Origin of the sequence: Micromonospora chaiyaphumensis (assembly GCF_900091435.1) — a bacterium.
GTDB classification, from domain to species: domain Bacteria; phylum Actinomycetota; class Actinomycetes; order Mycobacteriales; family Micromonosporaceae; genus Micromonospora; species Micromonospora chaiyaphumensis.
This window is the reverse complement of record NZ_FMCS01000001.1, coordinates 772,746-827,935: the sequence shown is the minus strand read 5'-3', so window position 1 is coordinate 827,935 and position 55,190 is coordinate 772,746. Positions and strand designations below refer to the sequence as shown.

Below are 55,190 nucleotides of genomic sequence, written 5' to 3'. Positions count from 1 at the left end.
GCGCTCGCCCGGGGCGTGCCCGTGCTGGCCAGCGACACCGGCGGCCTGCCCGCGACGCTCGGGCGCGCCCCTGGCGGCGACCGGCCCGGCCTGCTGGTGCCCCCGGCGGACCCGGCCGCGCTGGCCGGCGCGCTGCGCCGCTGGCTCACCGACCCGGACCTGCGGGACCGGCTGCGCCGCGCCGCCCGGCAGCGGCGGGACACCCTCACGGGCTGGCCGGTCACCGCCGACCGGCTGGCCGCAGCCCTCAAGGAGGCCACGGCCGCATGACCACCTCGCTGCTTCCCCCCGACTTCGCGGACTGGCTGCGGCTGCGCGAACCCGCCGACGCGGCCGCCCGCTCGGCCGAACTGCTCGACGCGGCCCGCCGCCGGCTGCCCGCCGACCGGCCGGTGGTCGTGCACGACCTGGGCAGCGGCACCGGCTCGATGGTCCGCTGGCTCGCCCCACGGCTGCCCGGCCCGCAGCGCTGGGTGCTGCACGAGCGCGATGCCGACCTGCTGGCGCTGGCCGCAACCGGGGCGGTCGTCGCCGCCGACGGCAGCCCGGTCACCGTGCTGACCCGGGGCTCCGACATCACCCGGCTGGGCGCCGCGGACCTGGCCGACGCCCACCTGGTCACCGCCTCGGCGCTGCTGGACATGCTCACCGCCGAGGAGATCGAGCGGATCGTGGCGGCCTGCGCCGGCCACCCCACCCTGTTCGCGATCACCGTGCTGGGCCGGGCCCGGTTCACCCCCGCCGACCCGCTCGACGCCGAGTTCGAGGCCGCGTTCAACGCCCACCAGCGGCGGACGGCCGCCGGGCGCGCCCTGCTCGGCCCGGACGCCGTGGACGCCACCGTGGCGGCCTTCCGCCGCCGGGGCGTCCCGGTGCGGGTCCGGCCCAGCCCGTGGCGCCTCGGCCCCGAACAGGCCGCGCTGATCGCGGAGTGGCTGGTCGGCTGGCTCGACGCGGCCGTCGAGGAGCGGCCGGAGCTGGCCGGCGTGGCCGGGACGTACCGGGAGCGGAGGCTCGCCGAGGCGGCGGACGGCCGGCTGCGGGTGGTGCTGCACCACGCCGACCTGCTCGCCGGATGAACCGGATCGGCCCGCGGCACGTGACAACAGGTGGACCGAGGGAGGACCGCTCTTGTCACACGCCGCCGTCGCCGGGCCCGTCCCGGCCGCCGCGCCCGTGCCCGCCCGGTCGTTCTGGGCCTGGGCCCGCCCGCTCGCCGGCGTCGCGGTGCTCGCCGCACTGGTCTGGTCGGTGGGCACCGGCCCGTTCCTGACCGGGCTGCGGCTGATCGACGCGCCCGCGCTCGCCGCCGCGCTCGGCATCGGCGCCGTCACCACCGTCTGCTGCGCCTGGCGCTGGTCGCTGGTGGCGGCCGGGCTGGGCGTACGGCTGCCGCTGCGGGCCGCGGTCGCGCACTGCTACCGGGCGGTCTTCCTCAACTCCACGCTGCCCGGCGGGGTGCTCGGCGACGTGCACCGGGCGGTGCGGCACGGCCGGGACGCCGGGGACGTGGCCCGGGGGGTGCGCGCCGTGGTGTGGGAGCGCACGGCCGGTCAGGTGGTCCAGCTGGTCATCGCGGTGGCCGTGCTGGCGGCGCTGCCGTCCCCGGTCCGGCCCTACCTGCCGGCGGTGGCCGCCGGGCTGGCGGCCGTCGCGCTGGCGCTGGCGCTGGCCGCCCGCACCGTGCCCCGCTCCGGCGCGTCCCGCTGGGCCCGCGCGGCGCGGACCGCGGTCGCCGACGTCCGGGCCGGACTGCTCGCCCGGCGCACCTGGCTGGGCGTGGTGACGGCCTCGGCCGTGGTGGTCGCCGGTCACCTGGCCACCTTCGTGGTGGCGGCGCGCACCGCGGGCGCCGACGCGCCGCTGTCCCGGCTGGTGCCGCTGACCCTGCTGGCCCTGCTCGCCATGGGACTGCCCACCAACGTGGGCGGCTTCGGGCCGCGCGAGGGGGTCGCCGCCTGGGCGTTCGCCGCGGCCGGCCTCACCGCCGCGCAGGGCGTCGCCACGGGCACCGTCTACGGGGCGCTGGTCCTGGTGGCCAGCCTGCCGGGCGCCGTCGTGCTGCTGGTCCGCCGCCGTCCGGCTCCGGAGCCCGGCGACTGTCGGTGATCCCGCCTACGGTGAGGGTGCGAGGTGTGCGTTGCCGGCCCGCCCGGCAGCCGCGGACGAAGGAGAAGCATGGACGAAGCTCTGCCCACCGCGACGGTCCGGACCCAGGTCACAGTCCCTCTGCGGTTCCCGGACGGCTACGTGACCAACGCCCGCGTGCACTCCTTCCACGGGCTGGTCGACGGCCGTGAGCACCTCGCCATCGGGCTCGGTGAGCCGCGCGACCCGGCCACGTCGCCACCGCTGGTCCGTCCGCACAGCGAGTGCCTGACCGGGGACGTGTTCGGCAGCCAGCGCTGCGACTGCGGCCCCCAGCTGCGCGAGGCGGTCGAGCGGATCGCCGACGCCGGCGGCTACCTGCTCTACCTGCGCCAGGAGGGCCGGGGCATCGGCCTCTACGCCAAGCTCGACGCCTACGCGCTGCAGGACGGCGGCCTGGACACCTACGAGGCCAACGTGGCGCTCGGCCGGGGCCCCGACGAGCGCGACTACACGGTGGCCGCGCAGATGCTCGCCGCGCTGGGCGTGAGCCGGGTGGCCCTGCTCAGCAACAACCCGGACAAGGCGGCCCAGCTCGAGCGGCTGGGCGTCACGGTGGTCGACCGGGTGCTCACCGGCGTGCACCTGTCCCCGGCGAACGCGGGCTACCTGGCGGCCAAGGTGACCCGCGCCGACCATGCCCTCGACCTGCCGTTCGTGCCGTGACCGGCCGGCCGTACGTGCTGCTCAGCTGCGCGATGTCGATCGACGGCTACATCGACGACGCCACCGCCGAGCGGCTGCTGCTGTCCAACGACGCCGACCTGGACCGGATCGACGCGGTCCGGGCCGGCTGTGACGCGATCATGGTGGGTGCGGCCACGGTCCGCCGCGACGACCCGCGGCTGCTGGTGCGCAGCGAGCGGCGGCGGGCCGAGCGGGTGGCCCGCGGCCTGCCGCCGTGCCCCGTGAAGGTCACCGTCACGGCCAGCGGCGACCTCGACCCGACCGCCCGGTTCTTCACCATGGGCGACGGGGCGAAGCTGGTCTACTGCCCGAGCGGCGTGGCGGACAAGACCCGGGAGCAGGTCGGCGCGGTGGCCACCGTGGTCGACGCGGGCGACCCGGTCACCCCCGAGGCGGTCCTGGCCGACCTGGCCGGGCGGGGCGTCGCCCGGCTCATGGTGGAGGGCGGTGGCAGCGTGCACTGCCAGTTCCTCACCGCCGGTGTCGCCGACGAGCTGCACCTGGTGGTCGCGCCGTTCTTCGTGGGCGACCGCCGGGCGCCCCGGTTCGTCGAGGACGGCCGCTTCCCGTGGCACCCGGGCCGCCGGGCCCGGGTCGTCGAGGTCCGCCAGATCGGCGACGTGGTGCTCACCCGCTACGCCCTCTCCGACCGCTGCCCCGGCTGACGGCGCCCCGGTCAGAGCACCTGGGACAGGAAGCGGCGCAGCCGCGGGTGCTCCGCGGCCTCGAAGACGGCGGCCGGCGGGCCGGCCTCCAGCACGACACCGGCGTCCATGAACGCCACCGTGTCGGCCACCTCGCGGGCGAAGCCCATCTCGTGGGTGACCACCACCATGGTCATGCCGGCGGCCGAGAGGTCGGCCATCACCCCGAGCACACCCTTGACCAGCTCCGGGTCGAGCGCCGAGGTGGCCTCGTCGAAGAGCATCACCTGCGGCCGCAGCGCGAGGGCCCGGGCGATGGCCACCCGCTGCTGCTGCCCGCCGGAGAGCTGCGCCGGCCGGACGTCGGCCTTGTGGGCCAGGCCGACCAGGTCGAGCTGGGTCCGGGCGACCTGCACGGCCTCGTCCTCGGGAAGCTTCTTGAGCTTGCGCAGGGCGAGCGTGAGGTTGCGCAGCACGGTCATGTGCGGAAACAGGTTGAACTGCTGGAACACCATGCCGATGCGCTGGCGCAACGCGTCCGGGTCGTCGCCCAGCACGCTGCGCCCGTCCAGCAGCACGTCACCCCGGTCCGGTTCGATGAGCCGGTTGATCGTGCGCAGCAGGGTCGACTTGCCGGAGCCGGACGGGCCGATCACGCAGGCCGTGCCGCCCCGGGCCACCTCGAGGTCGGCGCCGCGCAGCACCTGGTGCTGCCCGAACGCCAGGTGCACGTCACGGACGGCCAGGCTGACCGAGGTGGCGGTGGCGGTGGCGGTGCTCATCGCGGGTCCTTTCCGGTCGGCGCCGGCGCACCGGCGGGGTCGAGCTCGACGTCGAGGTCGGGGGCGGCCACCGCCCGGCCCTGCCGCAGCCGGCGGTCGATCCAGTTGACCGCGTGGGTCAGCGGCACGGTCAGCAGCAGATAGAACAGGCCGGCCAGCAGCAGCGCGGACTCGTTGCCGGTGGTGGCCGCGTAGTCCTGGCCGATCCGGAACAGCTCCCGCTGGCTGGCCACCAGGCCGAGGAAGTAGACCAGGCTGGAGTCCTTGATCAGCGCGATGAGCTGGTTGACCCAGGCCGGCAGCACCCGGCGTACGCCCTGCGGGACGATCACCAGGCGCATGGCCTCGCCCCAGGAGAAGCCGAGCGCGCGGGCCCCCTCCAGCTGGGCGGCCTCCACGCTCTGGATGCCGGCCCGGAAGATCTCGCCGATGTAGGCGGCGGCGATCAGCGACAGCGCCAGCACGCCCAGCGGGTAGGGGTTCGGGCCCCACACCTGCATGCCCAGCGGCGCCAGGCCGACGCCGATGAGCAGGATGGTCGCCGCCGCCGGCAGGCCGCGGAACACGTCGGTGTAGACCCGCGCCGGCCACCGCAACCAGCGGGTACGCGAGATGCCCGCGACGGCCAGCAGCATGCCCAGCACCGAGCCGAGCAGGGCGGCGGAGACCGCCAGGATCAGCGTGTTGGGCAGCCCGACGGTCACCATCTCGGGCAGCGCCTCGCGCATGGCGTCCCAGTCGAAGAAGGTCTCCCACAGGGTGCTCAGTGGATCCATGTCTCCGTCCGCCCCGCTCGTCTCCGTTGTTCCGGCGTGTCAGTCGTTCCGGCTGTCAGTCGTTCCGGGTCAGGAAGCCGCCGACGGCGACGGCACGGCGACGGTGCCGCTGCCCGGCTTGAAGTCGGCCGGGATCGGCCGGCCCGGGTAGTACTGCGCCTGGAGCCTGCTCCACGTGCCGTCCGCGATCACCTCGTCGAGGGCCTTGTTCAGCGCCTCGCGCAGCTTGTCGTTGCCCTTGGCCACCGCGTACGCGGTCGGAGCCGGGCTGAGCTGCTTCGCCGCCACCTTGATCTTGCCGCCGCTGTCCGCGGCCGACGTGTCGCCGATCTCGGCCGGGGCGATCCACGCGTCGGCGGTGCCGGCCTTGAGCTGGTTGATCGCGCCGTTGTAGTCCGGCACCCGGACCGGGTTCAGGTTCTCCCGGGTGGCGTAGTCGTCCTGCACGGTGCCCTGCACGACCACCACCCGCTTGCCGGTGAGCTGGTCGAAGCCGCTGATCGAGGAACCGGCCGGCACGTCGAGGCCGAAGTAGCCGAAGTCGTAGCCGTTGCCGAAGTCCACGGTCTTCTTCCGGGCCTCGGTGATCGTGATGGAGGAGCTGCCCACGTCGAACTTGTGGTTGTTGACCTGGGCGAGCAGGGCGGAGAAGTCGGTGCCCACGAACTCCACCTTCAGGCCGGCCTTGGCGGCGACCGCGGTGAGCAGGTCGTTGTCGAAGCCGGTGAACTTGCCGTCCTTCAGGTAGACGTTCGGCGGGGCGTCGGTGAGCGTGCCGGCCCGCAGCACGCCGGCCTGGAGCAGGCCGTACGGGTTGGCGGCCTCGCTGGTGGCGCCGCCGTCGTCGCCGCAGGCGGTGAGGGCGGTGGCGGCGAGCACGGCGGCGGCGCCGAGCGCGGCGGCGCGGGTCAGGGCGGAACGGAATCGCACAGGTGTCTCCAGGGTCCGGGGCGGCGTGGGCGCACGCCGCCGACGGCGCGCCCGGGGCGGGCGAGCCGGAGGGGATGGTGCGGAAAAGGGGGGAGTGGCGCTCAGCGCGCGTCGGCGCGGCGACAGGCGTCGCTGCACACCCGCATCAGGTCGACGTGCCGCCGCTTGACCAGCGCGAAACGCGCCGGGTAGGCGATGCCGTCGGCGGGCGGGGTGCGGAGCTGAGCAGACATGGTTCCCTCTGGTCGGTGATGACCTGGGTACCAGGCCACGCTTGCACCGGCGGCTGCCGGTGCCTGGTCCTCACCCGGGGCACCCCACCGCGGAGGAGGGTTGCCGGCCAGCGAGCCGGGGCTTGGCGCTGGCGCTCATGACCTGCCGAGAAGGCTAGCAGGAGGCCGGCCGGGGCCGTCCAGCCGTTATGACCACCCTCACGCCGGGGCCTTACCGGCGGGCGGGCACGACCGGGGCGTCCCGGCCGGTGCCGTGCCGCGACGGCGTCCGCTGCTCGTGGTAGTCCTGCTCGACGTTGACCGTCCAGACGTCGTGGCCGGCGCCGTGCGCGATGTTCTCGGCGGCCAGCATCGCGGTGAGCATCGAGTGGTCGGCGTTGTTGTAGCGGTGCATCCCGTTGCGGCCCACCGGGTGCACGTTCGGCACCTCCCGGGCCAGCCAGTCCCGGATCGTGTCGACGTTGCGCTGGTAGCGCTCGTCGTAGACCGGGTACGCCTTCGGCATCCGGACCACGTAGCCGGCCTCCACACAGCCGGGCCGGACCAGGCCCAGCCGCTCCAGCTCGGCGGTGGCGAAGGCGACCAGCTCCGCGTCCGGGGTCCGCCACATCTCGTCGTCCTCGAACACGAAGTACTCCAGCCCCAGGCAGGTCCGCCCGTCCTTGACGAGGTACGGCGACCAGGAGCCGAAGTTCTGGATCCGGCCCACCTTGGCGGCCGGGTCGTGCACGTAGATCCAGTTGTCCGGGAAGGAGAACTCCTCGGGCACCACCAGCGCCACGGTCAGGAAGTCCCGGTACCGCAGGTCGTCGGCGGCGGCCCGCACCGGCGCGGGAGCCTCGGGGCGCATGGCCCGCACCAGCGCGGAGATCGGCATCGACGAGATCACGTGGTCGGCCGGCTCGGTGCGCTCGCCGCCGGCGTCGATCACCGTGACGGCGGTGGCCCGCCGCCCCACCGGGTCCCGGTGCACCTCGGTCACCCAGGTGTTGGTGCGCACCGTGCCGCCGCGCTTCTCCACCTCCTCGGTGCAGCGCTCCCACATCATCCCGGGGCCGTGCTTCGGGTACTGGAACTCCTCGATCAGGCTGGTCACGTCCTTGCGGTTGCGCCTGGGCAGCAGCGCGTTGAGCACCGCGGTGGACAGCGACAGGTTCTTGATCCGCTGGGCGGCCCAGTCGGCCTGCAACTGGTCGGCCGGCATGCCCCAGACCTTCTCGGTGTAGGTCTTGAAGAACTTCGAGTAGAGCCGCCAGCCGAACCGGGCCGACACCCACCCCTCGAAGTGCGACTGGTCCTTCGGCGGGCGCAGCCGGGCCCGCCCGTACGAGCCGACGCAGCGTAGCGCCTCCAGCAGGCCGAGGTTGCGCAGGGCGTTGCCCGCGTTGAGCGGGTAGTCGTAGAGCGCGCCCCGGTAGTAGATGCGGCTCATCCGGGGCCGGAGCAGGAAGTCCTCGTCGGGCAGGATCTCGTGCCAGAAGTCCTCCACGCGGGAGACCTTCGTGAAGAACCGGTGACCGCCGATGTCGAACCGCCAGCCGTCCCGCTCCACGGTGCGGCTGATCCCGCCGACCACGTCGTCGGCCTCGTAGACGCGGACCTCCTCGCCGTGCCCGAGCAGTTCGTACGCGGCGGTCAGCCCCGCGGGCCCCGCCCCGATGACCACGGTCCCGTTGCCGTCACCCATGCCGTCCGCGCCCCCCGCTGCAGCCTGCCGATGCGGCAGCGCCCTTACCCGTCCTGCGCGCCGACTCACCTGCGGCGGCAATCCGCCACCCCCCGGTCACCCGATCGGGGGCGGGCGGGTGTGAATCGGCACGCGGTGGGAATGCGGGGACGGTTTCCCGGTCCGGGGGTCGGTCGCGGGGCGGCCGGTGGGAGCGGGATGGCGGACGAGCGGCGGGCCGGGACGACGGACGTACCCGGCCCCGACCTGCGGCCGGACGCGCGCGCCCGGCTGGCCTCGGCGGGCCGGCGGCTGGCCGCCCGGATCCCCCCGCCCTGGGGCTTCGTGCTCGCCGTCTTCGTCGGCTCGAAGGTCGTGCTCAGCCTGGTCGGCGTACTGGTGCTGACCGCCTGGGACGGGGTGCCCGGCGCGCCGCCCGCCGACGAGGCGATGATGCGGACCCAGCAGGACCAGGTCTCGTCGCACCGCTGGGTCTCGCTCTGGTTCGCCTGGGACTCGTTCCTCTACGACCACCTGGCCCGGCTGCCGCTGGACCAGCCGTGGCGCGACTTCGGCTTCCCGCTGCTCTACCCGTTCCTGGCGCGGCCCCTCGCGCCGCTGCTCGGCGGGCACACCGCCTGGGCGCTGCTGGTGGTCGCCAACGTGGCGCTGCTGTTCCAGCTCTACCTCGCGTACCGGTTGGGGGGCCGGCTGCTCGGCGCCGACGACCCGGGCGAGGCGGGCGCGGACGGCCGGCGGGCCGTGCGGTACCTGCTGCTCCTGCCCACGGCGTTCCTGTTCCAGGCCGCCCTGACCGAGTCGCTCTTCATATGCCTCGCGCTGGCCGCGTTCTGGTACGCCGAGCAGCGCCGCTGGCTGCTGGTCGGGATCGTCGGCTACTTCCTGGCGATGAGCCGCTCGGTCGGCTTCGTGGTGGTGATCCCGCTGGCCCTGGTGCTGCTGCGCCAGCACGGCTGGCGCCTCGACCCGCGCAGCCTCGGGCGCTACCTCCGGCAGGGCTGGCCGCTGCTGCTGGTCCCGGCCGGCTGGCTGACCTTCATGGCGTTCTGTCGCTGGCAGGGCGGTGACTGGTTCGCCTACCAGCACGCCCAGGAGAAGGGCTGGGGGATCAAGGTGCAGAACCCGCTCGGGGTGGCCGGGTCCGCGCTCGTCGGCGACAACTCGGCCAACGCCTTCCGGGTCTGGATCGCCGTGGCCATGCTGCTCGTGGCGGTCGTCGGGCTGCGCCGGCGGGCCGACTGGCCGTACCTGGCCTACACGGTGATCGTGGTGCTGGTGCCGCTGTCGATGGGCCCGCCGGTCTACAAGAGCCTGCTGCGCTACCTCCTGGCCGCGTTCCCGGTGGCGTTCGTGCTGGCCCGCTGGGCCCGCCGGCCCGGCCTCGACGGCTGGCTCACCGCCGGGCTGGCGCTGCTTCAGGGCGCGCTGTTCGCCGTCTGGCTCACCTACTGGACCCACCTCATCATCTGACCGCCGCCCGACCGTGGGGCAGTTCGCCGCGCTTCGCGAGCATCTCCCCGCACCGCATGGTCCGGTGCGACCCGGGTAGATCAGACCCAGCCGAACGAGCGGGGTGGGCGATGGCCGGATCGTGGTTGATGGGCGCGGGAGCCGCGACGGCGGGGCGGCGGCCGACGGCCGTGCTGGTCGCGGTGCATCCCGAGGACGGGGACGGCAGCGGCCCGGGGAGCGAGACCTCGCTGGCCGAGCTGACCCGCCTGGCCGACACCGACGGGCTGACCGTCGCTGAGGCGGTGGTGCAGAACCGCACCAGGCCCGACCCGGCCACGTACGTGGGCTCCGGCAAGGTGGACGAGTTGGCCGCGGTGGCCGAGCGGGCGCACGCCGACGTGGTGATCGCCGACGGTGAGCTGAGCCCCGGTCAGGTGCGCAACCTCGAGGAACGCACCGGTGTGCGGGTGGTCGACCGGACCGCGCTGATCCTGGACATCTTCGCCGAGCATGCCCGCACCAGCGAAGGTCGGGTGCAGGTGGAGCTGGCGCAGATCGCGTACCAGCTGCCCCGGCTGCGTGGCGACGGCCGCGCGCTGTCCCGGGTGGGTGGCGGCCGGATGGCCGGCGGCGCCGGCATGGGCGTCCGCGGCCCCGGTGAGATGAAGCTGGAGACCCAGCGCCGCCGGCTGCGGCAGCGGGCCACCCGGCTGCGGGGCAACGTCCGCGAGCTGGCCCGGCGGCGGGAGCGCAACCGCGGCCGGCGGGCCCGCAACCAGGTGCCCTCGGTCGCCGTCACCGGCTACACCAACGCCGGCAAGTCGGCCCTGCTCAACCGCCTCACCGGCGCCGATGCCGAGGTCCAGGACGTGCTCTTCGCGACCCTCGACCCGACGGTACGGCGGATCTCCACCGGCGATCTCACCTACACCGTCACCGACACGGTCGGTTTCGTCCGGCACCTGCCGCACCAACTGGTCGACGCGTTCCGCTCCACGCTGGAGGAGGTGAGCGGCAGCGACCTGGTGCTGCACGTGGTGGACGCCGCCGCACCGGACGCCCTGGAGCAGATCACCACGGTGCACGGGGTGCTGCACGAGATCGGCGCCGGGGACGTGCCCGAGCTGCTGGTGCTCAACAAGATCGACGTGGCCCCGGCCGGGTGGGTGGACGCGCTCTGCCGCGCCTGCCCAGAGGCGGTGCCGGTGTCGGCGCTGACCGGCGAGGGCGTGGAGCGGCTGCGTGCCGAGCTGGCCGCCCGGTTGGGCCGCCGCTGACCGAAGTCGGGCTTGCTATGCAACTCGTTGCATAGCAAGATGGCCGGCATGTCGCTGGAGCACGCCATCCTCGTCTCGCTCCTGGAGCAGCCCGCCTCCGGCTACGAGCTGGCCCGGCGCTTCGACCGCTCGATCGGCCGCTTCTGGACCGCCACCCACCAGCAGATCTACCGCGTTCTCAAGCGCATGGAGCACGACGACTGGCTCACCGCCGAGGAGGTCGGCCAGGAGGGGCTGCCGGACAAGAAGGTCTGGTCGGTCACTCCCACCGGGCGCTCCGCCCTGGTCGCCTGGTTGCGCGCGCCCGTGCAGCCGGAGGCGGTCCGGCACGAGCTGGCCGTCAAGATCCGCGGTGCCGCGTTCGACGACGCGGCCGGCCGCGCCGCCCTGGTCGCCGAGGTCGAGCGCTACCGCGCCGACCACGAGAGCACCCTCGCCGGCTACCTGGCCGGCGAGCGCCGCGATTTCCCCGACCCCGCGTCCCGCGACGCCCGCGCGGCCCTCCAGCACGTCGTCCTGCGCGGTGGCATCGCGTACGAGCGGATGGTGGTGGCCTGGCTCGACGACGTCCTCGACACCCTGCGCGACCTCGACCCCACCACCGGTAGGAAGGCGACCCCGTGACCGACCCGCTGCTGTTCCACCCGCACCGCTACGACCCCGCCCACCTCGACGAGACCTCCCGGCGGCTGCTGCGCGCCACGATCGACTGGTTCGAGTCCCGGGGCAAGCGGGCCCTGGTGGACAGCTACAACCACCACGAGTGGTACGCCGACTTCCTCGACTTCGCCGCCAAGGAGGGGCTCTTCGCCACCTTCCTCACGCCGGCCGCCGACGCCGGCGGCGACCCGGACAAGCGCTGGGACACCGCCCGCAACGCCGCCCTCAGCGAGATCCTCGGCTTCTACGGCCTCGGCTACTGGTACACCTGGCAGGTCACCGTGCTCGGCCTCGGGCCGGTCTGGCAGAGCGGCAACGCCGCCGCCCGGGCCCGCGCCGCCGCGCTGCTCGACGAGGGCCACGTCATGGCGTTCGGCCTCTCGGAGCGGCCGCACGGCGCCGACATCTACTCCACCGACCTGCTGCTCACCCCCGACGCCGACGGCGGCTTCCGGGCCACCGGGGGCAAGTACTACATCGGCAACGGCAACGTCGCCGGGCTGGTCTCCGTCTTCGGCCGCCGCACCGACGTCGAGGGCCCCGACGGGTACGTCTTCTTCGCCGCCGACAGCCGGCACCCCGCGTACCGGCTGGTCCGCAACGTGGTCAACGCGCAGATGTACGTCAGCGAGTTCCGCCTCGAGGACTACCCGGTGCGCGCGGAGGACGTGCTGCACACCGGCCCGGCCGCCTTCGACGCCGCGCTCAACACCGTCAACGTCGGCAAGTTCAACCTGTGCACCGCGTCCATCGGCATCTGCGAGCACGCCCTGTACGAGGCGGTCACCCACGCCCACCAGCGGATCCTCTACGGCCGGCGGGTCACCGACTTCCCGCACGTGCGCCGCGAGCTGACCGACGCGTACGCCCGCCTCGTGGCCATGAAGCTGTTCAGCGACCGGGCCGTCGACTACTTCCGCTCGGCCGGCCCGGACGACCGGCGGTACCTGCTGTTCAACCCGATGACCAAGATGAAGGTCACCACCGAGGGCGAGAAGGTCATCGACCTGCTCTGGGATGTGATCGCCGCCAAGGGCTTCGAGGCCGACACCTACTTCGACAAGGCCGCCAAGGACATCCGCGGCCTGCCGAAGCTGGAGGGGACGGTGCACGTCAACCTGGCGCTGATCCTCAAGTTCATGCCGAACTACCTGTTCCGGCCGGCCGCGCACCCGCCCGTGCCGACCCGGCGGGACCCGGCCGACGACGAGTTCCTCTTCGCCCAGGGCCCGGCCCGCGGCCTCGGCGCGATCCGCTTCCACGACTGGCGCACCGCCTACGACGCGCACGCCCACGTGCCCAACGTGGCCCGGTTCCGCGAGCAGGCCGACGGGCTGGTCGCCCTGCTCGCCGCGCACGCCCCGGACGAGGCCCAGCAGCGCGACCTGGACTTCCTGCTCACCGTCGGCCAGCTCTTCGCCCTGGTCGTCTACGGCCAGCTCGTCCTGGAGCAGGCCGAGCTGACCAATCTCGACGCCGACCTGCTGGACGAGATCTTCGACCTGCTGGTCCGGGACTTCTCCGGGTACGCGACCGACCTGCACGGCAAGGCGGCCACCACCGAGGCGCAGGCGGCCTGGGCGCTCGCCCACCTGCGCCGCCCGGTCACCGACGCCGACCGCACCGCCCGGGTGTGGCAGCGGGTCGTCGACCTCTCCGGCACGTACGAGATGCACCCCTGACCGGTGGAGCGGGGGCGCTCCCCGGCGCCCCCGCCCGGTAGGTTGCTCGGATGTTCGCGCTTCCCCTGACCGACGACGCCGAGCTGCGGCCACTGATGCCGTGGCACGCCGGCGAGTTCCTCGCCAACCTCGACCGGTGCCGGGAGCACATCGCCCCCTGGGTGGGCGCGTCCTTCGTGGCCACCGACGCCGGGTCCGCCCGCCGGGTCCTGCAGAACTACGCCGACCGGTGGGCCCGCGACGACGGCGGGATCTGGGGCATCTGGCAGCGCGGCACCCTGGTCGGCGGCGTGCTCTTCGTGTCGCTCAGCACCACCACCGGGGTCTGCGAGGCCGGCTGCTGGCTGGAACCGGGCGCTGAGGGGCAGGGACTGGTCACCCGCGCGGCCCGGGTGATCATCGACTGGGCCGTCCGGGAGCGGGGCATCCACCGCGTCGAGTGGGTCACCAAGGCCGGCAACGACCGCAGCATCGCGGTGGCCCGGCGGCTCGGTATGAGCCGCGACGGGGTGCTGCGCGGGGCCGCGCCGACCCCGACCGGCCGCGCCGACATGGAGGTCTGGTCGGTGCTCGCGCCGGAGTGGATTGCCTGACCGACGCACGCCTCGCGCGGGAACTGTCGTACCCGGACGTCAACATGTGTCCATGGCTGTCCCCGCACTGGCCGACCGGTCCCCCCAGCCGCGCGCCCTGCCGCTGCGCGAGGTCCGCACCCGGCTCACCCAGCTCGTCTCCCTCGCCGAGCTGACCGACACGGTCACCGTCGTGACCCGCGACGGCGATCCGCGCCCGGTCGCCGCGATCGTGCCCGCCGCCGCGGCGCGCACCGCGGCGCAGGCCCGCGCCGACGCCGACCGGATCGCCGCGATCAGCGCCGGCTGGTCCCGGCGGCTGGAGGAGCTGCACCGGCAGAGCAGCCGGCGGCACGCCGCCGAGCTGCGCGCCCTCGCCGACGCGCTCGCCGAGGCGTGGGCCGAACTGGACCGCCGCGCCCCGGCCGGCGACCCGGCGCTGGCCAGGCTCCGGGCCGCCCACGCCGACCTGCTGCGCGGCTGACGCGCGACCCCCGGCCACCTCGGGCCGGGGGTCGCGGGCGTCGCTCAGTCCCGGCCGCGCTGCCCCCGGTAGCGGCGGATCAGCGCCGCGGTCGACGAGTCCACGTCGCCGAGGTCCGGGCCGGCCCCGGTGAGCTTCGGCGCGAGCTGGTTGGCCATCACCTTGCCCAGCTCCACACCCCACTGGTCGAAGGCGTTGATGTCCCAGACCGCGGCCTCGGTGAAGACGATGTGCTCGTAGAGGGCGATGAGCTGGCCCAGCGTCGCCGGGGTCAGCTTCGGCGCGATGATCGACGTGGTCGGGTGGTTGCCCGGCATCACCCGGTGCGGCACCACCTCGGGTGCGGTGCCCTCGGCCTCGACCTGCTCCCTCGTGCGGCCGAAGGCCAGCGCGGCGGTCTGCGCGAAGAAGTTCGACATGAACAGGTCGTGCATGTCGCCCAGGTCGTGGTTGGGCTGGCTGAACGCGATGAAGTCGGCCGGGATCAGCCGGGTGCCCTGGTGGATGAGCTGGTAGAAGGCGTGCTGGCCGTTGGTGCCCGGCTCGCCCCAGAAGATCTCCCCGGTCGGGTACGTGACCGGCCGGCCGTCCCGCGTCACCGACTTGCCGTTGCTCTCCATGGTGAGCTGCTGGAGGTAGGCGGGGAACCGGTGCAGGTACTGCGCGTACGGCAGCACGGCGTGGGTCTCCGCGCCGAGGAAGTCCGTGTACCAGACGTTGAGCAGGCCGAGCAGCGCCGGCACGTTGCGCGCCACGGGCGTGGTCCGGAAGTGTTCGTCCACGGTGTGGTAGCCGGCGAGCAGCTCCCGGAACCGCTCCGGCCCGACCGCCAGCATCACCGACAGGCCGACCGCGGAGGGCAGCGAGTAGCGCCCGCCCACCCAGTCCCAGAAGCCGAACATGTTCTCCGGGTCGATGCCGAAGTCGCGGACCCGCTGCTCGTTGGTGCTGACCGCGACGAAATGCCGGGCCACGGCGCTGTCGTCGGCGTCCAGCCCGGCGAGCAGCCAGCGCCGGGCCTGGTCGGCGTTGGCCAGGGTCTCCTGGGTCGAGAACGTCTTGGAGACCACCACGAACAGCGTGCTGGCCGGGTCGAGGTCGGCGGTCTTGTCGTGGATGTCGGTCGGGTCGATGTTGGACACGAACCGGCAACTGATCCCCGCGTCCCGGTACGCCTTCAGCGCCTCGTACGCCATCACCGGCCCCAGGTCCGAGCCGCCGATGCCGATGTTGACCACGGTGCTGATCCGCTCGCCGGTGTGGCCACGCCAGGAGCCGGAGCGGACCCGCTCGGCGAAGGCCGACATCCGGTCCAGCACGGTGTGCACGTCGGCGACGACGTCCTGGCCGTCCACGGTGAGCGACGCGTCGCGGGGCAGCCGCAGGGCGGTGTGCAGCACGGCCCGGTCCTCGGTGGAGTTGATGTGCTGCCCGGCGAACATGGCGGTGATCCGGTCGGTGAGTCCCACCCGGTCGGCGAGCGCGGTCAGCAGGCTCAACGTCTCGTCCGTGACGAGGTTCTTGCTGTAGTCGACGTACAGGTCGGCGACCTCGCCGGTGAGCCGTTCGCCCCGCTGCCCGTCCGCGGCGAACAGCTCGCGCAGGTGCGTGCCGCGCATCGCCTCGGCGTGCTTGCGCAGGGCCTGCCATTCGTCCGTGGTGGTCACGTCCACAGCCATCGGGTCGATCTTCTCCTTCACGACGGGTCTGCCGGCCGGGCCGGCGTCGCCCCGCTGCCGGCGACCCCACCAGCCTGCCACCCGGAACGGGTACGCGCGACGCGACCCGACATCGCCCACCCCTCGGGAGCGGGGATCCGCCGGTGCGACACGCGTTTGGGACGGGTGTTCGACACGCCGGTCACGGGCAGACAGTGACTGACTGCGGAAAGTAAGCTCCGGTGCTGCCCGCCCCGCCGAGGAGGTGCCATGACCACGGTGATCGGCCCGCGTCCGCCGTCCGAGCAGGACGAGCCGGCGGACGGACCGGCGCTGCCGGAGCTGGAAGACCCGCACTGGATGCACCGGGCCACGGAGTTGGCCCACACGGGCTTCTGGGCGGTGGCCCGCCGGCTGCCCGCCCTGGTCCGTGAGGCCGTCGCCCTGGCCTGGGCGACCAGCCGGCGGGACACGCTCGCCTCGATCGGGCTCAACGTCGCCGCCGGCGTGCTCACCACGTTGGGCCTGCTCGCCACGACGGGGGTGCTGCACCAGCTCTTCGCCGCCGGGCCCACGCCCGACCGGATCCGCGCGGCGTTGCCCGCCCTGGCGTTGGCGGCAGCGGCGGTCACCGTCCGCGGCGCCCTGACCGTCGCCGCGGGCTGGGCGCAGGCGCGACTCATCCCGCAGATCAACTACGCGGTGGAGCTGCGGCTCTTCGAGACCACCTCGGCGGTCGAACTGGCCGCCTTCGACGACGCCGGGTTCGCCGAGGAGATGGTGCGGGCCCGCGACCGGGGCCTGGCCGAGGCCGGGGCCATCGTGAACGACACGGTCAACCTGGTCACCGGCGTGGTCGGCGTGGCGGCCACCGCCGCGGCCGTGACCGTGATCCATCCGCTGCTGTTGCCCTGCCTGCTGGTCGCCGCCGCGCCGGAGGCCGCGACCGCCGTGCGGATGGCCCGCCGCCAGCACTCCGACTGGCTGGCCCGGATCACCCGCCGGCGACGCAAGTTCATGCTCGGCGACCTGATGGCCGACCGGCACACCGCCGGCGAGGTCCGCGCCTACCAGATGCGGGAGTTCCTGCTGGCGGAGTTCCACCGCGTGGTCAGCCTGGAGACCCGCGCCGAGCTGCGCCTGGCCCGGTCGCAGACGGCGACCCGCGCGGTCGGCCTGTCGGCGACCGGGGTCGCCGCCTTCGGGCTCTACGCGGTCCTCGGCCTCCTGTTGCTGGGCGGCGTGGTGGCCCTCGCCGCGGCGGCCACCGCCCTGCTCGCGCTGCAGTCGGCCCGGGCCGGCCTGCGGACCGCCGTCTTCGCCACCAACTCGCTCTACGAGGACGCGCTCTACTACCAGGACTACCGCGACTTCCTCGACCGGGCGCGGCAGCGGGTGCCGACCGGTGGCACGCGGCCGGTGGACGGCTTCGACCGGATCGAGCTCGACGGGGTCAGCCTCCGCTACCCCGACACGGAGACGCCGGCCGTGGACGAGGTCAGCCTGACCGTCCGCCGTGGGGAGGTGATCGCGCTGGTGGGTGAGAACGGCTCCGGCAAGACCACGCTGGCCAAGCTCGTGGCCGGCCTCTACCGGCCGAGCGCCGGCGTGATCCGCTGGGACGGCGTGGACGCCGCCGAGCTCGACCCGCGCCAGACCGCCGCCCAGGTGGCGGTGATGAGTCAGGACTGGTCGAAGTTCCCGTTCACCGCCCGGCAGAACATCCGGGTCGGCCGGCACGACCGGCCCGCCGACCGGCCCGGGCCGGGCATCGAGGACGCCGCCCGCGACGCCGCCGCGCACGACATGATCACCGAGCTGCCGTTCGGGTACGACACGCTGCTGGACCGGCAGTTCAAGGACGGCCAGGACCTCTCCGGCGGGCAGTGGCAGCGGCTCGTGGCCGCCCGCGGTCTCTACCGTGACGCCCGCCTGCTGATCTGCGACGAGCCGTCGGCGGCCCTCGACGCGCGGGCCGAGCACGCCCTGTTCCAGCACCTGCGGCGGCACCCCGACCGGGCCGTGGTGCTCATCACCCACCGGCTGGCCAACGTCCGGCACGCCGACCGGATCTTCGTGCTTGACCACGGCCGGATCGTGCAGGAGGGCGACCACGACGAGCTGATGGCCCAGGAGGGGCTCTACCGGGAGCTGTTCCAGCTCCAGGCGGCCGGCTACCTCGCGCAGGCCGGGGAGGCCGCGGCCGAGTGTTGACCTCCAGTGCGCTCGAACTCCTACGGTGACCGCACCGGCCGCCGCCCGGTCAGCGCGGCGTCACCCAGGGAGCTTGCATGCGTTACCGCGTCCTCGGCGGCACCGGCATCCAGGTCAGCGTCCACTGTCTCGGCACCATGATGTTCGGCGCGGTCGGCAACCCCGACCACGACGACTGCGCCCGGATCGTCCACGCCGCCCTCGACCGGGGCGTCAACTTCGTGGACACCGCCGACATGTACTCGGCCGGCGAGTCGGAGGTGATCGTCGGCAAGGCGCTGCGGGGCCGGCGGGACGACGTGGTCCTGGCCACCAAGGTGCACTTCCCCATGGGGGAGGGGCCCAACCGGGGTGGTAACTCGCGGCGCTGGATCGTCCGCGCCGTCGAGGACAGCCTGCGCCGCCTCGGCACCGACTGGATCGACCTCTACCAGGTGCACCGGCCCGACCACACCACCGACGTCGAGGAGACCCTCGGGGCGCTCACCGATCTGGTCCGGGCCGGCAAGATCCGGGCGTTCGGCTGCTCGACCTTCCCGGCCGAGGAGATCGTCGAGGCGCAGCACGTCGCGGAACGGCGGGCGCTCGGCCGGTTCCGCACCGAGCAGCCGCCGTACTCGATCCTGGCCCGCGGGATCGAGCGCGCGGTCCTGCCGGTCTGCCAGCGGTACGGCATGGGTGTGCTGGTGTGGAGCCCGCTGGCCTCCGGCTTCCTCTCCGGGAAGTACCGGCAGGGCGCGGCCGTCGACCTCACCGCCGGCCGTCCGGCGCGCAACCCGGAACGGTTCGACCCGGCGCTGCCCGGCAACGCCGCCAAGTACGCCGCCGTCGAGGAACTGGCCGCGCTCGCCGAGGAGGCCGGCTGCTCGCTGTCCGAGCTGGCCGTCGCGTTCACCGTGGCGCACCCGGCGGTCACCTCGGCGATCCTCGGGCCGCGCACCATGACGCAGCTGGAGGGGCTGCTCAAGGGCGCGGCGCTGACGCTCGACGACGCGGTGCTCGACCGGATCGACGAGATCGTGCCGCCCGGCACGAACCTCTACCAGCCGGACGGCGTCTGGTCCCCGCGGGTGCTCACCGACCCGGCCCTTCGCCGCCGCCCGACGGCCGACCGCGCCGCCGCCTGACCACCGCGCGGCGCCGGGGGTGCGGTGGGCGCCTGACCGGCGGCTGGCCGCGGATCGGGTGACCGGTTGCCGCCGGACGGCGCCCTCGGGCAGGATGCGCGGAATGGTCCGCCCGTCCGCCCGCCGCGCCACCGCCGTCGCGGCCGTGCTCGTCCTGCTCGTGGCCGGCTGCTCCGACCCGGCCACCCCGCCGGCCGCCGCGCCGGCGCCCAGCGGCGGGGGCACCGCGACGCCGACCTCGCCGGCCGCCCCGTCGCCCGTTCCGGCCGCCCGGGCCGGGCTCGGCGGCCGGCCGAGCCCGAGCGCCCGGCCGTGCGGGATCTTCCCGGCGGACAACGTGTGGCACGCCGACATCTCCCGGCTGCCCGTGCACCCCCGCTCCGCGGCGATGATCGGCGCGATCGGCGGCGGCGCCACGGTGCACGCCGACTTCGGTTCCGGCCGGTGGGAGGGCGCGCCCATCGGCATTCCGGTCACCGTCGTCCCCGCCGGGCAGCGGCGGGTTCCGGTCACCTTCGGGTACGCCGACGAGAGCGACCCGGGGCCCTACCCGGTTCCGCCGGACGCGGCGGTCGAGGGCGGGCCGAACGGCACCGGCGACCGGCACGTGATCGTCTGGGACCGCGCGGCCTGCCGGGCGTACGAGCTGTTCGACGCGCACCGGTCCGGCGCCGGCTGGCGGGCCGGCTCGGGAGCCGTCTTCGACCTGCGGTCCAACAAGCTGCGCCGGGCGGGCTGGACCTCCGCGGACGCGGCCGGACTGTCCATCCTGGCCGGCTTGGTCCGCTACGACGAGGTGGCCGCCGGCCGCATCGACCACGCGCTCCGGGTCACGGTGCCGCGTACCCGCACGGGCTGGACCTGGCCGGCCACCCACTCCGCCTCGTCGGCCACCGACCCGGCGCTGCCGCAGCTCGGCCAGCGGCTCCGGCTCAAGCGCTCGGTGGACCTGTCCCGGCTGCCCCGGCAGGCCCGGATCGTCGCCGAGGCCATGCAGCGCCACGGGCTGATCGTGGCCGACCACGGCTCGGCCTGGTTCGTCTCCGGCGCGCCCGACCCGCGCTGGGACAACGACGCGCTGCACGCCCTCGGCGGCCTGCGCGGCAGCGACTTCGAGGTGGTGGACGCCGCGGGGCTCGGGGTGAGCGGCGGCTCGGGCGCCACCCGCTGATATCCCTCGCCGCCATCCGTCCGGTGGGTCAGACTGTCCGGGTGGATCATCGTGACCTGGTCCGGGTGAGCAAGCGGATGTCGCTGGCGCTGCGCCATCGCCCCGACCGGTTCCACCTGACGCTCGACCGGGCCGGCTGGGTGCCGGTCGCCGACGTGCTCACCGCGCTGCGGATCTCCCGCGCCGACCTGGAGGCCGTGGTCGCCGGCAACGACAAGCAGCGCTTCGCCGTCGAACGTGGACCCGACGGGATCGACCGGATCCGGGCCAGCCAGGGGCACTCCGTCCCGGTCGACCTCGGCCTGGCCCCGGCGACCCCGCCGGACCGGCTCTTCCACGGCACCAGCGAGGCCGTCCTGCCCGCGATCCGCGCCGAGGGGCTGCACCGGGGCCGCCGGCACCACGTGCATCTCTCCCCGGACGTCGAGACCGCCCACCGGGTCGGCACCCGGCGCGGCGGCGCAGTCGTCATCCTCACGGTCGACGCCGCCGCCATGTCCGCCAACGGCTACCCCTTCTACCGCAGCGCCAACGGCGTCTGGCTCACGGACACGGTCCCACCCGCCTACCTCACGGTCCCGGCCGGTTGATCATGAAGCTTGTCGCCTCCGGCACGCGGGTGTCGGTGGTCATCACCTCATGTTCAACGCGGCGTCAGTGCGCCGTGACCGGGTGGTGGACCACGGCGTCGAAGAGGTAGGCGAGAGTGTTGGCCGTGGCGCGATCGGGTTGGGCCGCCCCCGTCGTGTCGGTGGCGCGGGCGCGGAGGGTGAACCGGCCGGGGGCCGGGGGTCGCCAGCGCGCCGTCCAGCGCTGCCAGGCGCCGCCCCGGTCGGCCGCCACCAGGTCGGCCGGTCGCCAGCCGTCGCCGGTGTCCACCTCGACCCGCTCGATCGGGCCGTTGCCGGACCAGGACCGGCCGTGCAGCAGCACCTCGGCGCCGGCCGGCACGCGGGCGTCCCAGGCCAGCTCGAACGCGCTCTTCACCGGCTGCGTCTCCAGCACCGTGCCCTCGCCCGGGTGCCCGGGGCCGAACATGCGGTAGAACCGGGTGTTCCACGGGGAGAACAGGGGAGTGGCCGAGACCTCGACCGGGCCCACCCACTTGATCGAGGAGATGCCGATCCAGCCGGGGACCACCACGCGGACCGGGAAGCCGTGGTCGGCGGGGAGCGGCTCGCCGTTCATCTCGTACGCCAGGAGCACGTCGTCGAGGGCCTTGGCGATCGGCAGCGGGCGACGTACGCGGCCCAGGTTGATCCCGCCGGTCACGTAGTCCGGGTCCAGCCCCTCGGGCATCACGTCGACCGCGTCGTCCCGCAGCCCGGCGAGGCGCAGCACGGTGCCCAGCCGGACGCCCCGCCAGCGTGCCACGCCGACCCCGCCCAGCCCCCAGGCCACCCCCGGCGCCGGCTCGCCCTGCTGCTCGGCGAAGAACCGCCGGCCGTTGCCGGCGCACTCCAGCAGCGCGTCGCTCTCCTCGGCGGGCAGCCCGCGCAGCTCGTCGAGGCTGAACTCGACCGGGGTGTCCCGGGTCGGTGCGTCCCGCAGCCCGGTGCCGAACAGGCGCAGCCGCCAGGTGTCGGCGTCCAGCCGGGGCGTCACGGTGTGGTTGCGGACGAAGAAGCGGTCGTTCGGCACCACGTACCCCTGCCCGGCCAGCGCCGCCCAGTGCATCTCGGCATTGGTGTCCAGCGGGCGCAGCAGCTCGGGCGGCAGCGGCTTGGCGATCGGCGTACCCGGGTCGACGCCGACCGGCGCCGACGCCAGGGCGACCGGCTCGCGCTCGGCGGCGGCGGCGGTCAGGGCGGCCATGGCCGCCCCCAGCTCCAGCAACTGGTCGCGGTCGACGCCCGCGCCGCGGGCCTCCCCGGCGAGCCACTGCCGGCTCCGGCGGGTGTCGTGGTCGGCTTCGGCGTGGGACACGGGTGACCTCCGGAGGCTGGGCGACGCTGCCATTCCTATTCAATCAGTGGGACTTGTCGTCGATCCCTCGCAGGTCGGGTCAGGCGGTGGGCACGCCGAGGCGGTCGAGCAGCCGCCGTCGCAGCGCGCCGAGGGCGGGATCGTCGGGGCGGGGCGCCGGGCCCAGGTCGACGGGGACCTCCTCGGCGATGACGCCGTCGTCGAGGAGCAGGACGCGGTCGGCGAGCAGCAGCGCCTCCTCCACGTCGTGGGTGACCAGCAGCGCGGCGAAGCCGTGCTCGGCGCGCAGCCGGCGCAGCAGGCCCTGCATGCGCAGCCGGGTCAGCGCGTCCAGCGCGCCGAACGGCTCGTCGAGCAGGAGCAGGTCGGGTTCGCGCACCAGGGCCCGGGCCACGGCGACCCGCTGCGCCTGCCCACCGGAGAGTTCGGCCGGCCAGGCCCGGCCCCGGTCGGCCAGGCCGACCTCGGCCAGCGCGCGGTCGACCCGGACGCCGACGCCGGGGCCGGCGAGCCCGAGGGCGACGTTGTCGGCCACCCGCTTCCAGGGCAGCAGCCGGTGTTCCTGGAACACCACCGCGGCGGTGCCGTGCAGGACGTGCTCGCCGGTCGCCTCGTCGTCCAGGCCGGCGAGGACGCGCAGCAGGGTGCTCTTGCCGGAGCCGCTGCCGCCGAGCAGCGCCACCGTCTCCCCGGCGGCGATGGCCAGGTCGACGCCGGCCAGCACCACGGTGGGTCCGAACGCGCGGGCCACCCCGTGGGCGGTGAGCACGGGCCGGGTCAGGTCGCCCGCAGTCCGCGTCGCCATGTGAGCGTCCTCCTTTCCGCGTACCGGAGGGCGAGGTCGGAGAGCAGGCCCAGCAGGGCGTAGATGAGCAGGCCGAGCACCACCACGTCGGTCTGGCTGAACTCGCGGGCCTCCATCATGAGGAAGCCGACCCCGGTCTGGGCGTTGACCTGCTCGCCGACGACCAGGCTGAGCCAGGCCGCGCCGATGGCCAGCCGCAGCCCGAGGAAGAGGGCGGGCAGTGCGCCGGGAAGGACCACGTGCCGCAGCCGGGCCGCCGGACCGAGCCCGCAGGTGCGCGCCGCCTCCACGAGCCGCTCGTCGATGTCCCGGATGCCGGCGTACGTGTTGAAGTAGATGGGGAAGAACGCGCCGAGCGCCACGAGGGTGATCTTCAGTGACTCGCCGATGCCCACCCAGACGATCAGCAGAGGGACGAGGCCCAGGTGGGGCAGCATGCGGGCCATCTGCACCGGCGGGTCGACCAGGTCGTCGCCGAGGCGCAGCAGCCCGGCGGCCGCACCGAGCACCAGGGCCAGGCCGCCGCCGATCAGCAGGCCGAGCGCCGCGCGGGTGAGCGAGTCGACCAGGTGCACGGCGAGGGTGCCGTCCCGGGCCAGCCGCCAGCCGGTGGCGAGGACCGCGCTGGGGGCGGGCAGCTTCTCCGGGGAGAGCAGGCCGGCCCGGGCGGCGGCCTCCCAGCCGACCACCAGCACGACCGGGCTGACCAGGCGCCGCCACCGCCGGGCCGCGCCGTCCCGCCGCCGGCGCGGCGCCGGCCCGACCGGTACGACCGGCGCCGGCGCCTCGGCGAGCGCCGGGCTGGTCATCCGAGCACCTCGTTGAACCGCCCGTCCACCCGGCCGGCGATGTCCACGGGCCCGGGCACCAGTTCCAGTTCGACGAAGCTGTCCGCGATGGCCTGGAGTTCGGCGCCGATCTCGGGGGTGACCGGGGCGAGCGGCCGGGCGCTGCGGGCCAGCGCGCGGGTGGTCACGTCGAGCGGGATCTTCAGCTCCGGCGCGAGGGTGGCGGCGCGCTCGTCCGGGTGGCCGATGCCCCAGTCGGTCACCTGCCGGTACGTGGTGAGGAAGGCGCGTACGTCGTCCGGCCGGTTCTTCACCGCCCCGGGCGCGGCCAGCACGTACTCCCGGTTGCTGGCCAGGCCGGTGGCGTCGGCGAGCACCCGCACGCCGGGTTGCTCGGCCAGGGCGAAGTACGGGTCCCAGATGATCCACGCGTCGACCTGCCCGTTGTCGAAGGCGGGGCGGCCCTCGGCGGGCTTCAGGTACTTGACGTTGACGTCCTTGAGGGTCATCTTGTTCGCCTCCAGCAGCTTCACCAGCAGCCAGTGCACGTTCGAGCCCTTGTTCAGCGCCACCGTCTTCCCCCGCAGGTCGGCGAAGCTGCGGTAGGGGCTGTCGGCCTTGACCAGCACCGCCTCGCCCTGCGGGATCGGGGCCGACGTGCCGATGACGGCGAAGGGGATCTTCCCGGCGGCGGCGAACACCGGCGGCGCCTCGCCGACCTGCCCGATGTCGATCGAGCCGGCCTTGAGCGCCTCGGTCAGCGCCGGGCCGCTCTCGAACAGCGACCAGGTCACGTTCGGCGCCGCGGCCCGGGCCTTCACCAGGCTGAGGCCGCCGAACCGCTGGTAGCCGATCCGCAGCTTGCCGCTGCCGCCGCCGTCGGCGTCGGCCGCGTCGCCGCCGCAGGCCGCGAGGGCCGTGGTGGCCAGCAGTGCCAGGGTCGTGAGCAGCGCGGTCACGGCGCGGCGTCGCCGGGGGCGGGCGGTTCTCGACGGGGTACGCATGGCAGCTCCTCGGGCAGGGGGATGCGCCGGCCATCGGCGGACGTGAGCAACCTACCAACCCGATAGGATTTGTGGGTAGGGTGTGGACCCGGCCGTCCCACCCCTCAGGAGGTTTCCCATGCCGCTCACCTTCCACTGGTTCCTCCCGACGTACGGCGACAGCCGGGACATCGTCGGCGGCGGGCACGGCGTGCCGGTCGGCACCGCCGGCGGCGCACGGCCGGCCAGCGTCGCCTACCTCGGGCAGATCGCCCGCAGCGCCGAGCAGCTCGGCTTCGCCGGCGCGCTCACCCCGACCGGCGCCTGGTGCGAGGACGCCTGGCTGAGCACCGCCATGCTGACCGAGGTGACCGAGCGGCTGAAGTTCCTCGTCGCGTTCCGCCCCGGGCTGCTCTCACCCACCCTCGCCGCCCAGATGGCGTCGACGTTCCAGCGGCTCTCCGGCGGCCGGCTGCTGCTCAACGTGGTCACCGGCGGCGAGTCCACCGAGCAGCGGGCGTACGGCGACTTCCTCGACAAGGACGCCCGCTACGCGCGCACCGACGAGTTCCTGCACGTGGTCCGCTCGCTGTGGCGCGGCGAGACGGTGGACCACGCGGGGGAGCACCTGCGGGTCGAGGGCGCCCGGCTGAGCCGGCTGCCCGACCCGGTGCCGCCGGTCTACTTCGGCGGGTCGTCCGCCGCCGCCGGCCCGGTGGCCGTCCGGCACAGCGACGTCTACCTGACCTGGGGGGAGCCGCCGGCACAGGTGGCCGGCAAGCTCGACTGGATCCGGGGTCTGGCCGCCGAGGCCGGCCGGGAGCTGCGGTTCGGCATCCGGCTGCACGTCATCACCCGGGACACCGCCGACGAGGCCTGGGCGCAGGCGCGCCGCCTGCTCGACGGCATCGCCGAGGCCGACATCCGGGCCGTCCAGGAGGGGCTGCGGCGCAGCGAGTCCGAGGGGCAGCGGCGGATGCTGGACCTGCACGGCGGCTCCCGCGACGGCCTGGAGGTCGCGCCGAACCTGTGGGCCGGGGTGGGCCTCGTGCGGGGCGGCGCCGGCACGGCGCTGGTCGGCAGCCACACCGAGGTCGCCGACCGGATCGCCGAGTACCACGCGCTCGGCATCGACGAGTTCATCCTCTCCGGCCACCCGCACCTGGAGGAGGCGTACTGGTTCGGTGAGGGGGTGCTGCCGATCCTGCGCGGGCGCGGGCTGTGGCGGCACCCGGCCGGCGAGCCCGCCACTGTCGTGCCGGCGAGCGTGCCGTTCACGCCGCAACCGGTCCCCGCCGCGGCCCGCGGCTGAGCCGCGTCCGCCGGACCAGCCGCCGGGCGGCCCGTGGTCAGCCGGCTTGCCGGCCTCGACCGGCCGGCGTGCTGCCCTCGGTCAGCCGGCGTGCTGGCCGCCGAGGAAGTCGGCCAGCACCCGGGTGTGCGTGGAGAACGCCAGCTCGACCGGCTCGGTGAGGACCAGCCACTCGGTGGCCTCCTCGGTCGGCGCCGACGGGGGCAGGTCACCGACCGGCCGCTCCGGCAGCACGCCGAAGACCATCATGGTGCCGCCGGCCGGTGCCCCGTGCACCGCGAACAGCCGCGCCTCGTCTGCCTCGGCCAGCAGCCCGGTCTCCTCGCGCAGCTCGCGGACGAGCGCCTCGGACCACTCCTCGCCGTACTCGATGAAGCCACCCGGGAGGGCGAGCCGGCCGCGGGCCGGCTCGATGTCCCGGCGGACCACCACCACGCCGAGGCCGTCCGGGGTGCGGACCGGCAGCACGGCCACCGCGACGGGCAGCGGGTTACGCCACACCGTTTCCCCGCAGGCCAGGCAGACGCGCGGCCACCCGGCCTCCGCCGGGTAGGCCGCGCCGCAGAACGAGCAGTGCGTGTACGGAGCGACGGCGGTCACGCCGCTGCACGTTACCCGCCCGGCCGCTCCGGCGCGCCGTTCACCCGTCCGTGCGGGGTGTCTCCGGGTGGCCGTTCCGCGACGGAGCCGTGCACCCGCGTGACCTGGGCCAGCGCGTCGGATGCGTCCGCGTGGAGCGCGGCGCGGGCGTCCATGAGGGCGAAGCCGAGCAGGTTGTCGCCCCGCCACCGGGCCGGGTCGGCGGCGCGCGGGTCGTCCGCGGCCAGCCCGATGCCCCAGACCCGGTCCAGCGGGCTCGCCTCGACCAGCACCCGCTCGCCGGTGCCCAGCAGGAACCGGGCCAGCTCCTCGTGCCGGCCGAACTTGGCCACGCTGCCGGCCACCACGATGTCGTAGCGGCGGGCCGCCCAGGTGGCCTCGTCGAAGCCGCGGACCTGCCGGCCCAGCGCCTTGGCCCGCTGCGGGTGCGCGGCGTCGAGGACCCGCTCGGCGATCTCGTCGTCGCCGAACAGGGCGGCCTTGTGCCACATCATCCAGTGCTCGGCCGTCGGGTACGTCCGGCCGTCGACCGTGAACGGCGCGGGCCACCACTGGCTCAGGCAGCCGGCGCCGACGCTGCCGTCGCGCTGCGGGCGGTGCCCCCAGAAATGCAGGAACTTCACCCGCGCTCCGGAGTGGACGGCGGCGGTCAGCTCGGCGACGGTTCGGATCGGCACGGCGGCCAGTCTGCCTGAGCGCACCGACACTCCGCCGCCGCATTTCCTCCGGGCCGGAAACCCCTCGCGGCGCGGCGTCGCCACCGATAACCTGCCCGGACCCGACGCGGAAGGGGGAGACGGTGGAGACCAGCACGCTGTGGCGGCCGACCGGCCCGGAGGAGCTGGCCCTGGTCGAGGCGTCCGGCTGGCGCGCGTGGCCACCCCGCCTCCCCGACCAGCCGATCTTCTACCCGGTGCTCACCGAGGAGTACGCCGTCCTCATCGCCCGGGACTGGAACGTCCCGGCCTCGGGCGTCGGCTACGTGACCCGGTTCGCGGTGCGGCGCGACTTCGCCGAGCGCTACCCGGTCCGCCAGGTCGGCGGGCGGGAGATCCGCGAACTCTGGATCCCCGCCGAGGACGTGCCGCTGCTCAACGCGAACCTCGTCGGGCGCATCGAGGTCGTGCACGAGTTCCACCCCGCCTGATCCCGCGCTCGTGCCCGTGCCGGCTCGGTCGGCACGGGCACGAGCGGTGGGGATCAGGTGGCCGGCGTGCCCGTGTAGAAGGCGGTCGTCCGGTCACCGGCGGCGCGGGCCTCGTCGGCCGGAGTGCCGGCGGCGATGCTCGCCTCGGTCCACCGGGCGCTGGCCTCGGTCATGAAGCGGCGGCCCTCGTCCGAGCCCATCCAGGCGACGGCCTCCTCCGGGGTGATCCCGGAGCCGTCGGCCGCGAGGTGGGAGGCCAGCCCGAGCAGCGCGCCGTCCCAGCCGACGCCGACCGCGCCGGGCCCGTACTCGGCCCACCGCTCGTCGTCGACGTGCGCCACGTGCTCCAGCTCGAACCGGGTACGCCCGGCGCCGGCCTCGGTGAGCCGCACCTCGATCCAGCTCACCTCGCCGCCGAACTCCCACGTCGCGGCGAAGCTGTGCGGCGGGTCGCAGCGCTCGACCGTGCCCCCGGCGTTGCCCTCCAGCTGGTAGCGCCCGCCGACCTTCAGCTCGCCGGAGATCGGCAGGAACCAGCGGGGGATCCGCTCGGCGCTGGTGCAGGCGTCCCAGACGTCCTCCACCGGCGCGTCGTACGTCTGGCTGACGGTCAGCACCCGCGCCTCGCCGGCCGGGAGCGTACGGCTGCCCAGCCGGCGCTCCACGGCGCTGATCTGCCCGGTCACGTCAATCATGAGGTAGTCCTCTCGTCGGGTTCGCCCTCGCGCAGCCGTCGTTGCCGCCGGCCCCGCGCCAGTTCGGTGGCGAGCGCCGCCAGCGGCGGCGTCCAGAACCGGCGGAAGCCCGCCAGCCACTCGTCCATCTCGCGCAGCGGGCGCGGGTCCACCGCGTAGAGGCGGCGGGCGCCCTGGGCGCGCACGGTCGCGAAGCCGTGCTCCCGCAGCACCTTGAGGTGCTGGGACACGGCGGGCTGGCTGATGCCGAACTCCCGCTGGACGGTCGCGCCGAGCGTGCCGGCCGGCTGCTCACCCTCGGCGAGCAGCTCCAGGATCCGGCGACGCACCGGGTCCCCGAGGACGTCGAAGGCGTGCACGACCCGTTTATATCAGACGCACCTTATATAAGCGAGCACTGAAACGACGGGATCCTGGACAGCTTCCGCCCGAGACGGACGGAAGCTGTCCGGGATCCGGTCAGGCGCCGAGGCGGGCGGCCACCGTGCTGCGCAGCTCCGGGAGCCGGTCGTGCAGCAGGCCGGGGCACTGGGTGTTGTTGAAGTCCTTGTGCCCGTAGATCTCGGTCGGCGGGATCCCGTACTGCTGGCAGGTGAAGGCGCAGAACCACACCAGGCTGTTCCAGAGCGCCTGCGGGGGCTGCACGTCGAGATAGATGCCGTCGTTCTCGATGCCGATGGCCTGGCTGTTCTGCCCGACGCAGTGCGCGCCCTGCACCATGGTCTGCCCGTGCAGCAGCCCGTAGAGGCTGCCGTGCCGGCCCTCGGTGAGGAAGCCGCCCCGGCTGTTGGTGAAGTGCTGCCCGGAGTCGAGCCAGCCGTTGGTGTCCATGTGCAGGTTCTGGATGTCGCGCGAGTTGCGGTAGGCCTGCGCGAGGCTGTAGTCGGTGGTGTTCGGGAACGCCGTGTGGTGAATGATGATCTTGTTGGGCCGGCTCTGCACCACACTCACCGGCGACGAGGGCGGGCGGGCGCCCCAGGTCGCGCAGTTCGCGATGGTCGGCTGGTCGACCCGGGTGGCGACGGCGCGGGCGTCCCGGCCGGCGCCGAACTGGGTGAGGGCGGTGGCGCCGGCGGCGGCGCCGAGCAGGACCGCGCCGCGCAGCACGGCCCGCCGGGGAACGGGGACGGACATCGGGGCCTCCTCGTCGGGGGACGGACGCCGCCGGTGGCGGACGGCCGAACCGGGTTCGCGGCGTGCGGAACGCCGGGCCGGACGGCCGGCCGCCACCGGAGCGGGTCAGCAGGGTCCGTTGCAGGCCAGCACCTTGAGCCGGTCCAGGGTGCCGTTCCAGACGTTCTGGTCACCCGGGAAGACGCCCGAGGACGACCACTGCCAGAAGGAGTACGTCCCCCAGCCGGCCGGCAGGGTGCCGACGCTGCTGGAGTAGCGCGCGATCCACAGCGGGTTGTTCGCGGCGAACTGCGAGGTGTTGCCCGTGCAGGTGGTCCACCAGTCGGTGGTGGTGTAAATGGTGGCCCACCGGCCGGTGCGCGCGTAGTACTGGTTCACGAACGAGGCGATCCAGCTGCGCATCGAGGCCTGGCTCAGCCCGTAGCAGGTGGCGCCGTACGGGTTGTACTCGATGTCGAGCGCGCCGGGCAGCGTCTTGCCGTCCTTGGACCAGCCGCCGCCGTGGTCGACGAAGTAGTTGGCCTGGGTGGCGCCGCTCGAGTTGCCGGGCAGGGCGAAGTGGTACGACCCGCGGATCATCCCGACGTTGTAGGAGCCGTTGTACTGCTGGGCGAAGTACGGGTTGGTGTAGGACGTGCCCTCGGTCGCCTTCACGTACGCGAACCGGGCGCCGTTGTTCCAGGCGGCGGACCAGTTCACGTTGCCCTGGTGGCTGGAGACGTCCATGCCGGGCAGGCCGGCCGGCGCGGCGCTGGCGGGAGTCGCGCCCACGACGGCCGAGGCGGCCAGGGTGACGGTGGCGAGCAGGGCCGTGGCGGCCGTACGCAGCGCCGATCGTAGGGGACGGTTCATCTTTCCTCCCTGGGGGTTGGGGGAGTTTGACGAAAGGAACTGTCAGTATTAGGTCACACGGCGAAGAATTCTTGCAATAGATACATGGAAGATTTTCTCTGTATCGGGCGTAGGGTTGTGGACGCGGCCCGGTGCCGGGGCGCCGGCTCAGCCCAGGCGGCGGAGGAAGGCCCGAACCTGCTCGCGGGCCCGGTCGGTGAGCTCGGGGCCGTGGGTGAAGGCGGCCACGTCGTAGTCCAGCTCGCCGAGCACGTGCGCGGTGCGCTGGGTCATCCGGAAGTCGGTGCAGAACGACCGCACCGGCCAGCGCACGCCCGCCACGTTGAACAGCGCGTCGCCGGTGACCAGCACCCGCGTCGGCTCGTGCAGCAGCGACACGTGCCCCGGGGAATGGCCCGGGGTGTGCACCACCCGCAGGCCGCCGCCGACCGGGAGCACGTCGCCGTCGGCCAGCGGCCGGGCCACCGCGACCGCCGGGAACCGGCCGCCCGCCAGGCGGGTGAGGAAACGGCCGACCGTGTTCCCGCCGCCCTGCGGCGGCACCCGGCCGGACTCGGCGTACGGCACGTCGGACCGGTGCGCGGCGACCGGTGCGCCGGTGCGCCGGGCCAGCTCCGCGGCCCCGCCGGCATGGTCCGCGTGCGCGTGGGTCAGCACGATCCGGGTCACGTCGGCGGGAGTCTTGCCGATGGCCGCCAGGCCGCGCACGATGCGGGCCGGGGCGCGTCGCATCCCGCAGTCGACCAGAGTGACCGAGCCGTCGTCGTCGACGAAGGCGTAGGAGTTGACGATGGCGCGACCGACGGTGGGGATGCGCCAGACGCCGGGGGCGAGCGGAACCGCCGCGGTTCGTGCCATGCCCCGAGTGTCGGGCGCCGGCGACGGTCGATCAACACCTCGGTCCGGGAAATCCGTCGGGCCGGCGTGTCGATCCGCGGGGTCCCGGTTCGTGTGGAGGGTGGAGGGGCCGGGAGAGACCGGCCGCCGGACGAGGAGGCAGCCCGTGAAGCAGTACCTGATCAGCATGTACCAGCCGGCCGGCGCCGACCGGCCGGACCCGGAGTTCCTGGCCGGGGTGATGCGCGAGGTCGACGCCATCGGCCGGGAGCTCAGGGAGGCCGGCTGCTGGGTTTTCGGCAACGGCCTCCACGCGCCGGAGACCGCCACCGTCCTGCGCCCGAAGGGCGACGAGGTGCTCGTCACCGACGGCCCGTACGTCGAGGGCAAGGAGTACCTGGGCGGCTTCACCGTCATCACCGCACCCGACCTCGACGCCGCGCTCGACTGGGGCCGCCGCTACGCGCTGGCCACCACCCTGCCGGTGGAGGTGCGCCCCTTCCAGGGCGAGGGATGACCGGCCCCACCGACGTCGAACGGGCCTTCCGCGCGGAGTACGGCCGGGCGGTCGCCGTCCTGGTGCGCCTCCTCGGCGACATCGACCTCGCCGAGGAAGCGGTCCAGGAGGCGTTCGCCACCGCGGTCGACCGGTGGGCCGTGGACGGCCCGCCGCCCAGCCCGGCCGGCTGGATCATCACCACCGCCCGGAACCGGGCGATCGACCGGCGGCGGCGCGAGGCGTCCCGCGCCGACCGGCACACCCAGGCCGCCCTCCTGTACGCCCCCGAGCCGCCCGCCGAGGAGGGGCCCGTGCGCGACGACCGCCTCCGCCTGATCTTCACCTGCTGCCATCCGGCGCTCGCCCCGGCGGCCCGGGTCGCGCTGACCCTGCGCCTGCTCGGTGGGCTGAGCACCGCCGAGATCGCCCGGGCGTTCCTGGTGCCGGAACCGACCATGGCGCAGCGCCTCGTCCGGGCCAAGGCGAAGATCCGTGACGCCGGCATCCCGTACCGGGTGCCCCGGGACGCCGACCTGCCGGACCGGCTGAGCGGCGTGCTGGCCGTGGTCTACCTGATCTTCACCGAGGGGCACACCGCCAGCGCGGGGGAGCGCCTGGTCCGGGATGAGCTGTGCACCGAGGCGATCCGGCTGGGGCGGCTGCTGGTTGCGCTCATGCCGGACGAGCCGGAGGTGCTCGGGCTGCTCGCGCTCATGCTGCTCACCGACGCGCGGCGGGGCGCCCGGACCGGGCCGGACGGCGCGCTGGTGCCGCTCGGCGCGCAGGACCGCGGTCGGTGGGACCGGGCGCTGATCGCCGAGGGGCAGGCCCTCGTGCGGCGCTGCCTGCGGCGGAACCGGCCCGGCCCGTACCAGATCCAGGCGGCGATCAACGCGGTGCACAGCGACGCGGCCACCGCCGCGGAGACCGACTGGCGCCAGATCCTCGCCCTCTACGACCAGCTCCTGGCGCACGCGCCCGGGCCGGTGGTGGCGCTGCACCGGGCCGTCGCGCTCGCCGAGGTGGCCGGCCCGGCCACGGCGCTCGCCGAGGTCGACCGGCTCGACCTGGCCGGTTACCACGTCCTGCACGCGGTCCGTGCCGACCTGCTGCGCCGCCTCGACCGGACCGCCGAGGCGGCGGCCGCGTACGACGCGGCGATCGCGCGCACCGACAACGCCGCCGAACGGGAGTTCCTCCGCCACTCCCGCGACCTGCTGAGGAGTCACCCGTGAGCGCACCGGAGATCCTGGTCGACGGGCTCGCCTTCGGCGAGTCGCCGCGCTGGCACGACGGGCGGCTCTGGCTCGCCGACTGGGGTGCCGGCGAGGTGCTCACCGTCGACGCGGCGGGCCGCACCGAGGTGGTCGTCCGGGTCGACGGGCTGCCGATCTGCTTCGACTGGCTGCCGGACGGGCGCCTGCTGGTGGTGGCCGGCGGCGCCGGGCGGCTGCTGCGCCGGGAACCCGACGGGTCGCTGCGCACCCACGCCGACCTGGCCGCGCTCGTCCCGCACCCGTGGAACGAGGTGGTCACCGACTCCCGGGGCAACGCCTACGTCAACACCATCGGCTTCGACTTCCCCGCCGGGGACTTCCGGCCGGGCGCGGTGGCCCTGGTCGCGCCGGACGGCGCCGCGCGGCTGGTCGCCGACGACCTCGCCTTCCCCAACGGCATGGCGCTCACTCCGGACGGGCGCACCCTCATCGTGGCCGAGTCGTACGCCGGCCGCCTCACCGCGTACGACGTGGCCGCCGACGGGACGCTGGGCGGCCGGCGGGTCTGGGCGGCGGTGCTGGACTCCGCGCCGGACGGCATCTGCCTCGACGCCGCGGGTGCCGTCTGGTACGGCGACGTGCCGAACCGGTGCGCCGTGCGGGTCGCCGAGGGCGGCCGCGTGCTCGACCGGATCGACCTGGACCGGGGCTGCTTCGCCTGCGCGCTCGGCGGCCCGGACGGCCGCACCCTCCACCTCGTCACCACACAGTGGAGCCCGGCAGCGCTCTCCGGCGGGCCGCGCACCGGCCAGGTCCGGACTCTGCGGGCGCCCGCCCCGGCCGCGGGCTGAGCACGGCCGACACCGCACGGTGGGTGCGATTCCGGCACCCGGCGGAATCGTGATCGCGTCGATATCCCCGCTGCCGCCGGGAGGCATTGACGAACCCTCGCCGAAAAGTACACTCCCGGTGTAATAAGTTTCCCGCTTCGCCCGAGCCGCACCGCGCACCCCCGACGCCGCGTTCTCTCCCGAGGTGAAGATGAGCCCACCCCCCACCCCCGCGGACGGCATCGACCTGGCGCTGCACGGTGTCGGCGTCCGGTTCGGCGGGCTGGTCGCCCTCGACGACGTCTCGCTGCGGGTCCCGCCCGGCCGGATCGTCGGCGTGATCGGCCCCAACGGCGCCGGTAAGACCACCCTGTTCAACGTGGTCTGCGGCTTCGTCCCGCCGACCAGCGGCTCGCTCACCCTCGACGGCCGGCCGTTCCGGCCCCGCCCGCACCGCCTCACCCGGCTCGGCATCGCCCGTACGCTCCAGGGCGTCGGCCTCTTTCCCGGGCTCACCGTGCTGGAGAACGTCGTGGCGGGCGCCAGCCACGCGGCCCGGGCCGGCTTCGCCACCGCCCTGTTCGGCCTGCCGCGCAGCGACCGCGACGAACGGCGGCTGCGCGGGGAGGCCCGCGACCTGCTCGCCGAACTGGGCGTCGCGGCGCACGCCGACGCCGCCCCGACCACGTTGCCGTACGCGGTGCGCAAGCGGGTCGCCCTGGCCCGCGCCCTGATCGCCCGGCCCCGGCTGCTGCTGCTCGACGAGCCGGCCGGCGGGCTGGGCGCCGACGACGTCGCCGAGTTGGCCGAGCTGGTCCGCACGCTGCCCGAGCGGGCCGGCGGCGCCTGCTCGGTGATGCTCGTCGAGCACCACATGGACCTGGTCATGGCCGTCTGCCAGGAGCTCGTGGTGCTCGACTTCGGTCGGGTCATCGCCGCCGGCACCCCGGACGAGGTCCGCGACGACCCCCTGGTCACCGAGGCCTACCTCGGCGCCGACGTGCCGGCCGAGGCGGCGGGGGCGGGCTCGTGACCGGGGTGCTGGAGGTCGAGGCCGTCAGCGCCGGCTACGGACCGGTGCCGGTGCTGCGGGACGTGACGTTCGCCGTGCCGGCCGGGACCATCGCCGCCGTGCTCGGCGCCAACGGAGCCGGCAAGACCACGCTGCTGCGTACCCTGTCGGGTCTGCTGCGGCCCGCCGGCGGCCGGGTCCGCTTCGACGGCGCCGACCTGCGCGGTGTCCGCGTCGAACGGCTGGTCCGGCGCGGCCTGGCGCACGTCCCCGAGGGCCGGGGCGTCGTCGCCGAGCTGACCGTGGAGGAGAACCTGCGCCTCGGCGGGCTCTGGCGCAGCGACCGGGCCGACGCCCGCCGGGCGCAGGACGAGGTCTACGAGCTGTTCCCGGCCCTGGCCCGCCGGCGGCGGCACGCCGGGCACCAGCTCTCCGGCGGGGAACGGCAGATGCTGGCGCTCGGCCGGGCGCTGATCGCCCGTCCCCGGCTGCTGCTGCTCGACGAGCCGTCGCTCGGCCTGGCCCCCAAGGTGACCGCGCAGATCATGGCGCTGCTGCGCCGGCTCTGCGACGACCGGGGGCTGACCGTCCTGCTGGTCGAGCAGAACGTGCGCAGCGCCCTCTCCGTCGCCGACCAGGGCGTGGTGATGTCGCTGGGCCGGGTCGTGACGGCCGCGCCGGCGGCCCGGCTGCGCGACGACGACCAGCTCCGGCACGCGTACCTCGGGTTCTGACGGCCCGGCGAGCAGGAAGGATCCGCGATTGGACCGGTTCTTGTTCCTCACCTTCGGCGGGCTCTCCACCGGCGCGGTCTACGCCGCGTTCGCCCTGGCCCTGGTGCTCATCTGGCGGGCCGCCCGGGTGGTCAACTTCGCCCAGGGCGCGATGGCCGTGGCCACCGCCTACGTCGGCTACGCGGTGGCTTCCGCGACCGGCTCCTACTGGGTGGGCCTGGGCGCCGCCGTGCTCGCCGGCCTGCTGCTGGGCGCACTCGTCGAACGGGTGCTCATGCGCTTCGTCGGGCACGCCAACCCGCTCAACGAGGTGATCGTCGCGCTCGGCCTGGTGCTGCTCATCCAGGCGGTGCTCGGCATGGTCTTCGGCAACGGCTACCGGCCGGCCGCCGCGCCGTTCGACACCGACGCGCTCACCCTCGGCGGGGTCGCCGCGCTGTCCCCGTACGACCTGTGGGTGCTCGGCGCCGTGCTGGTGGTCGTGGTGCTGCTGGCGCTGCTGTTCACCCGCACGCCGATCGGCCTGCGGATGCGGGCCGCCGCGTTCGCCCCCGAGGTGTCCCGGCTGCTCGGCGTCGACGTGAGCCGGATGCTCACGCTCGGCTGGGCGCTCGCCGCCGCGGTCGGCGCGCTCGCCGGGATGCTGGTCGTGCCCACCGGGCTGGGGCTGCACCCGCACGCCATGGACCTGGTGTTCGTCGTCGCGTTCACCGCCGCCGTGGTCGGCGGCCTGGACAGCCCGGCCGGTGCGGTGGTCGGCGGCCTGCTGGTCGGCCTGATCCTCTCGTACGTCACCGGCTACCTGGGCCCGGACACCACTCCGCTGGCCGTCCTGGTCCTGCTGCTGGCCGTCCTCCTGGTCCGCCCCGGCGGGCTCTTCTCCAGCGCGAGAGCGAGGCACGTGTGACCGCCACCCGCCCCTCCGCCCGGTCCGGGGTGGACCGGCCCGCCGGCCCGTCCCCGCTGCGCCGGCTGCTGCCCGGCGCGCCCGCCGCCGCCGGCCCACGCGGCTCGACCCTGCTGCGCCACCTCGCCGGGGCGGTGCTCGCCGGCACGCTGGTCGTGCTGCTCACCAACCAGCTCGCGCCCTACCAGAACCTCCAGGTGGCCCGGGTGTGCGCATTCCTCTGCGTCACCGCCGGCTACACCGTGCTGGTCGGGCTCAACGGCCAGCTCTCCCTGGGGCACGGGGCGCTCATGGCCACCGGCGCCTACACCGTGGCGCTGGTGCAGCGGGCGTTCGACGAGCGCGGGGTCCAGGGCCGGTGGATCCTGCCGCTGTCCCTGCTGGCCGCCCTGGCGGCGACCGCGCTGGCCGGGCTGGTCATCGGGCTGGCGGCGGCCCGGCTGCGCGGGCCGTACCTGGCCGGCGTGACCCTCGCCGTGGCGACGCTGGTGCCGGCCATCAGCACCATCTTCACCGGCGTGTTCAACGGCGAGCAGGGGCTGCGCTTCCCCGCCGAGACCCCGCCGGCGGTCCTCGGCGCCTACTTCCAGCCGGAACGGTGGCTGGCCTGGATCGCGCTGCTCGCCGCGCTGCTGACCGTGCTGCTCCTGGCCAACCTGGTGCGCAGCCGGTTCGGCCGGTCGCTGCGCGCCGTACGGGACGACGAGGTGGCCGCCCGGCTCGCGGGCATCCACGTCGCCCGCACCCAGGTGCTCGCCTTCGTGGTCAGCGCCGGCTGCGCCGGCCTCGGCGGCGGCGTGTACGCGGTGCTCACCGCCACCGTGGCGCCCGGCAAATTCCCCCTGGAGCTGTCCCTGTTCCTGCTCATGGCCATCGTGATCGGCGGGCTCGGCAGCCTCGCCGGTGCGGTCTGGGGCGCGGTGCTGCTGGTCGCGCTCCAGGACCTGCCGAGCCTGCTCACCGAGACGTTCAGCCTGCCGTCCGGCCTGGCCCAGCGGCTGGAGGGCAACCTCGCGCTGGCCGTGTTCGGCCTCATCCTCATCGTCGTCATGCTCGCCGCTCCGGGCGGGCTGCACGGCGCCGCCCGCACCCTCGTTGCCCGGCTCCGTACCCGCCGCCGCGCGCCGGAGCACTGACCACCCCGGTTCCACCCACCCGTTCGCACCGCCGCACCGGAATGGAGAACCATGCGCCCCACCACCCGCCGCATACTCGCGGCCGCCACCGGCCTCGCCCTGCTGGCCGCCGTGCCGGCCTGCGCCGACGACGCGAAGCAGGCCGCCGAGAACGTCCCGGGCGTCACCGACACCGAGATCGTCATCGGCACCCACCAGCCGCTCACCGGCCCCGCCGCGCCCGGCTACTCGAAGATCTCCGCCGCCACGAAGGCGTACTTCGAGCACGTCAACAGCAAGGGCGGGGTGAACGGCCGGAAGATCGTCTACAAGGTGATGGACGACGGCTACAACCCGGCCAACACCGAGAACGTGGTCCGCAAGCTGGTGCTCGACGACAAGGTCTTCGCGCTCCTCGGCGGGCTGGGCACCCCCACCCACACCAACGTGCTGGAGTTCGTGAAGACCCAGAAGGTGCCGGACCTGTTCGTCTCCTCCGGCAGCCGCAACTGGAACCAGCCCGACAAGTACCCGACCACCTTCGGCTGGCAGCCCGACTACACCGTCGAGGGCAAGATCCTCGCCACCTGGGTGAAGCAGCAGTTCCCCGGCGCCAAGGTCTGCCACTTCGGGCAGAACGACGACTTCGGGCGGGACTCCCTGGCCGGGGTCGAGAAGGTCCTCGGGGCGGTGGCGGCGAAGCAGACGTACACCACCACCAACCAGCAGGTCGGCCCGGCCATCGGGGCGCTCAAGGCGGCCGGCTGCCAGGTCGTGATCTCGGCGAGCATCCCGGGCTTCACGGCGCTGGCCATGGGCCAGGCCGCCGGGCAGGGGTTCCGGGCGCAGTGGGTGGTGTCCAACGTGGGCGCCGACTACACCACGCTGTCCAACCAGCTCGGCGACAAGAAGGTGATCCTGGAGGGCATGGTCGCCGACAACTACCTGCCCATGGTGGGTGACACGGCCAACCCGTGGATCCAGGAGTTCACCAAGATCCACCAGAAGTACAACGCGGCCAACCCTATCGACGGCAACGCGATCTACGGCTACTCGATGGCGTACACGTTCGTGCAGGCGCTGCTCGCCGCCGGCAAGGACCCGACCCGGGAGAAGCTGGTCGAGGCCGTGCAGAAGGGCGGCTTCCGCGGGCCGGGTCTCACCCCGTTCCGGTACAGCGCCGACGTGCACGCCGGCTACAGCGGGGTGCGCCTGAACAAGGTCCAGAACGGCGCGCAGGCGTACTTCGGCCCCACGTACACCACGGACGACGGCGACGCCGCGGTCACCGAGTTCACCGAGGCGCCCGCCACCCCGCCGGCCGACGCCATCCCGACGACCTGACCGCGTGCCGGGCGGCCGTCACCGCGGTGACGGCCGCCCGGCGCCGCGCACGTAGAGTTCAGCATTCCGGCGTGACGCCACTGGGGCGGGCGGGTCGCGCCGGCCAGCAGCTACGCACAGGGGGCGGTCGCATGATCGAGGTGGACGCCGACGTGCCGGCGCGCGTGGACGGCCGGTCGGCGCGGGCCGAGCGGACCCGGGCCGCCATCGTCGAGGCGCACCTGGCGCTCATCGACGAGGGCGACCTGCGGCCCACCGGGGAGCGGATCGCCGAGCGGGCCGGGGTGTCCCTGCGCACCCTGTGGACCAACTTCAAGGACATGGAGACCCTGTTCGCCGCGACCGGGCTGCGGGTCGGCGAGCGGCTGGACGCGCTCTGGCAGCCGATCCCGCCCGAGCTGCCGCTCACCCGCCGGATCGCCGAGTTCTGCGACCAGCGGGCCGAGATGCTGGAGGTGCTGGCGCCGTCGGCGCGCGCCTCGGCGCTGCGGGAGCCGTTCTCGCCGCAGCTGCGGCGCAACCGCGAGGCGGCCATCGCCCGGGTCCGCCTCGAGATCGAGCAGGTCTTCGACCCCGAGCTGGCGCACGCGGGGGAGGGGCGCGAGCAGTTGCTGGACGCGCTGACCGTGGCCTGCACGTGGGCGGCCTGGGCCATGATGCGCGACGCCATGGGCCTCGACGTGGCGGCGGCCCGGGCCACCCTGGCCCGCACCATCGGCGCGCTGCTGGTCGACGCCATCGCCGCCGGCCTGCGCTGACCCGACCCTCCGCACCGCCGCCGGGTCGCCGGTCGACGGCGACCCGCCGCGCCCGGTCTGCTCGGTCGTCGCGGGATCCGGGCCTGCTCAGTCCTCGCGCAGCCGGCGCAGGATCCGGGTCAGCTCGTCCCGGTCGGCCGGGTCGAGGGCGCCGAAGAACCGTTCCGCCTCGGCGGCCCGGGCACCCCGGATGGCCTCGCCGACCCGTTCGCCCTCCCCGGTGAGCGCGACCAGGGTGGCCCGCCGGTCGACCGGGTCGGGCCGGCGCTCGACCAGCCCGCGCTCGGCCAGGCCGTCGACCACCTCGGTGGCGGAGCGGGGCGCGATGCGCAGGTGCTCGGCGAGCGCGCTGAGCCGCAGCGCGCCGTGCCGCATGAGCACGGCGAGCGCCCGGGCGTGCCCCGGGTTGATCTCCCATGGTTCGAGGGTGCGCTTGGACTGGTGGCGCAGCCGCCGGGCCACCGCCCAGAACGTCTCGGCCAGGCTCTCCTCGTCATCGCTGCCGGTCACCGGAATACGGTAACAGTACATACTGTTGCTACCTCATGATGAGGTAACCTCAGCAATGTCCCCCGACGAGAGAGAGCACCCCTTGGACGGATTCCGTGACGGCCGCGGTGGCGGCCGAACCTCCGTGACCCCCGCCGAGAAGACGCAGGCCCGCCAGGTGTCGCTGCGCCGGATCGGCGGCCTCTTCACCGCCCACCGCGGCCCCCTCGCCGCCGTGGTGGCGATCATCGTGGCGTCGTCCGTGATCGCGATGGCGTCGCCGTTCCTCCTGCGTACCGTGATCGACCGGGCCCTCCCGGAGCGCGACCTGACCCTGCTGGCCTGGCTGGTCGCGGGCATGGTCGGGGTGGCCGCCGTCACCGCCGTGCTCGGCGTGGCGCAGACGTGGATCTCCACCCGGGTGGGGCAGGAGGTCATGCACCGGCTGCGCACCGACGTCTTCACCCACCTCCAGCGCCAGTCGATCGGCTTCTTCGTCCGCACCCGCACCGGCGAGGTGCAGTCGCGGATCACCAACGACATCGGCGGCATGCAGGCGGTGGTCACCTCCACCGCCACCTCGATCGCCGCCAACCTCACCACCGTGGTCGCCACCGTGATCGCCATGGTCGCGCTGAGCTGGCGGCTCACCCTCGTCTCGGTGGTCGTGCTGCCGCCCGCCATCTGGCTGACCCGGCGCGTGGCCCGGCTGCGCCGGGAGATCACCGCCCGCCGCCAGCGCGAGCTGGCCGACCTCAACGTCACCATCGAGGAGGGGCTGTCGATCAGCGGCGTGCAGCTGGCCAAGACCCTCGGCGCCGCCGCGACGCTGGTCGACCGGTTCACCGCCTCCTCGGCCCGCCTCGTCGACCTGGAACTCCGCTCGGAGCTGGCCGGCCGCTGGCGGATGGCCTCCATGACGGTGATCTTCGCGGCCATCCCGGCCGTCATCTACCTGGGCGCCGGCCTGCCCGGCACCGCCGGCACGCTCACCATCGGCACCCTGGTCGCCTTCACGGCGCTGCAGGGCAACCTGTTCCGGCCCCTCATGGGCCTGCTCAACGTCGGCGTCTCGCTCACCGCCTCGATGGCGCTGTTCGCCCGGATCTTCGAATACCTGGACCTGCCCGTCGAGGTGGCCGACCCGGCGCAGCCCGTGGCCCTCGACCCGGCCCGGGTGCGCGGCCACCTGCGCTTCTCCGACGTCACCTTCAGCTACCCGGGCAGCGACACGGCCGCCGTGGCCGGGGTGAACCTGGACGTACCGGCCGGCACCAGCCTCGCCCTCGTGGGCGAGACCGGCTCGGGCAAGAGCACCCTCGCCGCGCTGATCAGCCGCCTGCACGACCCCGACGCCGGCCGGATCACCGTCGACGGCGTCGACCTCCGCGACCTGCGCCTGGCCGACCTGGCCGCCGTCGTGGGCGTGGTCAGCCAGGAGACCTACCTGCTGCACGCCACCGTGCGGGAGAACCTCCGGTACGCGAAGCCGGACGCCACCGACGCCGACCTCGAGGCCGCCGCCCGCGCCGCCCAGATCCACGACCTGATCGCCGCCCTTCCCGACGGGTACGACACGGTGGTCGGCTCCCGCGGCCACCGGTTCTCCGGCGGCGAGAAGCAGCGCCTGGCCATCGCCCGCACGCTGCTGCGGGACCCGCGGATCCTGGTGCTGGACGAGGCGACCAGCGCGCTGGACACCGAGACCGAGCGCGCCGTGCAGCGGGCCTTCGACGAGCTGGCCCGGGGACGCACCGTGGTGACCATCGCCCACCGGCTCTCCACCGTCCGCGACGCCGACCAGATCGCCGTGCTCGACCACGGCCGGATCGTCGAGTCCGGCACCCACGAGAGCCTCCTCAACCACGCCGGCCGGTACGCGGCCCTCGCCGCCTGAGCGGTCGGCCCTTCTGGTCAGCCGGTGGGCTTGATGCGGGACGCCAGATCGAGGGCGGCCCGGATCGGGTCGCCCGCCCAGCGGCTCGCGAACACGTCGTGCACCCGCCAGCCCGCCCGAGTCAGCGTGCGCTGCCGTTCCAGGTGCGCCGCGACACCGTCCGGGTGCACGGCGCAGACCACCCCGACCGCGTCCGCGCCGGCTCCCACGCAGAGGTCGACCCGCCACCGGCCCACCGGATAGCCGGGCCGCACCGGCAGGTCGAGCCGGCGCAGCTCCTCCGCCAGGTCGGCGGCCCAGCCCGTCACCGCCTCCGCGTCCGGTGCGACCGGCGGCCGGCCCGCGTAGGCCAGGTAGTCGCCCACCAGGCCCTCGGGCGACCGCAGGGAGGTGACCACGGCCAGCCGCGCGCGGGCCCGCGTGACCAGCACGTTGAACAGGTTCGGCTCGGCCACGAACCGGTGCCGCGACGGCGGGTCGCCGTCCACCAGCCCCAGGGAGGCGATCACCACGTCCGCCTCGCTGCCCTGGAACGCGTGCACGGTGCCCGACCGCAGGCCGAGGCGCTCGATCTCGTCGACGTCGAACGCGGCCAGCAGTGCGGCCTCCAGCGCGTCCGCCTGCGCCCGGAACGGGCTGACCACCGCGATCCCGCCCGCCGGCGGGTGGCCGGCGAGCCGCCGCACGAGGTCGAGGGCGGCGGCGACCTCGGCCTCGTTGACACCCTCGACCACTGTCGACCCGGCAACGGTGAGCACGTCGATGACATCGGCGCGCTCGTTGCGCGGATGGCGGGTGACCAGTTCCAGCCGGTCACCGTAGAACCGGCGCGCGGAGAACTGGATCAGGTGCGGGACCGACCGGTGGTGCTCGCCGAGCCAGGTGACCGGGGCGGCGCCGGCCGCCACGTCGAAGGCGCTCGACCGGCGCACGTCGAGCCGGTCGCCGAACCGGTCCAGACCGTGCCGGTGCAGGGTGGCGGCCACGTCCACGTCGGCCACGAACGACACGAACCGGAGCTGCCGGGGGTCGCCGGCCACCAGCGCGCGCCGCGCCCGGGCCAGCACCGGCGCGGCCCGCAGCTGGTCGATGTGGGCCGCCTCGTCGAGCACCACCAGGTCGAACATCCCGGCCACCGGCGGCAGCAGGTCCTCGACGTCGGTGACCGTACCCACCCACAGCGGCAGCGCCCGCACCAGCGCCTCGGCGTCCAGCCCGGCGAGCAGCTCGCGGCGGCGGTTCCGGCCGGCCCGCAGCGCTGCGCCGAGGCCGCTGGTGGCGCGCCGCGCCGCACCGGTCCACCGCCGGGCACTGGCCGCCCGGTGGCGCATCGCCGTGCCGACGGCCTCGGCCAGCGCGGCGTCCGCCTCCGCCAGGCTGCGCCACGCGGCCGCCAGGTCGGTGCCGCCGGTGGCGGCCAGCCGGGCCGCCGCCCGTACCGCGCCCGCCGCCTCCATGGCGGCCCGCACCCGCTCCACCGGTACGTCGCCGCCGCCCGCGAGCCGCCGCAGCCGCTGCCCGGCGCGGGCCCGCCGCCAGCGCCGCCACCAGCCGTCGCCGGCCCGGGTGGCGTCGGCCAGCGCGGACCGGACCGCGGCCAGGTCGGTGTCCGGGTCGAACACGCCCGAGGCGTCCCGGCTCAGGGCCGGCAGCAGGGGCTGCCAGCCGGGCAGCGCCGCGGCCCGCCGTTCCTCGTCGAGGGCGGCGGCGATGCCGGTGGACACGGCCGTCGCCCGGTCCCGGGCGGACGCCACGGCGGCCTCGTCGGCCCGTAGCGTTGCGTCGTCCACTCCCGCCGCGGCGCCGCCGGCCAGGTCGGCGGCGATCGACTCGCGGCGCTCCGCGTCACCGAACAGCACCGGCGTCGGCCCGGGGTGGCGACGCAGCAGGTCGCCCAGCACGTCCGCGGCGTGCACCGACTGGGTGGCCACCAGCACGGAGCCGCCCCGGTCCACGATGTCCAGCGCGGCGGCGACCAGGGCGTGGCTCTTGCCGTTGCCGGGTGCGCCCGACACGATCACGACCGGCTCGGTCCTGGTCCGCCGGACCACGTCCCGCTGGGCGTCGTTCAAGGGCAGTGGCGACAGCACCTCGGTGTCGTCAGCCGGGACGTTCCCGGTCCTGTCGCCGGTGTCGTCGCCCTGGACGTTCCCGGTCCTGTCGCCGTAGAGCCGGCTCAGCGCCGTGTCCGCCAGCCCGGGGCGCGCGGCCCAGCCGAGCAGGGTGTCGCGCAGCCGGCCGGCGAGCACGTCGCGGGTGGTGAACAGCGCGGCGGCGGCGACCCCGGTGAGCGTGCCGTCGTCGATGCTCCGGGGTGGCGTGGTCAGCACCGCCTCCACCTTCAGAGCGGCGGCCTCGGCGGCGGCGGTGATCCACGCCGTGGTGCCAGGCGCGCCGAGCCAGCCCGGCCCGGCGAGGCCCGGGGCCGCCTCCAGCCGGGCGGCGAGGTCCCGGTCCTCGATCAGGGAGGTCAGCTCCAGGTCCCCCGCCGGCACGATCCGGTAGCCCCGGCGGGTGCGGTCCAGGCGTACCGGCTGGGCCAGCAGCGGCACGCGGACCCGCCGGCGGGCCCCGTCGAGGTCGGCCCCGCCCACGACGAAGGCCAGGCCCCGGCGCAGGATCCGCTCGTCGCGGTGCAGCGCGTCCAGGGCCGCGAGCCGGTCCAGCCGGGTGCCGCGTGGCCCGCGGTCGGGTTCGGGCAGCCAGATCAGCGGGCGTCCGGCGCCGGACACGTCGAAGGTCCGCTCGGCGCCGGCCGGGGCCAGGTCGGCGAGCGCGGTGAGGATCGTCGCCGTCTCCATCGCCCGCCGATTCTGCCGTACGCGGACGACGGTGACCTGCCGCCCGTGGACTGGCATCGATCCCTGTCGCTCGCATGGAAGGGGAGGGAGCCGATGTCCGTGTCGTTCACCGCCGCCCGGTGGCGTGTCCTCGCGCTGCTCACGGCTGCCGTCGTCGTCGGGGCGCTGACCGGGGTGCAGCCCGCGCAGGCCGCGCGGCCGGGCTTCCGGATGCCGTTCCTGTGCGGCCAGACGTGGCAGGGCAGCAACTGGAACGGCCACAGCCCGGCCCACTCCATCGACTGGAACCACTACGACGCCAACGGCAGCCCCGACGACCTCGGCCGTCGCGTGGTCGCCAGCGCCGGCGGGACCGTGCTGGAGTCGTCCTACTCGACCACCACCGGCTATGGCCACACCATCGTCATCGGGCACGGTGACGGCTGGCGCACCCGGTACGCCCACCTCAGCGAGCGCCCGATCGACAAGGGCGCCACCGTGAACCAGGGCACCGTCATCGGCAAGGTCGGCGCCTCCTCGGCGGAGTACGACCTCAGCCCGCACCTGCACTACGAGCAGATCCACGACGGCAGCGTCGTCGTCTCCGTCGTGCAGGGCGTCACGTGGTCCGACTACCTCAAGCGCAACCAGACCAGCACCAACAACTGCTGACCCGGCGGGGCGGATGCCCCCTTGGAGCTCAGGCCTCGGGGGTCCCACCCTTCTCCGGATCGCCTCCCGTCGGGTCGTCCGGCGGCGGCAACTCGCCGGACCTGGGCCCGGGTGGTTGCAGCATGGGGTCGAGCAGGTTGAACTGCTCGACCGGGGAGTCCGGCCGCGGGCCTCGACGTTGCTGTGCGGGCCGTCGCGGCGCCGCTTCCGCCGCCGAAGGGGCCTCCCGCTGGCGCGGCGCGGGCTCCTCCCGCAGCGACTCCGGCATGCCGGCCGGCGTCGCGCCGTCGTCCGGTTCCGGTGGCGTAGCGCCGTTGTCCGGTTCCGGAGTCCCGCTGCCGTCCGGTTCCGCCGGCCCGCTGCCGTCCGGTTCCGCCGGCCCGCGCCGGCGCTCCTCGGCGTACTCCGCGCGCCGGCGTTCGAGGTCCCGCTTCCACTCCAGAGCGATGCGCTTGTCCCAGTACGGCCGGAGCAGATCCCGGACCGGCTCGTCCAGGTCGACCGACACGTCCGGCTCGCAGGTGAACGTGACCTCGCCGCGCTCGTAACCCCAGGGGAGGGCGTCGTCGCCGGTCATCGCGTCGTCCAGCGTGAGCGCGAAGGCCCGGGGACGATCCGGCGGGAACTCCGCGGCACACCGGACCGCGATCCGCCGGAACCGCTGCATGGCCTGCGGCTGGAACTGGTCGACGTACCAGCCGAAGAGTTCCGGCCGCGCGTTGTTCGTGGTCCAGGTGAAGGTGACCCGGACGACGAAGTGGTAGACCTGCCCCTGCGCCGGGACGAGCAGGGTGGGCGCCGCCCGGCGGTCGACGAGCGTCACGGGCGAGGCCTCCGCCTCAACCCACCGCAACTGGTCCAGAATGGGCCGGGCCGCCGCCCACAACTGCTTCGCCCCGCGCCACGTGACCGCCCAGAGTTCCCGGGCACGGGCGCGCCACTGCTCCCACCGGTCCGAGGCCTGGCCGCTCGGTGCCGTCGGGCCGGCGCCTGTCGCTGGGCCGGGGGCTGCCGTCGGGCCGGTGGCTGCCGCTGGATCGGTGTCTGCCGCTGGGCCGGCCGCTGTCGCTGGCTCGGTGCCGTTCGTCTCGCCGGGGCGGGAGCCGCCGTTGTCGTCAGGCGTCCCGGTCATCGCACCCCTCTCCGTCGAGCAGCCGTGCGTCGCCCGGCCGCGCCGGTGCGGGGTCGGTGCGGCCGTTGGAGGGGTGTGCGGAGGTGTCGAGCGGCCTCCGCCGTCCCACGCTAACAAGCCGGCGCGGCGGCGCGCGGCAGCCGCGCGGGGCCGAGGCGGGCGCCTTGGCCTGGGGGCCGGCACGCCGCTCGTGGACGATCATGATCGCTGACGGACGGGTGACAGGACACGCCGACGGCACGGTCCCCAGCCGCCATTCACGAAACGGAATATGTGGATGTTCGGCCGGTGTCGACTGTCCTCGTGAACTGGTCGGATGGCGGGACGGACATCGCCGTTCGACGACAGGAGGGACCGTGCGCACACCATCGCGTGCGACGACGGGGGCCACCGCGCTGCTACTCGCGGCCGGGCTGGTCCTGACCGCGGAAGCCGGCGGCCAGGCGGCGCCCCGAACCGAGACCCCGACCCAGGCGCAGCCCGGCCACCTGCCGGGCGACAGCCACGACACCAAGACCAGGGACAACCGGACGGGCCGGACCGCGCCGACGGACCGCCAGCGGGACCGGGCCGCGGCGCTCGGCGCGCGCGTCCGCTGGACCGACTTCGGTACGCCCGCCACGCTGACGCCGGCCGATCGGCCGCTCGCCGCCGGCCTGCCCGCCGACCCGGCCGCCGCGGCGCGGGCCTACGTGGCCGCGAACCGGGACGTGCTGGGGCTGACCGAGGAGGGCGCCGCTGCGCTGGAGCAGTTGACCGTCGCGCCGATGGGTGACGGCGCCACCGTGCTGTTCCGGCAGCGCTTCGGCGACCTGCCCGCGGCGGTCGACGGCATGCTGGCCGTCGGCGTGCGCAACGGGACGGTCTGGCACGTCAGCTCGTCCCTGGCCCGGGACGGCGGAACGCCCGCCCCGGCCACGATCAGCGCCGACCAGGCCCGGCAGGCCGCCGCGGCCGACGCCGGGCTGACCGGTCCGACCGTCCTGCGTACCGCGCTGGTCGCCGTGCCGACCGCGGACCGGGGGCCGCGGGCGGCGTACGAGGTGGTCCTCGGCGCGGACGTCACCGGCGCGGACCCGGCGGCCTTCGCCACCTACGTGGACGCCCGCGACGGCAGCGTGCTGGTCCGCGAGGACCTGGTCGACCACGACGTGGACAACCCGTCGTGGGAGGTCTTCCCGAACTCCCCGTCGGTGGACAAGTCCTCCGACGACACCCGAGTGCGCTGGTGCGCCGCGCCGGCGGCCGGCTGCGCCGAGGTGGTCGGCGTGCCCGGGCACCCCGCGTGGGACGTGGACCCGGCCACCGGGACGTCCACCACCACGACGAACGGCAACAACGCGATCGCCGTGCAGAACTGGTTCAGCAACGACCCGTTCAGCGTGGGCACCGAGACGGCCACCCCGCGCCCCGACCGGAACTACGCGTATCCGTGGACCAACCAGTGGTACGAGCAGAAGTGCAGCCCGGACACGTTCACCTCGCCGCAGGCCAACGACATCGACGCGGCACGGGCGAACCTGTTCGCCATGCACAACCGGATGCACGACTGGTCCTACCGCCTGGGCTTCACCGAGGCGACCTGGAACATGCAGCGGGACAACCTCGGCCGTGGCGGGCTCGGCAACGACCCGGAGCAGGGCAACGCGCAGGCCGGCGGCGTCAGCGGTGGCCCGCCGACCTTCGCGGCCCGCAACAACGCCAACCAGATCACCCCGCCGGACGGCATCGCCCCGACCACCAACATGTACCTGTGGCAGCCGAGCGCCGGCTCGTTCTACGCGCCCTGCGTCGACGGCGACTTCGACATGTCGGTCATCGCCCACGAGTACGGCCACGCCGTCAGCGGCCGCATGATCGCCGGACCGAACGCCGGGGTCAGCTCCCCGCAGGGCATGAGCGAGAGCTGGTCGGACCAGCTCGCCATGGAATACCTCTACGAGCACGGGTACGCGGCGCCCGGCCGGCGCGGCTTCACCATCGGTGAGTACACGACCGGCGACTCCCGGGCGGGCATCCGCAACTACAACATGAGCGACAGCCCGCTGAACTACAGCGCCATCGACTACGACTTCGTGGGCCTCCAGGTGCACGCGTCCGGCGAGGTCTGGAGCGCGACCAACGCCGACATCCGGGCGGCCATGATGCGCCGCTACGGTGCCGGGAACGCGGCCCTGCAGAAGTCCTGCGCCGTCGGGGCGACGCCGGTGACCGCGTGCCCGGGCAACCGGCGGTGGATCCAGCTCGTCTTCGACTCGTTCCTGCTGATGGCGGTCAGCCAGGTGAGCATGGTCGACGCCCGGGACGCGATGCTCGCGGCCGACCGGATCCGCTTCGGCGGAGCCAACCAGGACCTGCTCTGGAACGCCTTCGCCGCCCGGGGGCTCGGCGAGACGGCGGCCAGCGTGGGCAACGCCGACACCGATCCGACGCCCGGCTTCACCTCGCCGTACGCGAAGGAGGGCACCCTGCGGTTCGCGCCGGAGGGCGACGACGCGGTCGTGCCGGGGGCGCAGCTGTTCGTGGGCCGCTACCAGGCCCGGGCCGTGCCGGTCGCGGACACCGACGCGGCCACCCCGCTGACCGACCGGGTGAGCCTGGTTCCCGGCACGTACGAGTTCGTCGTCCGGGCGCCGGGTTACGGGCACCGCCGGATCGGCCCGGTCACCGTCAAGGCCGGGCAGGTCCGGGACCTGCCGGTGAAGCTGCGCCGCAACCTGGCCTCGACCAGCGCCGGCGCGGCGGTCGGCGGCGACGGGATCAACCTCGCGAAGATCGCCGACGACGACGAGGCCACCAACTGGGCCTCGCTCGGCGCGCCGGTGGCCGGGCGGCAGGTCACCGTCGACCTGGCCGGTGGCACCCAGCAGGTCCGCCGGGTGCAGGTCAGCGCGATGCTGCGACCGCCGGTCGCCGGTGACCCGGACGCCGGCACGCAGAGCCGGTTCTCCGCGGTGCGGCAGTTCCGGGTGCTCGCGTGCGAGGCGAAGCAGGCGGTGAGCTGTGCCGACGCCGCGGACTTCCGGGTGGTCTATACGAGCCCCGCGGACGCCTTCCCGTCGGTGGCCCCGCGGCCCCGGGCACCGGAGCTGATCATGCGGTCGTTCGACATCCCGCGCACCAAGGCGACCCACCTGCGTGTCGAGGTGCTGACCAACCAGTGCACCGGTGCGCCGGACTACGCCGGTGAGCAGGACGCCGACCCGCGTGCCGGTACCGACTGCGCCACCGCGAGCCCACAGGCGCAGAACGTGCGGATCGCCGAGTTCCAGGCGTTCGCCCAGTAGGTGCGGTGGGTGCGGGTGGGCGGCGCCACCGCCCACCCGCACCACTCATCCGGTGTTCACCCGGCATTCGGGGCGCGGTCGCCGCGCGGGGCTGTACGCCGGGAAGGATCACCGCCAGACTGGGCGCGATCGGAAAAACGATAGCGATCGATGCCGTCGCCCAGTTCAGGGAGGATCCCTTGACCACGCTCGCGACCCCGCTCCGCTCCACCGGCGCCCGCGTACGCCGCGCGCTCGGCGCGTGCGCCCTGCTCACCGCCATGGTCGCGGCCGCGCTCGTCGGCCCGCCGGCGGCCTCCACCCGGCTCGCCGAGCCGGCACAGGCCGCCGTCTACAGCTCCTGCACGATGACCCGGTGCGCGGACGCCCGCACCGCGCGCTCCGGCTGGTCCGCCCGCAGCTTCCCGACCAGCCGCGGCTGGTACTCCTGGAGCGGCGGCCAGTGCAACTTCGCCGGCGGCCGGTTCTACAACTACGAGGGGCAGCTCCCCACCAACGCCACCTACTACGAGTACGACGTCTACCCGCGCGCCTGCGGCGCCGCCCGGGACGCGTACCGGATCGTGGTCAACAAGAGCACCGGGGCCACCTGGTTCTCGCCCGACCACTACGTCAACTTCTACCGGCTCTGAACGACGTGGGGGGCGGGTCGGGCCGGCAGGCCCGGCCCGCGCCGACCGGAAGGGAACAACCGATGGGCGCAGCGTCCCCGCAGCCGCCGGCCTGGCTCGCGTTCGACGCCGGAGCGGAGGCCGAGGCGGCCGGCGTGGTCCTGGCTGGAGGGCACGTCCGGACCCGGGCGGGTCTGCACGAGGCGCTGGCCGCGGCCGTACCCCTGCCCGGCTGGTTCGGGCGCAACTGGGACGCGCTCGCCGACGTGCTGGCCGACCGGCTCGACGCCGGCCCGCTGACCCTCGTCGTGAGGGACGCGGCCGATCTGCTCGCCGACGAGCCGCCGGCCCAGCTCGGCACCCTCCTCGACGTGCTCGGCGCGGTCGCCGCGGGCGGCCACCACTCGCTGCGCGTGGTGCTGCGCGACCACCCCGACCGGCTGGCCGCCCTGCGGACCAGGATCACCGCCGCCCTGGGCGGCCGGGTCGGCGCCCCGCCCCCGGACGCGGGCTGATCAGAGCCGGTCAGTTCGGCTGGTCGAGGATGGCGCTGAACCGTTCCTCGGCCAGGTCGAGCTGCGCGAAGATGTGCCGCTTCACCGGCAGGGACAGGGGCGTGTCCGGCCGGGCGATGAGGTCGCGGAAGACCGGCACCAGCGGCCGGTACTTCGCCGCCGAGCGGGCCACCTTCGGCCCGACCGTGTGGATCACGCCCACGCCGTTGTCGGTGAAGTCCGACACCTTGATCACCCGGGCCCAGGGCTCCCGGTCCAGGCTCGCCGCCACGTGCTCCCGGTACTGGACGTGCCGGTCGCGCCCCGGGTCGTACGCCGGGTTGGTGACCGCGCCGACGAGCCGGGCGACCCGCGGGCCGAACCGCGCGGCCAACTCGGCCAGCGCCGCCGGCGTGGGGTCGACGGCTCCAGGTCCCTGCGCGGCGCCAGGCGCGCCGAGCTGGAGTCGTCGCACGGCGCTCGGGCCGGCCAGCTCCGCCGGGTGGTCCTCCACGGCGTCGTGCAGCAGGCCCGCGACGATCACGTCCACGTCCCGCACCTGGTAGTGGTGCATCATCCGGATCGCCACCCGCAGCAGGTGGTTCAGGTACGGCTCGCGCACCCGCCGGTCCTCCCGGTGCAGCTCGGCGGCGAGGTCGAGGGCGGCCGTGAGCCGTTCCCGGGCCGGCTCGTCGAACGCCTCGACCTCCAGCCGGAAGCGGGCCAGCAGGCCCGGCTCCCCGTGGATCTCGGTGATCGCGTGCATCGGCATGGTCGCCAGGTACGCCGGGAACTCCATGCGTCCCTTATAGCTGATCTTCGCCAGAAACGGCCGGGCCGGGTCAGCTCCCGGTCAGTCGCTTGACGAGGCGAACGGTCGTGCCCTCCGGGGTGCCGGCGACGGTCACCTCGTCCATCACCCGCGTCATGATCATCTGCCCCCGGCCCCGGTCGGTGCGGTCCCCGCCGGCGTCGGACCGCCAGCCGCCGCGGTCGCGCACCTCGACCACCAGGTGGTCGGCGCGCAGCTCGGCCCGCAGCGTGGTGATCCCCTCCGGCGCGAAGCGGTAGCCGTGCTCGATGGCGTTGGCGCACGCCTCGCCGGCGGCGATCAGCACGGTCTCGACGTCCCACTCGCTCACCCCGTGGGCGCGCAGCCAGCGGCGCAGCCGCTCCCGGGTGGGCGCCAGCCGGGCGGGGTCGGCGGGCACGTCGACCGTGAACGCCGGGGCGGTCCCGGCCGGGTCGTCGCCCGGCACCAGCCCGGCGGCTGTCCCACCCTCCACGTCCGGTCCCCCGTCCCGCGCACCTCCCGGGCCTGGGCGATCGCCGTCACCGTCCCGTCCTGTCGGTCATTGTCCCCGGTCCGGGGGCCGGGTATTCCTCGACCCGGCGGTTCGTTCCGACCGGATGTCCGATCCGGCCGGGCGGGCGTGGCGGCACCGGGCCGCGGGTGACAATCGGCGGGTGGACCGGGTGCTGGACCTGCTGCTGGCGCTGCCGCCCGCGCTGGTGCTGGCCCTGGTGTTCCTGCTGCCGGCCCTGGAGGCGTCGACGTTCCTCGGGCTGCTCGTGCCGGGCGAGATCGCCGTCCTGGTCGGCGGGGTCCTCGCGCACGAGGGACGGCTGCCGCTCTGGGCCGTGGTCCTCGCCGCGGTCGCCGGCGCGGCCGTCGGCGACCAGGTCGGCTACCTCGTGGGCCGCCGGTACGGCCGCCGCCTGCTGGGCCGCGTGCCCCGCCGCTTCGTCCGCTCCGGGGAGCTGTCGCGGGCGCTGGAGCTGGTCCGCCGCCGGGGCGCGGTCGCCGTGGTGCTCGGCCGGTTGGGCGGCGGCGCTGCGCGCCCTCGTGCCCGGGCTGGCCGGGCTGAGCGGCATCCCGCACCGCGCGTTCACCGTGGCGAACCTGGCCGGCGGCGTGCTCTGGGCGGTGGCCGTGACGCTCCTCGGCTACCTGGCGGGGGCGTCGTTCCGGCTGCTGGAGCGGCGGCTCGGCTGGGGCGGCGAGGCGCTGCTCGCCCTGGTGGTGCTGCTGGTGGTCGTGCGGGTGGTCCGGGCCCGGCGGGCCGCCCGCCGCGAACGGGCGGACCCTGCCGGGCCCCGCTGACCTCCAGCCGGGCCGACGCCCCGAGGACGAGGCGCCGGCCGGTGCGGGAGTGGATCAGCCGCTGATCTTGCCGGTGCCGACGCCCCTCTGCGGTGTCGGAGTCGCACGGTGCTTCCTCCAGGGTGGGGGGGGGGGGGGGGGGGGGGGGGGGGGGGGGGGGGGGGGGATCGCCGGGCGCCGCGTGGGGGACGGGCGCGGCCCCGGCTCAGAGGGGCAGCCGGCCGGCGCCCGCGTACGCGCCCACGACGAGCGGCACGAGCGGCGTGGGCAGCACGGGTGCGGCGCGCAGGGTGGGCCTCCAGCCGGCGTCGCCGCCGAGGTCCGGGTCGTGCGCCGCGTTGTACGCCCCGAGCAGGTCCACCGGATGGGCCGGGCCGCCGCCCTGGCGCAGCCAGCTGCCCCGCTCGGTCAGCGCGGTGCCGCCCCAGTCGTGGATGAGGTCGGCCGGGTCGACGTCGCCCGCCAGGGTGAAGAAGTTGTTCTCCGCCACGATGGCGGACCGCACGCCGACGCCGAGGGCGTACTCGAAGCGGGGGCCGCCGAGCCGGTAGTGATTCTCGTGCACGTCGACCTGGCCGAACCGGACCCGGGGCAGCCGCTGGAGGTCGCCGTCGAAGAGGTTGTGGTGCACGCTCACCTTGAGCCGGTCGACGTCCGGGCCGACGGTGTTCGACGAGCCGATCAGCATCAGCTTGTCCCGCCCGGCGAACCGGTTCCAGGAGGCGGTGACCAGGCTGGCCGTGTGCGTGACGTCCAGCGACCCGTCGTGCACCTGGTAGGGCCGGCCGAAGTAGGTCGGCTGGCCACCGTCCGGGTTGTCGCCGTCGGTGAACGTGTTGTGGTCGACCCAGACGTGCTCGCTGCGGCGTACCGAGATCTGGTCGTACTGGGAGTTCCAGTTGCCGGCGTCGCCGTCGGTGGGGGACCAGGCGGGGAAGCAGTCCCGGGCGTCGGCGAGGGTGAGGTTGCGGACGATGACGTTGTCGACCCGGTCGATCATCAGGGTCAGCCCGGTGAGCCGGGCGCCGCGCAGCCCGACGATCGTGGTGTTCGCGCCGACGTTGATCTGGGTCTGCCGGGTCTGGTTGGCCGCCGAGCGCACCCGGGCCGCCTCCAGGGGCCCGCTCGGGTCGACCCGCCCCCAGACCGCCGGGTCGTACGCGGCCAGGTAGCCGTCCAGCGTGTAGTCCGGGTCGGCCAGGTCGGCGCAGTCGAGCGGGGTGCCGTCGGGGCCCTCGAAGCCGTCGACGGTGCCGGCCACGTACACGATCTTGGGGGTGGCGTCGGCGGCGTTGGCGGCGTTGTCCCCGCCGAGCGCCTCGACCAGCTCGGCCCGGGTGCGGACCACCCGGATCCGGTCCGGGGCCGCGGCCGCGCCGCCGGTGGTGCCGGCGCCCTCGGCGGCCCAGCCGTCGTTCGCGGGGAGCGCCTGCCGGCCGAGGTCGCGGGCCGGTCGGGACAGGGCCGGGCCGGCGGGTGCGGCCGGCGCGGGGGCGCCGGTGACCGCGAGCGCGGCGGTGAGGAGCGCCGCGCCGACTGCTGTTCTCCGCATGACTCCTACCGTCCTGTCCGCTTCTGGTGGCCGATATCTGCGACGGTAGAGTCATTGTTTTATATGGGTCAATGCGTATTGTGTGCAGGTTTGTTGCAATGGTGCGGGCCGTACGGCATTGCCCCGACCGGTTGCGGCGGGATAGGCGGGCATCTGTCCGGATCGTCCGGGCCGGGTTTGCACTACCGTTGCGGCGCCTCCCCGTCGGGCAGCTCGATCCGGTACGGCGGGACCGCCCACGGCACCCCCGACTCCGACGGCAGCGCCCCTGATTCCGCGGCCCCGCGTAGCACCGCGTCGACGCCCCGGATCACCCGCTCGCGCCGCGGCCCGTCGCCCTCGGCGCGCACCAGGTCGCCGGCGAGCAGAATCGGCTCCGGTGCGTCCCGCAGCGCCGCGATGATCGCCGTGAACGGCGCGGTCCGCGCGAGCGGCGCGATCAGCGGGGTGCCGGCGGCCCGGTGGTCGAGCAGGTTCTCCAGCAGCCCGTGCC

55 protein-coding genes, 2 pseudogenes and 1 riboswitch (2 of these 58 cut by a window edge) are annotated in these 55,190 nt (G+C 74.6%); of the genes and pseudogenes, 33 read left to right on the top strand and 24 right to left on the bottom strand.

Annotation, left to right across the window (positions count from 1 at the left end):
* The 5 genes from GA0070214_RS03955 to GA0070214_RS03935 all read left to right on the top strand — a co-directional run.
* A protein-coding gene (locus GA0070214_RS03955; protein WP_091259058.1) for a glycosyltransferase family 4 protein crosses the window boundary here: on the top strand, positions 1 to 270 show its 3' portion. Its footprint begins 768 nt before the window's first position; only the last 270 of its 1,038 coding nucleotides appear in the window; its start codon lies off the left edge, out of view; the stop codon is at positions 268 to 270.
* Positions 267 to 1,079, top strand: a complete 813-nt coding sequence (locus GA0070214_RS03950; protein ID WP_091259056.1) for a small ribosomal subunit Rsm22 family protein — start codon at positions 267 to 269, stop codon at positions 1,077 to 1,079. Before GA0070214_RS03955 ends, GA0070214_RS03950 begins: the two co-directional genes overlap by 4 nt.
* A gap of 97 nt (positions 1,080 to 1,176) precedes the next feature.
* Positions 1,177 to 2,109, top strand: a complete 933-nt coding sequence (locus GA0070214_RS03945) for a lysylphosphatidylglycerol synthase domain-containing protein (RefSeq protein ID WP_244167566.1) — start codon at positions 1,177 to 1,179, stop codon at positions 2,107 to 2,109.
* Positions 2,110 to 2,178: 69 nt separating this feature from the next.
* Positions 2,179 to 2,814: a GTP cyclohydrolase II gene (locus tag GA0070214_RS03940; protein WP_091259052.1), complete on the top strand. Its 636-nt coding sequence runs from the start codon at positions 2,179 to 2,181 to the stop codon at positions 2,812 to 2,814.
* Positions 2,811 to 3,500: a RibD family protein gene (locus tag GA0070214_RS03935; protein ID WP_091259050.1), complete on the top strand. Its 690-nt coding sequence runs from the start codon at positions 2,811 to 2,813 to the stop codon at positions 3,498 to 3,500. The genes GA0070214_RS03940 and GA0070214_RS03935 overlap by 4 nt, the downstream gene beginning before the upstream one ends.
* Positions 3,501 to 3,511: 11 nt before the next feature.
* Here GA0070214_RS03935 and GA0070214_RS03930 read toward each other — a convergent pair whose 3' ends face one another.
* From GA0070214_RS03930 to GA0070214_RS03915, 5 genes are all read right to left on the bottom strand, one after another.
* Positions 3,512 to 4,261, bottom strand: a complete 750-nt coding sequence (locus GA0070214_RS03930) for an amino acid ABC transporter ATP-binding protein (RefSeq protein ID WP_091259048.1) — start codon at positions 4,259 to 4,261, stop codon at positions 3,512 to 3,514.
* Complete coding sequence (locus tag GA0070214_RS03925; RefSeq protein ID WP_091259045.1) at positions 4,258 to 5,037, bottom strand: amino acid ABC transporter permease; 780 nt, start codon at positions 5,035 to 5,037, stop codon at positions 4,258 to 4,260. The genes GA0070214_RS03930 and GA0070214_RS03925 overlap by 4 nt, the downstream gene beginning before the upstream one ends.
* Before the next feature lie 69 nt (positions 5,038 to 5,106).
* A complete protein-coding gene (locus GA0070214_RS03920; RefSeq protein WP_091259043.1) occupies positions 5,107 to 5,967 on the bottom strand; it encodes an ABC transporter substrate-binding protein in 861 nt (286 codons plus the stop codon).
* 101 nt (positions 5,968 to 6,068) lie between these two features.
* Positions 6,069 to 6,200, bottom strand: coding sequence for a hypothetical protein (locus GA0070214_RS32730; protein ID WP_255509826.1), 132 nt, complete (start codon positions 6,198 to 6,200; stop codon positions 6,069 to 6,071).
* 32 nt (positions 6,201 to 6,232) lie between these two features.
* Positions 6,233 to 6,343: riboswitch (SAM riboswitch) on the bottom strand.
* Positions 6,344 to 6,411: 68 nt separating this feature from the next.
* On the bottom strand, positions 6,412 to 7,887 hold the full coding sequence (locus tag GA0070214_RS03915) for an NAD(P)/FAD-dependent oxidoreductase (protein WP_091259041.1): 1,476 nt from the start codon (positions 7,885 to 7,887) through the stop codon (positions 6,412 to 6,414).
* Between the two features lie 198 nt (positions 7,888 to 8,085).
* Here GA0070214_RS03915 and GA0070214_RS03910 point away from each other — a divergent pair, with 198 nt between their 5' ends.
* The 6 genes from GA0070214_RS03910 (at position 8,086) to GA0070214_RS03885 (ending at position 14,014) form a co-directional block, all read left to right on the top strand.
* On the top strand, positions 8,086 to 9,357 hold the full coding sequence (locus GA0070214_RS03910) for a hypothetical protein (protein ID WP_244167535.1): 1,272 nt from the start codon (positions 8,086 to 8,088) through the stop codon (positions 9,355 to 9,357).
* Between the two features lie 110 nt (positions 9,358 to 9,467).
* The gene (gene hflX, locus GA0070214_RS03905) at positions 9,468 to 10,616 is read left to right on the top strand and encodes a GTPase HflX (protein ID WP_091259038.1); all 1,149 of its coding nucleotides are present in this window, start codon (positions 9,468 to 9,470) and stop codon (positions 10,614 to 10,616) included.
* Positions 10,617 to 10,664: 48 nt separating this feature from the next.
* Entirely contained in the window at positions 10,665 to 11,240 is a 576-nt protein-coding gene (locus tag GA0070214_RS03900; RefSeq protein WP_091259876.1) for a PadR family transcriptional regulator, read from the top strand.
* Entirely contained in the window at positions 11,237 to 12,958 is a 1,722-nt protein-coding gene (locus tag GA0070214_RS03895) for an acyl-CoA dehydrogenase family protein (protein ID WP_091259036.1), read from the top strand. The genes GA0070214_RS03900 and GA0070214_RS03895 overlap by 4 nt, the downstream gene beginning before the upstream one ends.
* A gap of 50 nt (positions 12,959 to 13,008) precedes the next feature.
* Positions 13,009 to 13,551 carry a GNAT family N-acetyltransferase gene (locus GA0070214_RS03890; RefSeq protein ID WP_091259034.1) on the top strand — a complete coding sequence of 181 codons (543 nt, stop codon included), beginning with the start codon at positions 13,009 to 13,011 and terminating at the stop codon, positions 13,549 to 13,551.
* Between the two features lie 52 nt (positions 13,552 to 13,603).
* Positions 13,604 to 14,014, top strand: a complete 411-nt coding sequence (locus GA0070214_RS03885; protein ID WP_091259032.1) for a hypothetical protein — start codon at positions 13,604 to 13,606, stop codon at positions 14,012 to 14,014.
* 44 nt (positions 14,015 to 14,058) lie between these two features.
* On the opposite strand, the gene pgi is transcribed toward GA0070214_RS03885, so the two are convergent.
* Entirely contained in the window at positions 14,059 to 15,693 is a 1,635-nt protein-coding gene (gene pgi, locus GA0070214_RS03880) for a glucose-6-phosphate isomerase (RefSeq protein WP_091259873.1), read from the bottom strand.
* A 249-nt stretch (positions 15,694 to 15,942) separates the two neighbouring features.
* On the opposite strand from pgi, the gene GA0070214_RS03875 reads away from it, so the two are divergent.
* The 4 genes from GA0070214_RS03875 to GA0070214_RS03860 all read left to right on the top strand — a co-directional run bounded on the left by GA0070214_RS03875 (position 15,943) and on the right by GA0070214_RS03860 (position 20,774).
* On the top strand, positions 15,943 to 17,886 hold the full coding sequence (locus GA0070214_RS03875) for an ABC transporter ATP-binding protein (protein WP_091259030.1): 1,944 nt from the start codon (positions 15,943 to 15,945) through the stop codon (positions 17,884 to 17,886).
* A 77-nt stretch (positions 17,887 to 17,963) separates the two neighbouring features.
* Entirely contained in the window at positions 17,964 to 19,013 is a 1,050-nt protein-coding gene (locus tag GA0070214_RS03870; protein ID WP_091259029.1) for an aldo/keto reductase, read from the top strand.
* A gap of 103 nt (positions 19,014 to 19,116) precedes the next feature.
* The gene (locus GA0070214_RS03865; RefSeq protein WP_208602627.1) at positions 19,117 to 20,184 is read left to right on the top strand and encodes a hypothetical protein; all 1,068 of its coding nucleotides are present in this window, start codon (positions 19,117 to 19,119) and stop codon (positions 20,182 to 20,184) included.
* Between the two features lie 41 nt (positions 20,185 to 20,225).
* On the top strand, positions 20,226 to 20,774 hold the full coding sequence (locus GA0070214_RS03860) for an RNA 2'-phosphotransferase (RefSeq protein WP_091259025.1): 549 nt from the start codon (positions 20,226 to 20,228) through the stop codon (positions 20,772 to 20,774).
* 64 nt (positions 20,775 to 20,838) lie between these two features.
* Here GA0070214_RS03860 and GA0070214_RS03855 read toward each other — a convergent pair whose 3' ends face one another.
* The 4 genes from GA0070214_RS03855 to GA0070214_RS03840 form a co-directional block, all read right to left on the bottom strand.
* A complete protein-coding gene (locus tag GA0070214_RS03855; protein WP_244167534.1) occupies positions 20,839 to 22,110 on the bottom strand; it encodes a sulfite oxidase in 1,272 nt (423 codons plus the stop codon).
* 79 nt (positions 22,111 to 22,189) lie between these two features.
* Positions 22,190 to 22,915 (bottom strand): ABC transporter ATP-binding protein, encoded by a 726-nt coding sequence (locus GA0070214_RS03850; RefSeq protein ID WP_091259021.1) that lies wholly within the window; start codon positions 22,913 to 22,915, stop codon positions 22,190 to 22,192.
* Entirely contained in the window at positions 22,888 to 23,724 is an 837-nt protein-coding gene (locus GA0070214_RS03845) for an ABC transporter permease (RefSeq protein WP_091259020.1), read from the bottom strand. Before GA0070214_RS03845 ends, GA0070214_RS03850 begins: the two co-directional genes overlap by 28 nt.
* Positions 23,721 to 24,707, bottom strand: coding sequence for a sulfonate ABC transporter substrate-binding protein (locus tag GA0070214_RS03840; RefSeq protein WP_091259017.1), 987 nt, complete (start codon positions 24,705 to 24,707; stop codon positions 23,721 to 23,723). Before GA0070214_RS03840 ends, GA0070214_RS03845 begins: the two co-directional genes overlap by 4 nt.
* A 118-nt stretch (positions 24,708 to 24,825) precedes the next feature.
* Between GA0070214_RS03840 and GA0070214_RS03835 the strand changes: the two genes are divergently transcribed.
* Complete coding sequence (locus GA0070214_RS03835) at positions 24,826 to 25,998, top strand: LLM class flavin-dependent oxidoreductase (protein ID WP_091259015.1); 1,173 nt, start codon at positions 24,826 to 24,828, stop codon at positions 25,996 to 25,998.
* An 81-nt stretch (positions 25,999 to 26,079) separates the two neighbouring features.
* On the opposite strand, the gene GA0070214_RS03830 is transcribed toward GA0070214_RS03835, so the two are convergent.
* Positions 26,080 to 26,598, bottom strand: coding sequence for an NUDIX domain-containing protein (locus GA0070214_RS03830; protein WP_091259013.1), 519 nt, complete (start codon positions 26,596 to 26,598; stop codon positions 26,080 to 26,082).
* A 134-nt stretch (positions 26,599 to 26,732) separates the two neighbouring features.
* A pseudogene (locus tag GA0070214_RS03825) lies at positions 26,733 to 27,305 on the bottom strand (NADAR family protein); the annotation flags it as partial.
* A 92-nt stretch (positions 27,306 to 27,397) separates the two neighbouring features.
* On the opposite strand from GA0070214_RS03825, the gene GA0070214_RS03820 reads away from it, so the two are divergent.
* Positions 27,398 to 27,745 carry an ADP-ribosylation/crystallin J1 gene (locus tag GA0070214_RS03820; protein WP_091259009.1) on the top strand — a complete coding sequence of 116 codons (348 nt, stop codon included), beginning with the start codon at positions 27,398 to 27,400 and terminating at the stop codon, positions 27,743 to 27,745.
* 53 nt (positions 27,746 to 27,798) lie between these two features.
* Here GA0070214_RS03820 and GA0070214_RS03815 read toward each other — a convergent pair whose 3' ends face one another.
* The 5 genes from GA0070214_RS03815 to GA0070214_RS03795 all read right to left on the bottom strand — a co-directional run bounded on the left by GA0070214_RS03815 (position 27,799) and on the right by GA0070214_RS03795 (position 31,284).
* Complete coding sequence (locus tag GA0070214_RS03815) at positions 27,799 to 28,440, bottom strand: SRPBCC family protein (RefSeq protein ID WP_091259007.1); 642 nt, start codon at positions 28,438 to 28,440, stop codon at positions 27,799 to 27,801.
* Positions 28,437 to 28,799, bottom strand: a complete 363-nt coding sequence (locus GA0070214_RS03810; protein ID WP_091259005.1) for an ArsR/SmtB family transcription factor — start codon at positions 28,797 to 28,799, stop codon at positions 28,437 to 28,439. Before GA0070214_RS03810 ends, GA0070214_RS03815 begins: the two co-directional genes overlap by 4 nt.
* Positions 28,800 to 28,899: 100 nt before the next feature.
* Positions 28,900 to 29,574: a peptidoglycan recognition protein family protein gene (locus GA0070214_RS03805; RefSeq protein WP_091259003.1), complete on the bottom strand. Its 675-nt coding sequence runs from the start codon at positions 29,572 to 29,574 to the stop codon at positions 28,900 to 28,902.
* Between the two features lie 105 nt (positions 29,575 to 29,679).
* Positions 29,680 to 30,426: a lysozyme gene (locus tag GA0070214_RS03800; RefSeq protein WP_091259001.1), complete on the bottom strand. Its 747-nt coding sequence runs from the start codon at positions 30,424 to 30,426 to the stop codon at positions 29,680 to 29,682.
* Between the two features lie 147 nt (positions 30,427 to 30,573).
* Complete coding sequence (locus GA0070214_RS03795) at positions 30,574 to 31,284, bottom strand: MBL fold metallo-hydrolase (protein ID WP_091258999.1); 711 nt, start codon at positions 31,282 to 31,284, stop codon at positions 30,574 to 30,576.
* Positions 31,285 to 31,429: 145 nt separating this feature from the next.
* Here GA0070214_RS03795 and GA0070214_RS03790 point away from each other — a divergent pair, with 145 nt between their 5' ends.
* The 9 genes from GA0070214_RS03790 (at position 31,430) to GA0070214_RS03750 (ending at position 39,679) form a co-directional block, all read left to right on the top strand.
* Positions 31,430 to 31,780 carry a YciI family protein gene (locus GA0070214_RS03790; RefSeq protein WP_091258996.1) on the top strand — a complete coding sequence of 117 codons (351 nt, stop codon included), beginning with the start codon at positions 31,430 to 31,432 and terminating at the stop codon, positions 31,778 to 31,780.
* The gene (locus GA0070214_RS03785) at positions 31,777 to 32,997 is read left to right on the top strand and encodes an RNA polymerase sigma factor (protein ID WP_091258994.1); all 1,221 of its coding nucleotides are present in this window, start codon (positions 31,777 to 31,779) and stop codon (positions 32,995 to 32,997) included. The genes GA0070214_RS03790 and GA0070214_RS03785 overlap by 4 nt, the downstream gene beginning before the upstream one ends.
* Positions 32,994 to 33,830, top strand: coding sequence for an SMP-30/gluconolactonase/LRE family protein (locus tag GA0070214_RS03780; RefSeq protein ID WP_091258992.1), 837 nt, complete (start codon positions 32,994 to 32,996; stop codon positions 33,828 to 33,830). The genes GA0070214_RS03785 and GA0070214_RS03780 overlap by 4 nt, the downstream gene beginning before the upstream one ends.
* 190 nt (positions 33,831 to 34,020) lie before the next feature.
* Positions 34,021 to 34,842 carry an ABC transporter ATP-binding protein gene (locus GA0070214_RS03775; RefSeq protein ID WP_091258991.1) on the top strand — a complete coding sequence of 274 codons (822 nt, stop codon included), beginning with the start codon at positions 34,021 to 34,023 and terminating at the stop codon, positions 34,840 to 34,842.
* A complete protein-coding gene (locus GA0070214_RS03770) occupies positions 34,839 to 35,555 on the top strand; it encodes an ABC transporter ATP-binding protein (RefSeq protein ID WP_091258989.1) in 717 nt (238 codons plus the stop codon). The genes GA0070214_RS03775 and GA0070214_RS03770 overlap by 4 nt, the downstream gene beginning before the upstream one ends.
* A 28-nt stretch (positions 35,556 to 35,583) precedes the next feature.
* Positions 35,584 to 36,462, top strand: a complete 879-nt coding sequence (locus GA0070214_RS03765; protein WP_091258987.1) for a branched-chain amino acid ABC transporter permease — start codon at positions 35,584 to 35,586, stop codon at positions 36,460 to 36,462.
* Positions 36,459 to 37,598: a branched-chain amino acid ABC transporter permease gene (locus GA0070214_RS03760; protein WP_244167533.1), complete on the top strand. Its 1,140-nt coding sequence runs from the start codon at positions 36,459 to 36,461 to the stop codon at positions 37,596 to 37,598. The genes GA0070214_RS03765 and GA0070214_RS03760 overlap by 4 nt, the downstream gene beginning before the upstream one ends.
* Before the next feature lie 51 nt (positions 37,599 to 37,649).
* On the top strand, positions 37,650 to 38,921 hold the full coding sequence (locus GA0070214_RS03755) for an ABC transporter substrate-binding protein (protein WP_091258985.1): 1,272 nt from the start codon (positions 37,650 to 37,652) through the stop codon (positions 38,919 to 38,921).
* A gap of 131 nt (positions 38,922 to 39,052) precedes the next feature.
* Complete coding sequence (locus tag GA0070214_RS03750; protein ID WP_091258983.1) at positions 39,053 to 39,679, top strand: TetR/AcrR family transcriptional regulator; 627 nt, start codon at positions 39,053 to 39,055, stop codon at positions 39,677 to 39,679.
* An 87-nt stretch (positions 39,680 to 39,766) separates the two neighbouring features.
* Here GA0070214_RS03750 and GA0070214_RS03745 read toward each other — a convergent pair whose 3' ends face one another.
* Positions 39,767 to 40,189 (bottom strand): MarR family winged helix-turn-helix transcriptional regulator, encoded by a 423-nt coding sequence (locus GA0070214_RS03745; RefSeq protein WP_091258981.1) that lies wholly within the window; start codon positions 40,187 to 40,189, stop codon positions 39,767 to 39,769.
* Positions 40,190 to 40,244: 55 nt separating this feature from the next.
* Between GA0070214_RS03745 and GA0070214_RS03740 the strand changes: the two genes are divergently transcribed.
* Positions 40,245 to 42,065, top strand: a complete 1,821-nt coding sequence (locus GA0070214_RS03740; RefSeq protein ID WP_377463451.1) for an ABC transporter ATP-binding protein — start codon at positions 40,245 to 40,247, stop codon at positions 42,063 to 42,065.
* 17 nt (positions 42,066 to 42,082) lie between these two features.
* Here GA0070214_RS03740 and GA0070214_RS03735 read toward each other — a convergent pair whose 3' ends face one another.
* A complete protein-coding gene (locus GA0070214_RS03735; protein ID WP_091258974.1) occupies positions 42,083 to 44,866 on the bottom strand; it encodes an AAA domain-containing protein in 2,784 nt (927 codons plus the stop codon).
* Positions 44,867 to 44,959: 93 nt separating this feature from the next.
* Between GA0070214_RS03735 and GA0070214_RS03730 the strand changes: the two genes are divergently transcribed.
* Positions 44,960 to 45,517, top strand: a complete 558-nt coding sequence (locus tag GA0070214_RS03730; RefSeq protein ID WP_091258971.1) for a M23 family metallopeptidase — start codon at positions 44,960 to 44,962, stop codon at positions 45,515 to 45,517.
* A 28-nt stretch (positions 45,518 to 45,545) separates the two neighbouring features.
* Here GA0070214_RS03730 and GA0070214_RS03725 read toward each other — a convergent pair whose 3' ends face one another.
* Positions 45,546 to 46,340, bottom strand: coding sequence for a hypothetical protein (locus GA0070214_RS03725; RefSeq protein ID WP_091258969.1), 795 nt, complete (start codon positions 46,338 to 46,340; stop codon positions 45,546 to 45,548).
* A gap of 665 nt (positions 46,341 to 47,005) precedes the next feature.
* On the opposite strand from GA0070214_RS03725, the gene GA0070214_RS03720 reads away from it, so the two are divergent.
* The 3 genes from GA0070214_RS03720 to GA0070214_RS03710 all read left to right on the top strand — a co-directional run bounded on the left by GA0070214_RS03720 (position 47,006) and on the right by GA0070214_RS03710 (position 51,062).
* A complete protein-coding gene (locus GA0070214_RS03720) occupies positions 47,006 to 49,936 on the top strand; it encodes a M36 family metallopeptidase (RefSeq protein WP_091258966.1) in 2,931 nt (976 codons plus the stop codon).
* Between the two features lie 260 nt (positions 49,937 to 50,196).
* A complete protein-coding gene (locus GA0070214_RS03715; RefSeq protein ID WP_377463523.1) occupies positions 50,197 to 50,568 on the top strand; it encodes a ribonuclease domain-containing protein in 372 nt (123 codons plus the stop codon).
* A 62-nt stretch (positions 50,569 to 50,630) separates the two neighbouring features.
* Entirely contained in the window at positions 50,631 to 51,062 is a 432-nt protein-coding gene (locus tag GA0070214_RS03710; RefSeq protein ID WP_091258962.1) for a barstar family protein, read from the top strand.
* Between the two features lie 10 nt (positions 51,063 to 51,072).
* Here the strand turns inward: GA0070214_RS03710 and GA0070214_RS03705 are convergent, their stop codons facing one another.
* Positions 51,073 to 51,840, bottom strand: a complete 768-nt coding sequence (locus GA0070214_RS03705) for an HD domain-containing protein (RefSeq protein WP_091258960.1) — start codon at positions 51,838 to 51,840, stop codon at positions 51,073 to 51,075.
* Positions 51,841 to 51,883: 43 nt separating this feature from the next.
* Positions 51,884 to 52,327, bottom strand: coding sequence for an ATP-binding protein (locus GA0070214_RS03700; RefSeq protein ID WP_244167531.1), 444 nt, complete (start codon positions 52,325 to 52,327; stop codon positions 51,884 to 51,886).
* A gap of 124 nt (positions 52,328 to 52,451) precedes the next feature.
* Here GA0070214_RS03700 and GA0070214_RS32985 point away from each other — a divergent pair.
* Both GA0070214_RS32985 and GA0070214_RS32230 read left to right on the top strand, forming a co-directional pair.
* Positions 52,452 to 52,805 (top strand): annotated as a pseudogene (locus GA0070214_RS32985) (hypothetical protein); the annotation flags it as partial.
* Between the two features lie 82 nt (positions 52,806 to 52,887).
* On the top strand, positions 52,888 to 53,145 hold the full coding sequence (locus GA0070214_RS32230) for an SNARE-associated domain-containing protein (RefSeq protein WP_244167529.1): 258 nt from the start codon (positions 52,888 to 52,890) through the stop codon (positions 53,143 to 53,145).
* Positions 53,146 to 53,350: 205 nt separating this feature from the next.
* On the opposite strand, the gene GA0070214_RS03690 is transcribed toward GA0070214_RS32230, so the two are convergent.
* Both GA0070214_RS03690 and GA0070214_RS03685 read right to left on the bottom strand, forming a co-directional pair.
* On the bottom strand, positions 53,351 to 54,697 hold the full coding sequence (locus GA0070214_RS03690; protein ID WP_091258956.1) for a pectate lyase family protein: 1,347 nt from the start codon (positions 54,695 to 54,697) through the stop codon (positions 53,351 to 53,353).
* Between the two features lie 182 nt (positions 54,698 to 54,879).
* Positions 54,880 to 55,190: the final stretch of a Gfo/Idh/MocA family protein gene (locus tag GA0070214_RS03685; RefSeq protein ID WP_091258954.1), read on the bottom strand. It continues 868 nt past the right edge of the window; only the last 311 of its 1,179 coding nucleotides appear in the window; the start codon falls outside the window, past its right edge — the gene reads right to left on this strand; the stop codon is at positions 54,880 to 54,882.

Coding starts and splice junctions, on each gene's coding strand:
- GA0070214_RS03950 (WP_091259056.1), top strand. CDS start 267: ATGACCACCTCGCTGCTTCCCCCCGACTTCGCGGACTGGCTGCGGCTG.
- GA0070214_RS03940 (WP_091259052.1), top strand. CDS start 2,179: ATGGACGAAGCTCTGCCCACCGCGACGGTCCGGACCCAGGTCACAGTC.
- GA0070214_RS03930 (WP_091259048.1), bottom strand. CDS start 4,261: ATGAGCACCGCCACCGCCACCGCCACCTCGGTCAGCCTGGCCGTCCGT.
- GA0070214_RS03925 (WP_091259045.1), bottom strand. CDS start 5,037: ATGGATCCACTGAGCACCCTGTGGGAGACCTTCTTCGACTGGGACGCC.
- GA0070214_RS32730 (WP_255509826.1), bottom strand. CDS start 6,200: ATGTCTGCTCAGCTCCGCACCCCGCCCGCCGACGGCATCGCCTACCCG.
- GA0070214_RS03915 (WP_091259041.1), bottom strand. CDS start 7,887: ATGGGTGACGGCAACGGGACCGTGGTCATCGGGGCGGGGCCCGCGGGG.
- GA0070214_RS03910 (WP_244167535.1), top strand. CDS start 8,086: ATGGCGGACGAGCGGCGGGCCGGGACGACGGACGTACCCGGCCCCGAC.
- hflX (WP_091259038.1), top strand. CDS start 9,468: ATGGCCGGATCGTGGTTGATGGGCGCGGGAGCCGCGACGGCGGGGCGG.
- GA0070214_RS03900 (WP_091259876.1), top strand. CDS start 10,665: ATGTCGCTGGAGCACGCCATCCTCGTCTCGCTCCTGGAGCAGCCCGCC.
- GA0070214_RS03890 (WP_091259034.1), top strand. CDS start 13,009: ATGTTCGCGCTTCCCCTGACCGACGACGCCGAGCTGCGGCCACTGATG.
- GA0070214_RS03885 (WP_091259032.1), top strand. CDS start 13,604: ATGGCTGTCCCCGCACTGGCCGACCGGTCCCCCCAGCCGCGCGCCCTG.
- pgi (WP_091259873.1), bottom strand. CDS start 15,693: ATGGCTGTGGACGTGACCACCACGGACGAATGGCAGGCCCTGCGCAAG.
- GA0070214_RS03875 (WP_091259030.1), top strand. CDS start 15,943: ATGACCACGGTGATCGGCCCGCGTCCGCCGTCCGAGCAGGACGAGCCG.
- GA0070214_RS03870 (WP_091259029.1), top strand. CDS start 17,964: ATGCGTTACCGCGTCCTCGGCGGCACCGGCATCCAGGTCAGCGTCCAC.
- GA0070214_RS03865 (WP_208602627.1), top strand. CDS start 19,117: ATGGTCCGCCCGTCCGCCCGCCGCGCCACCGCCGTCGCGGCCGTGCTC.
- GA0070214_RS03850 (WP_091259021.1), bottom strand. CDS start 22,915: ATGGCGACGCGGACTGCGGGCGACCTGACCCGGCCCGTGCTCACCGCC.
- GA0070214_RS03845 (WP_091259020.1), bottom strand. CDS start 23,724: ATGACCAGCCCGGCGCTCGCCGAGGCGCCGGCGCCGGTCGTACCGGTC.
- GA0070214_RS03840 (WP_091259017.1), bottom strand. CDS start 24,707: ATGCGTACCCCGTCGAGAACCGCCCGCCCCCGGCGACGCCGCGCCGTG.
- GA0070214_RS03835 (WP_091259015.1), top strand. CDS start 24,826: ATGCCGCTCACCTTCCACTGGTTCCTCCCGACGTACGGCGACAGCCGG.
- GA0070214_RS03815 (WP_091259007.1), bottom strand. CDS start 28,440: ATGATTGACGTGACCGGGCAGATCAGCGCCGTGGAGCGCCGGCTGGGC.
- GA0070214_RS03805 (WP_091259003.1), bottom strand. CDS start 29,574: ATGTCCGTCCCCGTTCCCCGGCGGGCCGTGCTGCGCGGCGCGGTCCTG.
- GA0070214_RS03800 (WP_091259001.1), bottom strand. CDS start 30,426: ATGAACCGTCCCCTACGATCGGCGCTGCGTACGGCCGCCACGGCCCTG.
- GA0070214_RS03795 (WP_091258999.1), bottom strand. CDS start 31,284: ATGGCACGAACCGCGGCGGTTCCGCTCGCCCCCGGCGTCTGGCGCATC.
- GA0070214_RS03785 (WP_091258994.1), top strand. CDS start 31,777: ATGACCGGCCCCACCGACGTCGAACGGGCCTTCCGCGCGGAGTACGGC.
- GA0070214_RS03775 (WP_091258991.1), top strand. CDS start 34,021: ATGAGCCCACCCCCCACCCCCGCGGACGGCATCGACCTGGCGCTGCAC.
- GA0070214_RS03755 (WP_091258985.1), top strand. CDS start 37,650: ATGCGCCCCACCACCCGCCGCATACTCGCGGCCGCCACCGGCCTCGCC.
- GA0070214_RS03750 (WP_091258983.1), top strand. CDS start 39,053: ATGATCGAGGTGGACGCCGACGTGCCGGCGCGCGTGGACGGCCGGTCG.
- GA0070214_RS03740 (WP_377463451.1), top strand. CDS start 40,245: ATGTCCCCCGACGAGAGAGAGCACCCCTTGGACGGATTCCGTGACGGC.
- GA0070214_RS03735 (WP_091258974.1), bottom strand. CDS start 44,866: ATGGAGACGGCGACGATCCTCACCGCGCTCGCCGACCTGGCCCCGGCC.
- GA0070214_RS03730 (WP_091258971.1), top strand. CDS start 44,960: ATGTCCGTGTCGTTCACCGCCGCCCGGTGGCGTGTCCTCGCGCTGCTC.
- GA0070214_RS03715 (WP_377463523.1), top strand. CDS start 50,197: ATGGTCGCGGCCGCGCTCGTCGGCCCGCCGGCGGCCTCCACCCGGCTC.
- GA0070214_RS03710 (WP_091258962.1), top strand. CDS start 50,631: ATGGGCGCAGCGTCCCCGCAGCCGCCGGCCTGGCTCGCGTTCGACGCC.
- GA0070214_RS03705 (WP_091258960.1), bottom strand. CDS start 51,840: ATGGAGTTCCCGGCGTACCTGGCGACCATGCCGATGCACGCGATCACC.
- GA0070214_RS03690 (WP_091258956.1), bottom strand. CDS start 54,697: ATGCGGAGAACAGCAGTCGGCGCGGCGCTCCTCACCGCCGCGCTCGCG.